The 55210-nt window shown below is 72.1% G+C and carries 55 protein-coding genes and 1 tRNA gene (1 of these 56 cut by a window edge); 30 read left to right on the forward strand and 26 right to left on the reverse strand.

The features are described 5' to 3' along the window. Nucleotides 1-74 precede the first annotated feature (74 nt). From ACWDVG_RS22265 to ACWDVG_RS22320, 12 genes are all read right to left on the reverse strand, one after another. Complete coding sequence (locus tag ACWDVG_RS22265; RefSeq protein WP_451701095.1) at nucleotides 75-1340, reverse strand: tyrosine-type recombinase/integrase; 1266 nt, start codon at nucleotides 1338-1340, stop codon at nucleotides 75-77. A gap of 10 nt (nucleotides 1341-1350) precedes the next feature. Then, complete coding sequence (locus tag ACWDVG_RS22270; RefSeq protein WP_451701096.1) at nucleotides 1351-1560, reverse strand: helix-turn-helix domain-containing protein; 210 nt, start codon at nucleotides 1558-1560, stop codon at nucleotides 1351-1353. A gap of 469 nt (nucleotides 1561-2029) precedes the next feature. Continuing rightward, on the reverse strand, nucleotides 2030-3505 hold the full coding sequence (locus ACWDVG_RS22275; RefSeq protein ID WP_451701097.1) for an ATP-binding protein: 1476 nt from the start codon (nucleotides 3503-3505) through the stop codon (nucleotides 2030-2032). 2 nt (nucleotides 3506-3507) lie between these two features. Then, nucleotides 3508-4320, reverse strand: a complete 813-nt coding sequence (locus ACWDVG_RS22280) for a DNA primase (protein WP_451701178.1) — start codon at nucleotides 4318-4320, stop codon at nucleotides 3508-3510. Between the two features lie 20 nt (nucleotides 4321-4340). Beyond that, nucleotides 4341-5072, reverse strand: coding sequence for a DNA methylase (locus tag ACWDVG_RS22285; protein ID WP_451701098.1), 732 nt, complete (start codon nucleotides 5070-5072; stop codon nucleotides 4341-4343). Nucleotides 5073-5156: 84 nt separating this feature from the next. Further along, the gene (locus ACWDVG_RS22290) at nucleotides 5157-5654 is read right to left on the reverse strand and encodes a hypothetical protein (protein WP_451701099.1); all 498 of its coding nucleotides are present in this window, start codon (nucleotides 5652-5654) and stop codon (nucleotides 5157-5159) included. A gap of 198 nt (nucleotides 5655-5852) precedes the next feature. After that, on the reverse strand, nucleotides 5853-7940 hold the full coding sequence (locus ACWDVG_RS22295; protein ID WP_451701100.1) for a hypothetical protein: 2088 nt from the start codon (nucleotides 7938-7940) through the stop codon (nucleotides 5853-5855). 2 nt (nucleotides 7941-7942) lie between these two features. Further along, entirely contained in the window at nucleotides 7943-9622 is a 1680-nt protein-coding gene (locus ACWDVG_RS22300) for a hypothetical protein (protein ID WP_451701101.1), read from the reverse strand. A 106-nt stretch (nucleotides 9623-9728) separates the two neighbouring features. Then, a complete protein-coding gene (locus ACWDVG_RS22305) occupies nucleotides 9729-10064 on the reverse strand; it encodes an RRQRL motif-containing zinc-binding protein (protein ID WP_451701102.1) in 336 nt (111 codons plus the stop codon). Continuing rightward, nucleotides 10061-11080 (reverse strand): DUF2637 domain-containing protein, encoded by a 1020-nt coding sequence (locus ACWDVG_RS22310; RefSeq protein ID WP_451701103.1) that lies wholly within the window; start codon nucleotides 11078-11080, stop codon nucleotides 10061-10063. The genes ACWDVG_RS22305 and ACWDVG_RS22310 overlap by 4 nt, the downstream gene beginning before the upstream one ends. After that, the gene (locus ACWDVG_RS22315) at nucleotides 11077-11538 is read right to left on the reverse strand and encodes a hypothetical protein (RefSeq protein WP_451701104.1); all 462 of its coding nucleotides are present in this window, start codon (nucleotides 11536-11538) and stop codon (nucleotides 11077-11079) included. The genes ACWDVG_RS22310 and ACWDVG_RS22315 overlap by 4 nt, the downstream gene beginning before the upstream one ends. Continuing rightward, a complete protein-coding gene (locus tag ACWDVG_RS22320) occupies nucleotides 11535-11795 on the reverse strand; it encodes a DUF6284 family protein (protein WP_451701105.1) in 261 nt (86 codons plus the stop codon). The genes ACWDVG_RS22315 and ACWDVG_RS22320 overlap by 4 nt, the downstream gene beginning before the upstream one ends. A 637-nt stretch (nucleotides 11796-12432) precedes the next feature. On the opposite strand from ACWDVG_RS22320, the gene ACWDVG_RS22325 reads away from it, so the two are divergent. The 3 genes from ACWDVG_RS22325 (at nucleotide 12433) to ACWDVG_RS22335 (ending at nucleotide 15268) form a co-directional block, all read left to right on the forward strand. Then, the gene (locus ACWDVG_RS22325) at nucleotides 12433-13275 is read left to right on the forward strand and encodes a sigma-70 region 4 domain-containing protein (protein WP_451701106.1); all 843 of its coding nucleotides are present in this window, start codon (nucleotides 12433-12435) and stop codon (nucleotides 13273-13275) included. 2 nt (nucleotides 13276-13277) lie between these two features. Further along, the gene (locus tag ACWDVG_RS22330) at nucleotides 13278-14081 is read left to right on the forward strand and encodes a hypothetical protein (RefSeq protein ID WP_451701107.1); all 804 of its coding nucleotides are present in this window, start codon (nucleotides 13278-13280) and stop codon (nucleotides 14079-14081) included. 290 nt (nucleotides 14082-14371) lie between these two features. Then, nucleotides 14372-15268, forward strand: a complete 897-nt coding sequence (locus ACWDVG_RS22335) for a phosphorothioated DNA-binding restriction endonuclease (protein WP_451701108.1) — start codon at nucleotides 14372-14374, stop codon at nucleotides 15266-15268. 194 nt (nucleotides 15269-15462) lie between these two features. On the opposite strand, the gene ACWDVG_RS22340 is transcribed toward ACWDVG_RS22335, so the two are convergent. After that, the gene (locus ACWDVG_RS22340) at nucleotides 15463-16038 is read right to left on the reverse strand and encodes a hypothetical protein (protein ID WP_451701109.1); all 576 of its coding nucleotides are present in this window, start codon (nucleotides 16036-16038) and stop codon (nucleotides 15463-15465) included. Nucleotides 16039-16250: 212 nt separating this feature from the next. On the opposite strand from ACWDVG_RS22340, the gene ACWDVG_RS22345 reads away from it, so the two are divergent. From ACWDVG_RS22345 to ACWDVG_RS22355, 3 genes are read left to right on the forward strand one after another with little or no spacing between them, the layout of a single operon-like run. Beyond that, nucleotides 16251-16658 carry a hypothetical protein gene (locus ACWDVG_RS22345; protein ID WP_451701111.1) on the forward strand — a complete coding sequence of 136 codons (408 nt, stop codon included), beginning with the start codon at nucleotides 16251-16253 and terminating at the stop codon, nucleotides 16656-16658. A 57-nt stretch (nucleotides 16659-16715) separates the two neighbouring features. Then, entirely contained in the window at nucleotides 16716-17390 is a 675-nt protein-coding gene (locus ACWDVG_RS22350) for an ABC transporter ATP-binding protein (RefSeq protein ID WP_451701112.1), read from the forward strand. 17 nt (nucleotides 17391-17407) lie between these two features. Beyond that, nucleotides 17408-19645 (forward strand): FtsX-like permease family protein, encoded by a 2238-nt coding sequence (locus tag ACWDVG_RS22355; protein ID WP_451701179.1) that lies wholly within the window; start codon nucleotides 17408-17410, stop codon nucleotides 19643-19645. Here ACWDVG_RS22355 and ACWDVG_RS22360 read toward each other — a convergent pair whose 3' ends face one another. Continuing rightward, the gene (locus ACWDVG_RS22360) at nucleotides 19646-20848 is read right to left on the reverse strand and encodes an MFS transporter (RefSeq protein WP_451701113.1); all 1203 of its coding nucleotides are present in this window, start codon (nucleotides 20846-20848) and stop codon (nucleotides 19646-19648) included. 84 nt (nucleotides 20849-20932) lie between these two features. Here ACWDVG_RS22360 and ACWDVG_RS22365 point away from each other — a divergent pair, with 84 nt between their 5' ends. Together ACWDVG_RS22365 and ACWDVG_RS22370 are read left to right on the forward strand one after the other, a co-directional pair. After that, nucleotides 20933-21916, forward strand: a complete 984-nt coding sequence (locus ACWDVG_RS22365) for a DUF5937 family protein (protein WP_451701114.1) — start codon at nucleotides 20933-20935, stop codon at nucleotides 21914-21916. A 75-nt stretch (nucleotides 21917-21991) separates the two neighbouring features. Continuing rightward, the gene (locus tag ACWDVG_RS22370) at nucleotides 21992-23047 is read left to right on the forward strand and encodes an aldo/keto reductase (RefSeq protein ID WP_451701115.1); all 1056 of its coding nucleotides are present in this window, start codon (nucleotides 21992-21994) and stop codon (nucleotides 23045-23047) included. Between the two features lie 77 nt (nucleotides 23048-23124). Here the strand turns inward: ACWDVG_RS22370 and ACWDVG_RS22375 are convergent, their stop codons facing one another. Then, the gene (locus ACWDVG_RS22375; protein WP_451701117.1) at nucleotides 23125-23754 is read right to left on the reverse strand and encodes a MarC family protein; all 630 of its coding nucleotides are present in this window, start codon (nucleotides 23752-23754) and stop codon (nucleotides 23125-23127) included. Between the two features lie 132 nt (nucleotides 23755-23886). Between ACWDVG_RS22375 and ACWDVG_RS22380 the strand changes: the two genes are divergently transcribed. Next, nucleotides 23887-24303 carry a YciI family protein gene (locus ACWDVG_RS22380; RefSeq protein WP_451701118.1) on the forward strand — a complete coding sequence of 139 codons (417 nt, stop codon included), beginning with the start codon at nucleotides 23887-23889 and terminating at the stop codon, nucleotides 24301-24303. Between the two features lie 57 nt (nucleotides 24304-24360). Here the strand turns inward: ACWDVG_RS22380 and ACWDVG_RS22385 are convergent, their stop codons facing one another. Next, the gene (locus ACWDVG_RS22385; protein WP_451701119.1) at nucleotides 24361-25905 is read right to left on the reverse strand and encodes an MFS transporter; all 1545 of its coding nucleotides are present in this window, start codon (nucleotides 25903-25905) and stop codon (nucleotides 24361-24363) included. Nucleotides 25906-25970: 65 nt separating this feature from the next. On the opposite strand from ACWDVG_RS22385, the gene ACWDVG_RS22390 reads away from it, so the two are divergent. Beyond that, nucleotides 25971-26624: a TetR/AcrR family transcriptional regulator gene (locus ACWDVG_RS22390; protein ID WP_451701120.1), complete on the forward strand. Its 654-nt coding sequence runs from the start codon at nucleotides 25971-25973 to the stop codon at nucleotides 26622-26624. 117 nt (nucleotides 26625-26741) lie between these two features. Further along, the gene (locus ACWDVG_RS22395) at nucleotides 26742-27029 is read left to right on the forward strand and encodes a metal-sensitive transcriptional regulator (protein WP_451701122.1); all 288 of its coding nucleotides are present in this window, start codon (nucleotides 26742-26744) and stop codon (nucleotides 27027-27029) included. Nucleotides 27030-27177: 148 nt separating this feature from the next. Here ACWDVG_RS22395 and wrbA read toward each other — a convergent pair whose 3' ends face one another. Further along, nucleotides 27178-27786, reverse strand: coding sequence for an NAD(P)H:quinone oxidoreductase (gene wrbA, locus ACWDVG_RS22400; protein ID WP_451701123.1), 609 nt, complete (start codon nucleotides 27784-27786; stop codon nucleotides 27178-27180). Nucleotides 27787-27927: 141 nt separating this feature from the next. Here wrbA and ACWDVG_RS22405 point away from each other — a divergent pair, with 141 nt between their 5' ends. Continuing rightward, nucleotides 27928-28596, forward strand: coding sequence for a TetR/AcrR family transcriptional regulator (locus ACWDVG_RS22405; protein WP_451701125.1), 669 nt, complete (start codon nucleotides 27928-27930; stop codon nucleotides 28594-28596). Nucleotides 28597-28630: 34 nt separating this feature from the next. On the opposite strand, the gene ACWDVG_RS22410 is transcribed toward ACWDVG_RS22405, so the two are convergent. Then, nucleotides 28631-29443 carry a TetR/AcrR family transcriptional regulator gene (locus tag ACWDVG_RS22410; protein ID WP_451701127.1) on the reverse strand — a complete coding sequence of 271 codons (813 nt, stop codon included), beginning with the start codon at nucleotides 29441-29443 and terminating at the stop codon, nucleotides 28631-28633. 110 nt (nucleotides 29444-29553) lie between these two features. Here ACWDVG_RS22410 and ACWDVG_RS22415 point away from each other — a divergent pair, with 110 nt between their 5' ends. The 5 genes from ACWDVG_RS22415 to ACWDVG_RS22435 all read left to right on the forward strand — a co-directional run bounded on the left by ACWDVG_RS22415 (nucleotide 29554) and on the right by ACWDVG_RS22435 (nucleotide 35858). Continuing rightward, nucleotides 29554-31821: an ATP-binding cassette domain-containing protein gene (locus tag ACWDVG_RS22415; protein ID WP_451701128.1), complete on the forward strand. Its 2268-nt coding sequence runs from the start codon at nucleotides 29554-29556 to the stop codon at nucleotides 31819-31821. 137 nt (nucleotides 31822-31958) lie between these two features. After that, nucleotides 31959-32522, forward strand: coding sequence for an RBBP9/YdeN family alpha/beta hydrolase (locus ACWDVG_RS22420; RefSeq protein ID WP_451701129.1), 564 nt, complete (start codon nucleotides 31959-31961; stop codon nucleotides 32520-32522). Between the two features lie 10 nt (nucleotides 32523-32532). Then, nucleotides 32533-33468 carry a prolyl aminopeptidase gene (gene pip, locus ACWDVG_RS22425; RefSeq protein ID WP_451701130.1) on the forward strand — a complete coding sequence of 312 codons (936 nt, stop codon included), beginning with the start codon at nucleotides 32533-32535 and terminating at the stop codon, nucleotides 33466-33468. A gap of 91 nt (nucleotides 33469-33559) precedes the next feature. Continuing rightward, nucleotides 33560-34189: an HhH-GPD-type base excision DNA repair protein gene (locus tag ACWDVG_RS22430; protein ID WP_451701131.1), complete on the forward strand. Its 630-nt coding sequence runs from the start codon at nucleotides 33560-33562 to the stop codon at nucleotides 34187-34189. Nucleotides 34190-34304: 115 nt separating this feature from the next. Next, nucleotides 34305-35858: a M28 family metallopeptidase gene (locus tag ACWDVG_RS22435; RefSeq protein ID WP_451701132.1), complete on the forward strand. Its 1554-nt coding sequence runs from the start codon at nucleotides 34305-34307 to the stop codon at nucleotides 35856-35858. A 55-nt stretch (nucleotides 35859-35913) separates the two neighbouring features. Here the strand turns inward: ACWDVG_RS22435 and ACWDVG_RS22440 are convergent, their stop codons facing one another. Further along, the gene (locus ACWDVG_RS22440) at nucleotides 35914-37482 is read right to left on the reverse strand and encodes a helicase HerA-like domain-containing protein (protein ID WP_451701133.1); all 1569 of its coding nucleotides are present in this window, start codon (nucleotides 37480-37482) and stop codon (nucleotides 35914-35916) included. A gap of 97 nt (nucleotides 37483-37579) precedes the next feature. Here ACWDVG_RS22440 and ACWDVG_RS22445 point away from each other — a divergent pair, with 97 nt between their 5' ends. Then, nucleotides 37580-37876 (forward strand): type II toxin-antitoxin system VapB family antitoxin, encoded by a 297-nt coding sequence (locus tag ACWDVG_RS22445; RefSeq protein WP_003999914.1) that lies wholly within the window; start codon nucleotides 37580-37582, stop codon nucleotides 37874-37876. A gap of 112 nt (nucleotides 37877-37988) precedes the next feature. Beyond that, nucleotides 37989-38621, forward strand: a complete 633-nt coding sequence (locus ACWDVG_RS22450) for a LytR C-terminal domain-containing protein (protein WP_451701134.1) — start codon at nucleotides 37989-37991, stop codon at nucleotides 38619-38621. A gap of 37 nt (nucleotides 38622-38658) precedes the next feature. On the opposite strand, the gene upp is transcribed toward ACWDVG_RS22450, so the two are convergent. Next, the gene (gene upp / locus ACWDVG_RS22455; RefSeq protein ID WP_451701135.1) at nucleotides 38659-39294 is read right to left on the reverse strand and encodes a uracil phosphoribosyltransferase; all 636 of its coding nucleotides are present in this window, start codon (nucleotides 39292-39294) and stop codon (nucleotides 38659-38661) included. 102 nt (nucleotides 39295-39396) lie between these two features. Here upp and ACWDVG_RS22460 point away from each other — a divergent pair, with 102 nt between their 5' ends. The 9 genes from ACWDVG_RS22460 (at nucleotide 39397) to ACWDVG_RS22500 (ending at nucleotide 45101) form a co-directional block, all read left to right on the forward strand. Next, the gene (locus tag ACWDVG_RS22460) at nucleotides 39397-39618 is read left to right on the forward strand and encodes a hypothetical protein (RefSeq protein ID WP_451701136.1); all 222 of its coding nucleotides are present in this window, start codon (nucleotides 39397-39399) and stop codon (nucleotides 39616-39618) included. Between the two features lie 214 nt (nucleotides 39619-39832). Beyond that, nucleotides 39833-40366: a tRNA adenosine deaminase-associated protein gene (locus ACWDVG_RS22465; protein ID WP_451701137.1), complete on the forward strand. Its 534-nt coding sequence runs from the start codon at nucleotides 39833-39835 to the stop codon at nucleotides 40364-40366. A gap of 116 nt (nucleotides 40367-40482) precedes the next feature. Then, nucleotides 40483-40911, forward strand: coding sequence for a tRNA adenosine(34) deaminase TadA (gene tadA, locus ACWDVG_RS22470; RefSeq protein WP_451701180.1), 429 nt, complete (start codon nucleotides 40483-40485; stop codon nucleotides 40909-40911). A gap of 123 nt (nucleotides 40912-41034) precedes the next feature. Next, nucleotides 41035-41122: transfer RNA gene (locus ACWDVG_RS22475), tRNA-Ser, on the forward strand. Between the two features lie 370 nt (nucleotides 41123-41492). Continuing rightward, entirely contained in the window at nucleotides 41493-41657 is a 165-nt protein-coding gene (locus ACWDVG_RS22480) for a hypothetical protein (RefSeq protein ID WP_451701138.1), read from the forward strand. Between the two features lie 9 nt (nucleotides 41658-41666). Beyond that, a complete protein-coding gene (locus ACWDVG_RS22485; RefSeq protein WP_451701139.1) occupies nucleotides 41667-41960 on the forward strand; it encodes a Dabb family protein in 294 nt (97 codons plus the stop codon). A 247-nt stretch (nucleotides 41961-42207) separates the two neighbouring features. Then, the gene (locus ACWDVG_RS22490) at nucleotides 42208-43053 is read left to right on the forward strand and encodes an RNA polymerase sigma factor SigF (protein WP_451701140.1); all 846 of its coding nucleotides are present in this window, start codon (nucleotides 42208-42210) and stop codon (nucleotides 43051-43053) included. A 235-nt stretch (nucleotides 43054-43288) separates the two neighbouring features. Then, nucleotides 43289-44269 carry an RNA polymerase sigma factor SigF gene (locus tag ACWDVG_RS22495; protein ID WP_451701141.1) on the forward strand — a complete coding sequence of 327 codons (981 nt, stop codon included), beginning with the start codon at nucleotides 43289-43291 and terminating at the stop codon, nucleotides 44267-44269. A 532-nt stretch (nucleotides 44270-44801) separates the two neighbouring features. Further along, nucleotides 44802-45101, forward strand: coding sequence for a hypothetical protein (locus tag ACWDVG_RS22500; RefSeq protein WP_451701143.1), 300 nt, complete (start codon nucleotides 44802-44804; stop codon nucleotides 45099-45101). Between the two features lie 96 nt (nucleotides 45102-45197). Here the strand turns inward: ACWDVG_RS22500 and ACWDVG_RS22505 are convergent, their stop codons facing one another. Then, complete coding sequence (locus ACWDVG_RS22505; protein WP_451701145.1) at nucleotides 45198-45434, reverse strand: hypothetical protein; 237 nt, start codon at nucleotides 45432-45434, stop codon at nucleotides 45198-45200. 158 nt (nucleotides 45435-45592) lie between these two features. Between ACWDVG_RS22505 and ACWDVG_RS22510 the strand changes: the two genes are divergently transcribed. Then, nucleotides 45593-46036 carry a MarR family winged helix-turn-helix transcriptional regulator gene (locus tag ACWDVG_RS22510; protein ID WP_451701146.1) on the forward strand — a complete coding sequence of 148 codons (444 nt, stop codon included), beginning with the start codon at nucleotides 45593-45595 and terminating at the stop codon, nucleotides 46034-46036. Between the two features lie 15 nt (nucleotides 46037-46051). After that, complete coding sequence (locus ACWDVG_RS22515; RefSeq protein WP_451701147.1) at nucleotides 46052-47644, forward strand: MDR family MFS transporter; 1593 nt, start codon at nucleotides 46052-46054, stop codon at nucleotides 47642-47644. Nucleotides 47645-47744: 100 nt separating this feature from the next. On the opposite strand, the gene ACWDVG_RS22520 is transcribed toward ACWDVG_RS22515, so the two are convergent. The 5 genes from ACWDVG_RS22520 to ACWDVG_RS22540 form a co-directional block, all read right to left on the reverse strand. Further along, nucleotides 47745-48530, reverse strand: a complete 786-nt coding sequence (locus ACWDVG_RS22520) for a TetR/AcrR family transcriptional regulator (RefSeq protein ID WP_451701148.1) — start codon at nucleotides 48528-48530, stop codon at nucleotides 47745-47747. Nucleotides 48531-48564: 34 nt separating this feature from the next. Next, nucleotides 48565-50112, reverse strand: coding sequence for an MFS transporter (locus ACWDVG_RS22525; RefSeq protein ID WP_451701149.1), 1548 nt, complete (start codon nucleotides 50110-50112; stop codon nucleotides 48565-48567). Between the two features lie 77 nt (nucleotides 50113-50189). Next, on the reverse strand, nucleotides 50190-52439 hold the full coding sequence (locus ACWDVG_RS22530) for an ArnT family glycosyltransferase (RefSeq protein ID WP_451701150.1): 2250 nt from the start codon (nucleotides 52437-52439) through the stop codon (nucleotides 50190-50192). Continuing rightward, nucleotides 52436-53716, reverse strand: a complete 1281-nt coding sequence (locus ACWDVG_RS22535; RefSeq protein ID WP_451701151.1) for a glycosyltransferase — start codon at nucleotides 53714-53716, stop codon at nucleotides 52436-52438. The genes ACWDVG_RS22530 and ACWDVG_RS22535 overlap by 4 nt, the downstream gene beginning before the upstream one ends. A gap of 104 nt (nucleotides 53717-53820) precedes the next feature. Continuing rightward, on the reverse strand, nucleotides 53821-55210 hold the 3' portion of the coding sequence (locus ACWDVG_RS22540; protein ID WP_451701181.1) for an ATP-binding protein. It continues 128 nt past the right edge of the window; only the last 1390 of its 1518 coding nucleotides appear in the window; the start codon falls outside the window, past its right edge — the gene reads right to left on this strand; its stop codon occupies nucleotides 53821-53823.

The following is a 55210-nucleotide window of genomic DNA, read 5'->3' on the forward strand; positions in this document are numbered from 1 at the left end:
CCACCCCGGGCAAGAGCCCGAGGGCCCCCCCCGTGCGGGGGGGGCCCATTCGACGTTCCTCAGACCCCGTTGTCCTAATCTTTGTCCACAGCGGGTGTTTCTGCGGGTCCCCAGATAGCTTCGGCGATCTTCCGGGCCACGTCCTTCAGCATGGCGTCCGGCACGTGGAGGTATCGCGCTCGCATCCGGGAAGATGTGCCCGGCTCCCAGCCCATGATCTGGTCGATGACACGGTCCGGAACCCCCAGCAGCATGAGCACGGTGGCCGCCGTGTGCCGCGCGTCATGGAGACGTGCGTCCCGCACGCCCGCATCGCTGAGCAGCTTCTTCCAGTCGTGGTAGTCCGTATTCGGGCTGAGCGGGCCACCGAGCGGCTTGGTGAAGACGTAGTCGGAGGGTGTCCACAGGTTCCCTGCCTTCGCCCGTTCGAGGGCCTGGGCTTCTCTGTGGGCCCGGAGCATCACGACCAGCGGGCCGGGCAGCGGGACGGCTCGGCGGCCGGCCCGCGACTTGGTGTTCTTGGTCTCCCGCCGCACCTGCTTGCGCTTGGGGCAGTACCCGGCCTTCCGGCCGCAGGGCGACGCTTCGGCGCATCCGTGCGCGTACTTCGGCCGTAGGCGGTTCCGGCGCAGCTTCAGGTACTCGTTGTCCAGGTCCACGTCGGACCATCGCAGACCTAGGGTCTCCCCCTGCCGCAGTCCGAGAGCGAGCGCGAGCATCCAGCGCGCGCTGTTGCGGCGCTTGTTCACCGCGGTCAGCAGGCTCTGCACCTCTTCGACCGAGTAGGGCTCGATCTCGTCCTCGTCGCCCTCCACCCGGGGCGGCTTGGCCAGCGCGGCGGCGTTCTTGGCCGCGTAGCCGCGTCGGACAGCTTCACCGAGTGCGGTACGAGCGGTGCGGTGGGCCTGGTGAGCCGTGGCGGGCTTACTGCCGTTCTTCTGCATCCGGCGGTACAGGCTTTCCAGGTGTTCAGGCTCCAAGCGGTCCAGCCGGTGCTTCCCGATCCCGGGAACGAGGTGAACGCGCACTGCTACCTCGTAGCCGTCGTACGTGTTCTCGCTGACGACGTCCTTGGCGATGTTCTCAACCCAGTGGCACAGCCACTTCTCGACGGTCCACAGCTTCCCGGGCTGCTGGGCGGTTCCCTGGTCGCGCTGCTTCTCCAGCCGCTTGACCTCGTCTTTCAGAGCGGCCTCGGTCGGCCGCGTGATGTGCCTGCGGTAGGGCTCCCCGTTGTCCTTGTAGCCCATGGGCACTCGGGCGTGCCAGCGGCCGTCCTTACCGAAGTAGATGGCCGTTTCGCCGTTCGCCCGGCGGGTGCGCTTCTTCTCTTCTCCCACGTCGATCCTCTTAGGCGGCCGGCCGGTGGGCACGGCGGAGTTTGGCGGCGAATTCGGTGACGGCCTCGGCGGGGACTCGGCGGAGGCGCCCGACCGGTACGGTCTCCAGCTCTCCGGTGCGGATGAGGCGGTAGCAGAGGGTGCGGCCGATCTGGAGGCGGCGAGCAGCCTCCTCAACCTTGAGCAAGACGAGCGTCGGGTCTTCAGGCGAATGGTTCATCCGGTGCAGTCCTCCGGGCAGGAGTGGGCTCTGTGGCTTCGAGCGGGCTGCGTGTGTCCGAGGTGGTGATTTCTGCGTCACTGCGTCACCTGCGTCACTTTGGGGTTCTGGCCTGCGGTTTCTCGGTGACGCAGGGGGTGACGTGCTGCGTCATCGGTGACGCAGCCGTCCGTCATGCGTGACGCAGGTGACGCAAGGTGACGCAGAGATTCGGGCTCTGCGTCACCACTCTTAGCGCAGGTCAGGCCTGGTTTTCGGGGCCGTGGTGACGCAGGTGACGCAGCACTTTCCACTTAGGAAAAGAGAGGGGCTGTGTCTGTTGTTGTGCGGGCCTTCAGGCGTGAAGACGGAGCCGCAGAGCGGCACGTTCTTTGAGCGGCGGCAAGCCGCCGAAGAGCAAGAGGAGCACCCGGGCGCGCTGGCCCGGGGTGCTCCTCTTGCCTGTGCGGCCGGAGCCGCGGGGCGCGGGTCAGAACGCCGGCTGCTGCACGTCGGCCGGGGGCGCGGGGCGGGCGATCTCGATGTAGCGGGCGCTGTTCTTACGGCCCCAGTCGACGTAGACGCCGCGGGCGGTGAGGACGGGCTGGAGGCGCTTGAGGCGGTCGGAGAGGACCTTGCCGGTGGTGGGCCAGCCCTTGGGCAGGGGCCGGAACTCCCCCTCGCCGATGTAGAGCTGGGTCAGGGCGTGCAGCCACTCGGCCGAGGTCATGCGGACCTCGGTGCCGGGGGCGATGCCAGCGGCGTGCTTGAGGACGGTCTGGGCGAGCAGGTCGCCCTCGATGACGTCGTCGTTGAGGTCGTCCAGGCTCGCCCGGTAGGCGTCGAGCGCGCCGAGGCCGGTGGCGGCATCGAGCTGGGCGCACAGGTGGGCGAAGTCGGCCATGCGCAGGTCGGTGGGGATGTCAGCCTGGGTGGCACGGAGCTGGACGGCAAGGTCGAGCAGGGAGCCGAGGATGACCGGCAGAGCCTCCTCGAACTCCGCCCACAGCTCCTCCTCGGTCCGCCGGGTCCTGGGTCGTTCCAGGCGCAGGGGCAGGAGGCGTTCGGCGAGGTCGGGGCGGATGACGCCGACGTCGATGCCGGTCAGCAGCAGCGGCCGGCGGTAGCGGGAGCGCACGACGTCGCCGTCGGTGAACAGGGCCCGCTTGACGGTCTCGGCCCCGGTGACGATGCAGCACATCAGGTCCGACAGGTCGGGGCCGAGGTGGGAGAGGTTGTCCAGGGCGGTCACCCACCCGGCCGCGACCGCCGCGATCAGGCTCTCCTCGTCCTTCGGGGAGCGCCGCAGGTCGGCGCTCATGCCCTCGATGATCCGGATGAGCATCCGGCCGCCCGTGGACTTGCCCGCGCCCTGGGGGCCGGTGAGGAACGGGGCGGGGACGGGGACGGAGGGGCCGAGGCAGCCGACGAGCCAGGCGACGACCAGGGCCTCGGTGCGGGCGTCGGCGAAGTTGCACAGCCGCAGCAGCAGGTCCAGCCCCTTGCCGTTGGTGTCCTTGGTGGGCAGCGGGAGTTCCCCGGTGAGCTGGGTGCGACGCCAGCACACCTCCCGCGGCTCGGGGACGGTGATGTCCCAGCCGGTGGGGTGGATGCGGACCGACATGCCGTCGTCGCGGCCGAGGTCCAGCCAGGTTGCCCCGCCGGAGCCGGGGGCGACGCGGATGTGGACGGGCTGGACCTCTTCGGTCATGGCCAGTGCCTCGATCAAGTCGAGTGCCTCCTTGAGCGCGGTTCCGTTGAAGACGCCGTAGCCGTCTCTGTAGAGGCCGACCATGAGTTCCTGGCGGTGGCTGCCGGTGGTGCCCTGGGAACGGATCGGCCGGGCGATGGGCTGGGCGTTGCGCTGGGCGTAGACGGTGCCGTCAGCGGTGCGGAAGTACCGGAAGTGGTCCTGCGCGTAGTCGGTGATGATCTGACGGGCCGGGTTCTTCTCGTCCTCGGACACGGCTACATCCCCAGAACTGTCGTGGCGTTGGACCAGGCGTCCGTGCAGTGCCGCGGGGACTCGCCCTTGGCCTGCGCGGCGAGGAACAGGCGGCCGATGTGCGCCTCGGTGAGGCAGCCGCACCGACCGTGCGCGGACAGCACCGCCAGGAACGTCCGGTACACCGTCGCGTGCACCCCGCTCGTCGCGGCGGTGATCCGCTGCTCCGCCATGGCGATGCCGCGTTCCAGGTAGACCGGGGAGCGGTGCGGGCACTGCCCGCCGCCGGCCGGGGCGGGCACCGTGACGGCGCGGGGCGCGGGCCGGGTGGCGGGCTTCTCCGCGACCAGGTCGTGCACGGCGGCGGGGACAGCGGTCATGGTGCCGGTGCCGGGGCCGAGCCAGCGGGCGTAGGACATCAGGGACTTGATGTCGACACCCTCACGGACCTTGTTCACCGACCGGACGGTGCCGGAGTAGACCCAGTGCTCCCCGCGCGTCGTGGCCACGGTCGTCGTAGCCGGGAGAGTGGCGCGGGCCCAGGCGATGGCGTCGTGGTTGTCGAGGTCGACGACAGTGACGTTGGCGCCGCCGGGGTGGTAGCCGATGGCGCGTGCGCGGCGCCAGGCCAGGCCCCACTGCCGAGAGGCGAGGACACTGGGGTTGGTGGTGGCGGCGGCCCAGCCGTGGCACGGCCACGGGCACACGCACGGCCCCGGCACCTTCATGTTCGGCCGGCCGCCGCACGCCAGGTCGGCGCAGTCGCGGCAGTTCCCGAGAGGCCGCTTGTCCGCGCCGAGGGGCAGGACGGGCAGGTGGCCATCGGCGAGGGCCATGGCGTTGATGGCGAGGCTGTTCACACCGCCACCCCCGCCCGCGCCTGGGTGAGGAACCGGGTGCCGATCCAGTGGGCGTAGGCCGGGGGGATGGCCTCGGTCAGTTCCTCGCGGACGTCGGTCCACGTGATGCCCATGGCGGACTGAAGCTCGGCGACGGTGGGCTTGCCGCCGCCGTTGCCGTACGCGGCCACGTAAGGGCCGTCGAAGAATTCCCCGTGCCGCCACCCCCGGACCCGGCCCCGGTGCTTGGGGTGCGCGGGCCGGGTGACGCTCCAGCGGCCCAGCTCGAAGTTGCGGTGGCGCAGGACGCCGAGTCCGAACATCTCCCCGCACAGGGTGAGGTCTTTGCGGATCTCCGCCTTGCCGTTGGGCTGCTCGATGACGTACGGCAGGCCGGAGGCCTCCAGCAGCACGCGGGTGGGGGCGACGAGGTCGACGTGGGTGCCGCCCCAGCCCATGGCCCGGTTGGTGCCCACGGTCAGCGCGCACTTGTCCTGGCAGGGCGGGGAGGAGTGGACGAACGCGAACCGCTCGATCTCCCCGGTGGCGATCAGGTCCGTCAGGAACTCCAGGGCGTCGGCCTGGACGAAGGTGAAGGGGTAGTTGGGGCGGGGGGCGATGTCGACGCCGACGACGTCGAACCCGGCCCGGTGGTAGCCGGTGCCCGCGCCGCCGGCGCAGGAGTACAGGTCCAGCAGCAACGGCCGTGTGCGGCCGTGTGCTCGCGGGATGGGGATGTGATGGGTCATGCTGGAGGTCTCCAGTTCTGTGAAAGGTGCTGGTGGATGAGGGCGGCCCCAGGCTTTGGCGAGACGGGGGCCGCCTTCGGCATGTCAGCGGTGGTTGATGGTTCCGTTGGCGCGGCTGAACAGGCCGGTCGCGGTGATGTTCTGTGTGATGTGCGTCGTCGCTCCCGCTCCGCGGCTGCCGGTCCCTGCTCGACGGGCTCCTCGGATCAGGAGGGGGACAGCGGTTACGGCGGCTACGAGCAGGGCGGCGGCGGACCACAGGGCGTGGCTCATGGCGATGAGTCCCGGGGCTGCGTAGGAGAGTCCGATTCCTGCGGCGGCGATCCCGCCGCCGACGGTGGGGGCGAGCAGGGCGGTGGTCTTGGCCCACGCGGGGATCGGCTGCGCGGCCGGGGCCGGGGAGGGCGTCGGCTGCGTGTGGTGGGTGTAGGCAAGGGTGCGGACCCCGCTCGGGAGGGTGACCCAGTCGACCCCCGGCGGGATCTCGGCCGGGAGGATCACCGGCCGCCGCACCGCCGCAGGGCGGTCGTGCGGAGTGCTGTAGGGGGTGGGGGTGATCTCGTACGGGGTATCGGCGTACACAACGCGGTCCCTTCAACGATGGCGGCCGGCCCCCTGGGGTGGGGTGCCGACCGGTGCTCTGCTTGTCGTGTCGCTTGTCGTGTGGCTTGTCGCTTGTCTTGTCTTGTCGCTTGTCACCTTGCAGGTCACAAGCCGTTTTGGGCCCTCAGCAAGCCGCCCAGGGCCCTTCCCGTCGGGGTGGGACGACAGGCGACAAGCTCACGCTTCGGGGGCGTGGGTGTGGTGGACGTAGCGGGCCCTGGTGCCGGTACCGACGCGGACGGCGGTGCCGTCGTCGGTCCAGGTCTTGAGCCAGCCGACCACGGTCTGCCGACTGGTGCCGTGCTCGGCGGCGAGGGCGCGGGCGATTGCGGATGCTCCGGTGCCTTCCGGGCCGGCGGCGAGGAGCAGGGCGAGCGCGGCGGTGCGGGCGGCGTTGTTCTCGTCGCGGAGCGCGGACAGGTTCAGCCCGCCCGTGGCGGGCGGCTGGTCGGCCACCGGCTCCGGGCTCGCGGGTTCGGGGGCGGTGGCGAACTGGGCGTCGATCTGCTCGCGGAACTCCCGGGCCAGCCGGTCCGCTTCCGACTCGGCCGCGGGCGGCTGCTTGGTGCGGAGGGCGGACAGGTTCAGCCCGCTGCCCGTGGTGCCGGCCGCCGCGGGCGGGGTGGCGGGGGCGGGCTGGTGGTCGTGGATCCAGGCGGTGCGGGCCGAGTCCCAGCGTCGGGCGTAGTCGGGCCCGGCGGCCTTGGCGGAGACGGCGTCCAGGGTGGGGTGGCGGTCGGAGGTGGCGGCGACGATGTCGCGGATCTGGTTGGGCAGGATCCGCCAGGACTTGAACAGGGCGGCCGGGGATTCGGGGGTGCCCATGAATCCGGAGCCCTTGTAGGGGGCCTGGTCGACGCGCAGGCCGCGGGAGCCGGGGAACTGCTTGCCCAGGTCCATGCCCTCGGTCTCCCCGCCGGTCAGGGCGACGCGGACCTTGGCCTCACGGCGGATCATGAGGTTGCCCAGTACGGAGCCGGTGGCGCCGAGGGCGGTCAGGACGGTGCGCAGGCCCATGGCGCGGGCGATCCGGATCACTTCCAGGATCTTGTCGGCCAGGGCCCGCATCCGCCGGTCGCTGCTGGCCAGGATCTCCGCGCCCTCGTCGATGACGAGCATGATCTGCGGAATCTGCGCGGAGACCGGAAGCAGGTCGGTGTTGGCCTTGGACATGAGGTCCTGGTAGGCCATCTTGCGGTGCTTGGCGATCCGCACGGCCGCGTCGAGCATGAGCATGGCTTCGTCGTGGTCCGCTGCGAGCCAGTCCACGCCCGGCCGCATGCCCTCGCCGTCCCCGGTGAGAGCGGGCCGGACCCAGGGCAGGCCGGCCGATCCGGCGTTGAGGTCGATGACCCAGGTCAGGACGTCCGTGGTGCGAGCGAATCCGGCGAGGATCGTGTGGACCATGTTCGTCTTGCCCGACCCGGTCGGCCCGACGACCAGCGCGCACTGTTCGCGCAGGTAGGCGCGGACCTCATCGGCGTTCGTGCGCAGCCCCCACGGAATGCCGGTGTGCAGGGACAGCGGGCCGTAGTCGGTGGGGTATTCGACCTTCTCGGCCAGCACGTTGACGGTGGTGACGTCGATCAGGACGCGGCCCTGGTCGATGCCCTGCGACGCGGAGGCGGTGCAGCCGTGGGGCAGGCGGGCGTCGGCCGACAGCCGGGCCGCCTCCTTCGCGATGCGGTCGTAGGTGGTTCCGCCGGGCGGGAGTTCGGCGTCGATGGTGAACCCGGTACCGGTCGGCCACATCTCCACCGCCAGGACCCGGACCGTGATGCCGCACACTCGCTGAATGCGGTCGACCCACTCGGCGGCGATCGCCCGCCGTCCGGCGGACAGTTCCCGGGCGACCTGCCGCTCAGCCGCCGCAAGCGATTCGAGTTCGCGGGCCTCTTCGTGGAGGAGGGTGGCGCGAGCGGCGGCGCCGAGACCGATACCAAGGGTGGCCAGGGAGCCGAGCGCGGCCCACGTGAGCGGCCCGGTGGCCATGGCCCACGTGGTCCATCCGGCCCCGACCAGCCACGAGGCGGCGCGCATGGTGATGGTGCGGGCGGCCAGCCGGTCTCGGAGGCTGGTGACGGTGTGGCCGATGGCTCCGGCGGCTCCGGCGGCGAGGGCCCATCCGGGGGGCATGGAGGTTGCGGCGCCGGTGGTGGCGAGGGCGAGGGCTCCGGTGGTGGCGGACAGGGCGCCGGTCACGGGTCCGTGACCGGCCGCCCAGTCCCACACCGGCCCCGTGCTGTGGGCGGTGGTGGGTGCCATGGTCAGACGTTCCATCCCTTCTCGGCCTCGGGCCCGTTGCGGGGGTCCTCGTGGCGGGCGATGTCCTGCTCGTGGGCCTGCCGGAACAGCGGCCCCATGTCCTCGGCGACCGCGACCGCGCTCATCAGGGCGCCGAAGATGTCGTTGAAGCCGTCCGCGACCTCCTTCTCCAGCGGGAACTCCGAGTCGGCGCGCTCGGCCAGCGTCTTCATCACGTTCGCCACGCTCGTCAGCGCGTGGGGAAGGCCCTCGACCATGGCGAGGATCTCCATGGCGTTCTCGGGCTCGTAGCTGTTGGCGGCCGTTTCCATCTCCGCCGCGTACTCCTCGAACCGGAATCCCGACACGATCTCTCCCTCGCTGTTCTCAGTGGTGGGTGTGGTGGGGACGAGTCCGGCCGGACGCTCGGCCGTGTCCCCGACCTGCCCCTGCTCGTCCTGCTCGGCCGCCTTGTCGGCGGCTGCCTCTTCGGTCTCGCGCTGCTCGCGGATCGCCGCGTCCCGCTCGTCCCGCTCCTCGGCCGCCGCCTTGAGCAGGCGGGCGTAGAGGCGGCGGCCCGGGTTCTGGAGCCACGCCCAGCCGAGCCTCCGTCCGAGCGGGGTGGTGACCATGCCGACGATCCCGAGCGCGCCGGCCAGGAGCGCGGCGAGCAGGCGGCGGCCCTGGAACCGGGCCGCCGACTTCCACAGCGCCTTGCGCGCCTTGGCCCTGGCGGGGGCCTTGCGGACCTCCGCCCGCTGCCCGGCCACCTTGTCGGCCGCGGCGGTGTCCCGGGCCTTGCGCAGCCGCTCCGTGGCAGCGCTGCGGGCCTTTCCCGCAGCCCCGGTGCCCCGGGCGACCGCGCGGCCCACCGGGCCCTTCCTGGCGGCAGCGGTAGCACGCGCGGTGTCCTTCGCCGCCCGGCGGGCATCCGCGATCTGACGGCGGGCCGCGGTCGTCTCCGCCCGCCGCCCCGCCTTCGACGGTGAAACCGTCCGGGCCTGCTCCCGCAACGCCCGCACCTGCCCCATACGCCCCCGCGACTTGGCCGCCACGGAGGGAGCCGAACTAGCTGCCGGTGTCGCCGACTTCGAGCCACGACTCTTGGCCGCGGGCGACGTCGAACCGGTCGTGGGCTTGATGCCGCCGCTGAGGCTGCCGTTCTTGCGGCCCGTCCGCCCACCGGCCGCCGGGCCGGAGGCGGCGCGCAGCGTGCTCGCAGCCGCACCCGATCGCGACGGACCCCGGCCGGACGTGGCCGGACCGGCGCCCGCCTTGCGGGAGGCGGAACCGGTGGCGCCGCGCTTGGGCTGGGCCGGGACTCGGTTCGCCCCAGCCCGCAGCCCTCCTGCCGACTTTCCCGCCGTCGCGGGGCTGCTGCCCGGCTTCGACTTCCCCGCCTGCTTCGCCTGCTTGGTGGTTTTCTTGCCGCTCCGGGCGGCGGTCGCGCCGAGGACGACGGCCCCGGTCGCGGCAACGGCCGCGGCGACGGGCCCGCCGACCAGAGCGGCCCCGGCCAGCAGCGTAACCGTGGCGTTCGCCCCGGTCAGAGCCAGCGGGACGACCGGCCAGCCACCCGGCGTGTGCTCCACACCCTTGTCAGGACGGGGCTGCGTCTCCCCGGCCGGCGCGGGTGCCGGGCCGGGGGCGGGGTCGGGGTCGGGGGTGGTGACGGGGACGGGTTCGGTGCTGAGGTCCGTCACGACGTCACCCCCAGACCCGTCAGGGCGTTCGGCTCCAGGGAGAAGACGTAGTGGTGCGTGCCCTGCGGTGTGGTGGTGGCGGACATGCTTGTCTCCTTCACGCCGCTCACGCGGCTGTCGTGTCGGGGTACGCGCAGGGGGTGCACATGCCGAGCGAGGCGGGGATGCGGTAACCGGCGTCCCGCCCGCACGCGGGGCAGACCTGCCGGGCGGCGTTCGCCCGTTCCAGGGCCGCGCGCTTGGCGGGGGTCATCGGCCGGACCGGCTTGGCGAGGTCGATCCGGTAGAGGTAGGCGATGAGCGGGCTGCGACGGCGGCGGGGACGTTCGAGCTGGGCCACGACCGGCTGACCGGCCGGCCGCAGCCCAATCGCCCTAAGCTGCCGGAACGTCGCCAGACCCTCCGGCGCCAGCCGCCACCGGTAGACCGGGAGCGCGCTCACTGCGTGGCCCCCTCAAGAACAGGAGCCGTGTCGCGGAGTTTCTGGTAGTGGCCGGTGACCCAGCCGGTGGACCAGCCGCACAGCTCGGCCGCCTGCCGCACGGACAGCCCGGCGGCGAACGCCGCGGCTACCGTCTGGCGGGCCACATGCTCCTTCTGCTTCTCCTCGGCAGGCCCGGCGGCGAGGAGCGCGGCGCGTTCACGCTCGGCCCGTGCCTCACGCTCACGCTGTTCACGCAGGGCCGCCGCCTCACGCTCGCGACGCTCCCGCTCCCGCTGCTGCGCGGCCTCGCGTTCACGTGCCTGCCGCTGGCGTTCACGCTCCTGTTCAGCCGCGCGCTGCTGTTCACGCTCCCGTTCACGGCGTTCACGCTCGGCCTGCCGCTCACGCTCGGCGGCGGCCTCCCGCTCGCGCTCCTCGCGCCGGGCCCGCTCCTCGCGTTCAGCCTGTTCACGGGCCAGGGCCGCTTCGTGCTCACGCTGTTCACGGACCATCCGGGCTTCGAACTCCCGCTGCTCGCGTACGCGCTTCTCGGCGGCTTCGGCCCGCTCAATCGCGGCCCGCTCCCGCTCCTGGCGCTCGGCCCGCTCGCGGGCGTTCAACGCCTCCAGCGCGTTCGTGATGGCCCGCCGGTAGGCCAGGCCGGTCTCTGCCGTGACGATGAGCAGGAGCGGCGCCACCGCGTGGACGGCGACGCCGACCAGGTCTTTCTTCAGGGCGGAGTCCGCGACGTTCAGGGCCAGGGTCATGCAGCCGGTCATCCACCGCAGCGCGATGGGCCACCGGCCGCCGTGCCCGCCGAGCCGGGCAAGCACCGAATCGAGCCGGACCACGATGACGACCGCGGCATCGACCACGAGGGGCAGGATCGGCGCGGTCCAGTCCCACTCGTCCGCCGTGTGCGCCGCCATGAGCGGGGTCACGGTGAGGACCGAGTAGAGCATCGCGCCGGACACGATCAACCATGTGCCGACCGACAGTGCCCGCTCCGCTGAACGGATCTGAACACTGTTCATGACCACGCTCCGCCCCGCGGAATGTGCATGATCGACCAGCCCGTCAGGGGGCCGTCCGCGGTGCCCGCAGGCCGCCAGCCGGCCGGGTCGGCGCCGAGCGCCGCCGCGTAGACCTTGGCGGCCTGAACGTCCGCGTGAACGCTGTGCGGGGCCCCGTGACGCAGCAGCAGCCCCATCGGCCCGGCCGCCGCCCGGCGGGACTCCTCCAGCTCTGCGGACAGTGCCTCGGCCTCAGCCGTCGACTCCTTCAGCGCCGCCTCAACCTCGGCGATGTGCTCACGCAGGATGGCCGCGTCGCTCTCGGCCGACTCCACCAGACCGCTGAGGTGGTGGACCCGGGCGACGTGCCTTCTGTGCTGCTCGGCGGCCCGGGTGTCCGCCTCGGCCGCGGCCTCACGCGCCCGCTCGGCGTCCTCCGTGAGTCGGCGCATGCGCTCGGTGGTGATGATGCGGATCATGCGGCACCGCCCAGCACCGCGGCGCGGTTGGTCAGGTCCCGGCGCTCGACCAGCACCCGGTTGCGGGCCCGCCGGACACGCCGGGCGTCCAGCTCACTGGCCGGCCGGTCCAGGGTCTTGATGTACAGGTCGAGCCGCTCGACGTCCGCCTGGATCAGCGGCATCTCCTGCTCGATCGCCTCCAGCTCGGCGTCCGTCGGCTCCAGGTCGACCGGGAGCGCCGTAACGAGGCTCTGAAGTGCAGCGATGGACTTCATTGGGTGTGTTCCTCTCAGACAGGAACGGCCCGAACGAGGCCCCGGTGTTCCCGCACCGGGGCCTCTCGCCGTTGGAACCATCCGGCTCCCCTCAGCCCCGCCCGTACGGCACCCCGCAAAGAGGGCCGGACGGACGGAGGAGGCAACCGGCCGCAGCCAAGCGGCCGCGGTCGTCAGATGACGCGGTGGGCATCACCACCCCCGCCGGTCCAGCGAGGGCGGCGCCTAAGGTCTTAAGCGCTTCACGTCGGCCTCCAACGGGCGGACATGGTGCGTGACGTAGTAATCGCGATCTCTGCCCTTGTCTCACCGCACGTCAAAGACTCCTCAGCCACCCCAAGGGGACGACCGGGAGCAAGGTGCTTGCTGCTCGTGCGGCAGGGCCCGCGGCTTGTCGCAGATGCCTGTCGTTCTCTGTATCCACTCTTGAGTTTTCAACCGTGTCTCGCGCTTCCTTCGATCCCGCTTTCGGGCCTCCGGGCGCCATACGTGCAGGTCAAACCATCAAGACACCCACCATTCGGCCTTGCCTAGGGGGGGTTGCCGTCTTGCTTGATAGGTACCGTAGGCAAAGTCACGACTGCGCGCAACCCCCACTCGCGGTAGAGTCTGAAAGCCCCCCTAAGCGAGGAGTCGTATGCACGAGATGGAGAAGGTCGCCGGGGTAGCGGACCCCGTCGACCGCGCCAAAGCCGCCATCGACCTCATGGCCCGCTACCAGAGCCACGTGAACGAGCTGTCCCGTGTGCGCCGAGAGGCCATCGAGGAGGCTCAAGCCATGGGCATGACGCAAGCTGAGATTGCGAAGCGTCTGGGGGTCAGCCGCGGGCGGGTTGGGCAGCTAGCCTCGGCCGGCCCGCCGCCGGAGCGTGCCTTCTTCGGGACGGACCTGATCACGGTCTCTCTCGGTGGCAAGTACGAAGCGGGAAAGACTCCCGACGAATTTCCTAGTGAGGTCATCACCCGAGAGGACCTGGGCAACTTTGAGCACCTGCGGAAGCTGCTCGCCGGGATGAAGCTGGATGCCCAGTACGAGGTAATCCCGCCGTCCGGGATGGTGAACCTCAACCGAGACAACCATGTTGTGATCTGCGGTCCCCGCCTCTCCCCTCTGATCGCGCAGGTGCTTGAAGGGGACGACAACCTGCGCTTCGCGAAGGACACTGCCTGGCATCTGCGGGACCAGGTCACCGGGGATGTGTACAGGTCGCCTCAGGACGAGGACGGGTCGGCTGGCGACATCGGGTACCTCGGACGTCTTCCCCGCCTCGACGGCAAGGGGACGTTCCTGTACGTCGCTGGCGTCCACTCCATCGGCGCGAACGGCGTCGTCCACTTCCTGGAGAACAACCTCGCCGAGCTTTACCGAGAGCTTCGCACCCGTCGCTTCTCCACCCTGATCTCTTGCCGTTATGACCCGAAGACGCTCGAAGTGCTGGAGAGTCGTCGCGTCACTCCGCTGTACCGACACGAAGGCTGATCATGCGCGTCGCCATCGACACAGAACCCGGCGGAGCTACCCCCAACGAAGACTGGGTGGCGGCCACGTCTTCCTTCGCAATCGTGCTGGATGGGGTCAGCACAGCAGGCCTCGACACGGGATGTCGCCACGGCGTCCCGTGGTACGTTGCTCAGCTCGGCGGTCACCTAGTTGCTGCACTGGCCAACCCGAACGAATCCCTCACGGACGGGCTTGCGACGGCTCTGGAGCAGGTGGCGGCGCTGCATGCGGAATGCGACTTGGGCAACCCTGGGACACCGTCCGCAACAGTCGCCATCCTCCGGCAGCGAGATGGAGTCCTCGATCACCTCGTGCTGGCGGACTCTCCGATCGTCCTTGAAAATCACCAGGGCGTCAGTGTGATCACTGATCTCCGCGTAGACGACGTACTTCCTGAGCTGCGCGCGGAGGTCGAGCAGTACGAGACGCACACCGAAGAACATAGAGACGCCCTACGGCGCTTCGTAACTGCACAGCGGCAAACCCGGAACACGCCCGACGGCTACTGGGTTGCGGCGGGCAGTCCAGCAGCCGCCGCCCACGCGATCGCGGGCAGTACCCCGGCTGAGGACGTGTCCGCGGCTGTCGTGTTGTCCGACGGTGCTTCGCGTCTTGTTACGGAGTACCGCATGGCGACTTGGCCCGAGGTCTTCACGACACTTAGGACAGGCGGGCCTCGCGCGCTGATTGACACTGTGCGCAAGGTCGAAGCGACGGACCCCACGGGCCGCCGATGGCCGCGTTACAAGTCGGGCGACGACGCCTCCGTCGCGTTCTGTGAGTGAGAAAGCACCCGAGGGGCCATCTCTTCCCTTGTCCTGGTCTTTGTCCAGTACGCCGAAAGCCACCACGGTCCGCCGGGGTACACGTCTCCGCCTGAGCCGCGAGCCGGACCCCCACGAACGCTCCTGAACGACGAGGCGGACAGTTGGAAAGCGTGTTGGGGGCAACCCCTCACGAGTTCGAATCTCGTATCCTCCGCCAGTGCCTCACCGGGCACGATGTCGAAGGGCCCCACCGTTCGCGGTGGGGCCCTTCGACGTATGGAAAGGCCGCGGGACTACGATCGCCCGTCATGGATTGGCTGGAGCGGACCGCGACGCTGAGGCAGTGGACCAGGGGCGGCGCCCGCGCTCCTCACAAGCCGCTGTTGTTCCTGTACGCCCTCAGCCGGTTTCAGCAGGACGCCGACAGCGAGCTGCGCTACAGCGCGGTGGAGGACGATCTCAAGCGGCTGCTGACCGAGTACGGCCCGTCCAACCCCACGACGCCCGCCTACCCCTTCCACCACCTGGTCAACGACGGCGTGTGGGAGGTCCGGACCGACCGCGGGGCGGGGAGTCCCGGAAGCGGGGTGAGGGAGCTGCGGGCGGCCGGGGCCGCGGGCCGGCTGGTGCCGGAGCTGCGGGCCGCACTGCGGCGTGAGCCGTCGCTGCTCGAGCGCATGGCGCGCGTCCTGCTCGACCTCCATTTCCCGCCCTCCCTCCACGGCGACCTGTGCGAGGCGATCGGCCTGGAGCTGCAGCCCGCGGAGACCGGAGGGCTCTCGACCGTACGGAGGCAGCGGGACAGGCGGATGCGGGAACGGGTGCTGACGGCGTACGAGTACCGGTGCGCCTTCTGCGGTTACGACGGGCGGATCGGGGCGGTCCCGGTCGGGCTGGAGGCCGCGCACGTGCACTGGTGGGCGTTCGGCGGCCCCGACGAGGTCGAGAACGGGCTGTGCCTGTGCTCGCTGCACCACAAACTGTTCGACAAGGGTGTCCTCGGTGTCGGCGACGGCCACCGCGTCCTCGTCTCGCAGCGGTTCGTCGGGCACAGCCCCGCGGCCCGCGAGCACGTCGTCGCGCTCGCGGGCCGACCGCTCATCGGCCCCCAGTTCGGCGCCCGCCCCGTCGCGACCGTTCACCGGTCCTGGCACACCAGCCAGGTCTTCCGGGGCGAACCGCGTCCCGCCGCCGCCTCAGGCTGATCCACGCGAGAGAGGCCCGGACCAGGAGCCGCAGAGCGGGGCCGTACCGACGAATCCGCCGAGGTTCCCGTCGTCCGTGGCGAGAAGGGCGTCGGACGAGCCCGGTACGCACTCCAGCGCCTCGGTCCTGTGCCCGGGGTACGCGCCGAGCACGGTCGGCGAGTGCGGGCGCGCCCGGCCCGGCCCTTCCGCCGTCAGACGGGGCAGGGCCGGTACTCAAGGCTGAGTTCCCGGTCGACGGCGTAGCTCGTCCGCATCGATGCGTCGATGACCTTGTCCCAGGAGCCGTACTTGACGTACAGCTGATCGGCCGTCGGGCCGAGCGGGTTGCCGTACTTGGCGATGTTCCGCTCCTCGAGGACGCGGACCTCCTCCGGGGTCATGCCGGCCCGGGTGATCTCCTTGGCCTGGTTCCGCATGTCGACCAACTCCCTGGCGATCTCCTCGTCGGAAGCCCCCGCCTCCCGCATGTTCGCCTCGGTGCGGTGCATGTCCTCCAGGAGCCCGTGGTAGCGCATCCGGGTCCGCTGCGCCTCGACCTTCTCGTCCATCGGCAGGACGCGGATGCGGCAGACGACGGGGTCGGCGCTGGGACAGGGGTCGTCGGCGGAGACGGGCGGGTTCAGCGGGGCGGTGATGACGGAGCCGCAGGCCTCGGCGGCGGAGGAGACGGACCCGACACCGGTCCCGAGGAGCGCGACGGCGGCGACGGCGGGGAGGAGGACGCGGCGCGAGCGGGTGGTGAAGGGGGAGAGAGGGGGGATGCGCATGCCCGCATCCTTGGGCCCGCCCGAAGCTCTTTTCCGCAGGCACACCGACGATCACCCCTACGGGGGCCGAGCTTCTTCGCCGGCAGCGCGGAGCGCCGCATTCACCGGATCGGGGGGTGATGGGGCGGAGGGACGTTACTGCGACTGCCGGTCTGTAGTGATGCCGATACTTTCTGTGATGACCAGTCGGCTCGACCAAACAGGGGTGTGTCATGCGGAAGTTGGCTACGGCGGTGCTGGCCGCGGGGCTGTTCTTCGGGGGGATGGGGGTGGCTGTCGCCGATTCCTGGCGCGACGTGGAGATGAAGACGGCAGGGGCCAAGTTCAAGGGCAGCTACCAGTGGCAGCCCAAGGGCCAGCCCCCGAGTGGTCTGCACCTCAAGGGCTCGCTCATCGACGCCGAGGCGACCGACGGCCACAACAACTACCTCAAGGTGAACATCGCCGGATACCCGGAGCGCCGCATCAAGGGGGTTCAGAAGAAGTCCGTCCAGGTCAACAAGGTCCTCTACGACCAAGCGCTGTTGATCACGCGTGAAGTGCAGGTGACGTTGTGCCGCGATCGCGGCGCTTTCCGTCCCGACAACTGCGCGCATACGCACTTCTTCAAGCGCAAGTAGTCCATTGATAGCGGGAGCCGCCACTCGGCGGCTCCCCCGTAACAAGGGCGCACTCCGATGGGCATCATTCTCCGCGCCGAGAGCGTGGATCTCTTCTACGACACGCAGCACGCCGTCCGGAGCGTGGACTTCACCCTTGAACAGGGCGAAGTTGCCGCCATTATGGGCAGCAGTGGGTCCGGAAAGTCGTCTCTTCTGTACTGTCTCGCCGGAGTTCTTCCACCTAGCAGCGGGAGCATCGCATTCGACGGCGTAGAATTTTCGTCGCTCCCTGATGGAGACTTGAGCGCGCTGCGCCGTCAGCGACTCGGATTCGTCTTCCAATACGGGGAGCTGCTGCCGGAGCTGACAGTCGAGGAAAATGCGGCTCTTCCCATGCGTCTGGCCGGCATCAGCAAGGAGCATGCGCACGCCGCTGCCGCCCAGGTACTTGGCCGGCTTGGAATGGGCGACCTGCTGCGCCGCAGAACCTCCAAGCTGTCGGGCGGTCAAAGCCAGCGCGTTGCAGTTGCACGCGCGCTGGTTCATCGTCCTGACATTGTCTTCGCGGATGAGCCAACAGGAGCGCTCGACAGTTCTAACGCCGATGCGGTTCTCAAGGAGTTCCTGAGCCTCGCTCGCCGGCAGAAAACGGCTGTGGTCATCGTGACGCACGACGCCAAGGTCGCCGCCATGGCAGACACGCAGTACGCGATGGCTGATGGCGTCCTGACGCAAAAGGTGACGGTGTGAACCCGTTCCTTCTGGGGATGCGACTGCTTTGGGGGAGCGAGCGACGCGGGCGGGTTCGCTTTCTCTTGATGACGTTGGGATCGGCCTTAGGCGTGGCTTGCCTTGCCGCAGTACTGACCATCCCCGGGATCCTCACAGCTCACGATGCCCGAACGGCCGCTCGTGAGCCGATGCCTGGCGACCCATCCAGCAGCGTCCTCTTTGCAGAGCGTATCGACCCGTACGGAAATGCACCTATCCGTCGTGTTTTCGTCGCGCGCGTCGGCACGGAACCGGGTCCGGTCCCTCCGGGGCTTACCAGGCTTCCCGAGGCGGGTGAAACCTTCATCTCGCCGAGGCTTGCCGAGATCTTGGCAACACGACCAGGCACGGCGGGTTTAGTTCCAGGAAGTGTGGCCGGTTTCATCGGAGCCGAAGGACTGGGAGGACAAGGCGACCTCTACGCCTACATCGGCACCCGGGCCACAAGTTTGGTCGATGCCGTTCCACTTGGAACGTTCGGAGTTGAGCATTCCCATCAGAAGATCATCGAGCCCTCCACGCTCGATATCCTTCGCTTCACTCTCGGGTGCATCGTTCTCCTTCCTCTCGTCATCTTCCTCTCCGTGTGCGCACGACTCTCGGGCGAATCCCGTGCCCGTCGGCTCGCCGCCCTCCGGCTCGTCGGGCTCAGTGCGCGAGACACGCTGCGGGTCAACGCCGGCGAAAGTGTCGCGGCCGCGTTCGTCGGGGCTGTGGTCGGGCTCCTCGGGTATCTCGGGGTCAATGAGATCGGGGCGCGGGTCGGGCTGCCGGGGTTGCAGTGGTTTCCGGCGGATGGGCGGCCCGAGTGGTCGACGTACGTCGTCTGTCTCATCGGGTGTCCGGCGCTCGCGTGGATCGTGGGGCAGTTCAGTGCCCGGCGCGCCGCGATGTCGCCGATCAGTGTGCGGCGGACCGGGGAGCGGCGGCCGCCGAGGATGTTCGGGACCTTGCTGTTGGTGCCCGGCCTCGGGGTGATCAGCGGCTACTGCGTCTTGAGTCTCACGGGGCGGGACCCGACGGGAGGATCGGCCAATTCACTGTTGGTTCCCGGTGCCGTGCTGCTCACCGGTGCTGGGCTCGTCTTCGGGCTGGCGCCGATCACCGCGTGGCTCGCGAAGCGGCTCGCGGGGGCGGCGAAGTCGTTGCCCATGGCGTTGGCGATGCGGCGGACCGAGGTGGATCCCGGCTCGTCCCTGCGGGTCGTCTCCGGGCTCGTCCTGCTGGTCTTCGGGGCCTCCCTCATGCAGGGGGTTCTCGTCGAACTGGACCAGGTCAGCCGACGCACGGCTCCGGTTCAGGAGTACGCCATCGGGCTTCACGACCTCGACGCCGACCAGCGACAGGCGCTCGAGCAGGTGCCAGGAGTCAAGGAGCGGGTGGTTTCCTACGACTCCTGGGACCCGCTGGACGGAAGCTACGTGGAGCACGCCACGATCGTGGTCGCCACCTGCAGGCAACTTGCTTCGCTCACCGAGCGCGCGACCGGGTGCGTGGACGGCAGGGTCATGCAGCTGAGGGACCAACGCACCCTCTACCAGGAAGACCCCAAGCCGGGCCAGCGCTTCCCGTTCGAACTCGAGGACGGCACGAAGACCACGATGACGGTCCCCCACGAGCGGATCGACGTCCTCCCTCACCCCGTCTCGGTCTTCCACTCAGGTGCCCTCCTCGTACCCCCCTCCCTCCTCCCCCCGGGCCTCGTCGATTCCAGCGGCACCCTCACCCTCTTCAGTGCCTCCGACGCCGGGACCGTGCGTGCCGTGCTCGACGGGATCGGGGCCGTGGCTCCGACCGCCGAGGTGGAGCCCGTGGGGATCGTGGTGGACGCGCTTGCGCAGCTCACCGTGGTGCGGAGTCTGCTGGGGGTTGGCATGGTGTTGGGGCTCGTCATCGGGGTGGCCGCGTTCGTGGTGTCCGTGGCCGATCGGGCCATGGAGCGGCGGGGGCAGGTGGCCGCGCTCGTGTTGTTGGGGGCGCGGGCGGGGACGTTGAGGGTGGTGCAGGTGGTGCAGGTGGTGGTGCCGTTGGTGGTGGGGTTGGGCGGTGCCGTCGTCGCCGGGTGGCTCGCCGAGTCCAGTTATCTGATCACCGGCGGTGGGGCGGTGCACTGGGACTGGGAGGCGTTGCCGTTGCTCGTCGCGTCCGCCCTCGGGGTGGTGCTGGTCGCCGGGGTGGCGTCCGTGCCCATGGTGCGGCGGCACGTCGATCCCGAGAGCATCCGGCGGGACTGACTAGGCCGCCAGGGTGTGGGCCGTGCGGCGCTGGATGCGGGTGGTGAGGGTCAGCGTCGCCGCCGACGCGAGGAGGCCCGCGGTGAGGGCCGTCCACCACAGCGTGGACGGGCCGAGCTGGGTGTAGGCCGTGACGCCGAGGCTCAGGGCCGCGAAGCGGGCCACGCCCCAGGTCCAGCTGAAGGCTCCCTGGTAGCGGCCGCGGGCGTGGGCGGGGGCGAGGTTGGCGACGATCGTGGCGGCGATGCCGGCGACGACGACCTCGCCGAGGGACCAGACGACGACCGACAGCGTGTAGCCGACGACGCCGTCGGCGAGGCCGGTGAGGGCGACTCCGATCGCGATCAGCGCACTGCCCGCGCTCTGGACGGGCAGCTGCGGCAGCCGGGCCAGCCGGGCGGTCGCGAAGGGCTGGAGCGCGACGACCAGGATCGCGTTGACCGCCGCCATCGCCCCGTACACCGCCGGGGAGAGGCCGCTGTCGCGGATGGCCAGCGGCAGGGCGACCTCGGTGAGGGAGTAGACGAAGAGCTGGACGCCGAAGAGCGGCAGCAGGAGCAGGGTGAGGCGGTCCCTCAGGACGACGCCGTAGCCGATGCCCTGCTTCTCGGGGGCGGCCGCGCGGGGCGGTTCCGGGACGCGGGCGGCGACGACCAGCGCGTACAGGAGCATCGAGCCGGCGTCGACGGCGAACAGCAGCCAGTAGCCGTGGGCGGCGAGGTAGCCGCCGAGGATGCCCGCGACGGCGGTGCCGATGTTGACGCCCCAGCCGAACAGGGCGTACGCGCGCCGGCGGCGGGTGGTGTCGACGGCGTCGGCCATCAGCGCGTACGCGGCCGGGGAGACCGTGCTCCCGGCCGTACTGATCAGGAGCGCGGCGGCGGCCATCGTCCAGACGCCCGGCGCGGCGAAGAGGGCGCCCTGGGCGGCGGCCGCGCCGATGAGGCCGATGAGCATGGTGGGGCGGCGGCCGAGGCGGTCGGCGAGGATGCCGCCGAGTGCCGGGCCGAGGAGGTTGCCCGCGCCGAGCGCGCCGAGGACGTACGTCGTCTCGGCGCCCGTCACCCCGCGCGAGGCGAGGTAGAAGACCAGGAAGGGCGTGACGAGGTAGCCGAGACGGTTGACGATCGTTCCGGCGAAGATCGTCCAGACCAGGGGCGGGAGGTCGTGGAAGGGCTTGAGGGGGGAGGAGTGAGGAGGCATGGGGGGAGCGTGCAGGGGGGTGCGCACGTCGCTCCAATGATTAAGCTCAGCACGAATCCAATGACCACCCCTGGGGGACGAACCGTGCAATCCGGACTCAGCTTCTCCGCCGCGGACCTCGCCCAGACCCGTTTCGCCGTCTCCCCCATGTGGGAGGTCGTCACCAGCTTCCGCGTCCTCGCCCGCGGCTCCGACACCGGTCTGCACCACCGCCGTTGGGCCGACCAGGTGCGGCCCCGGCTCAGCCGGGCCGGGCTCGACCGCGGCTGGCTCGCCGCGCTGGTCCCCTCCGGCGGCTACCTCGCCGACTTCCTCAACCCCACCCCCTCCGGGCCCTTCCCCGCCCTCGGCGCCGAACTCGACGCGATCCGCCGCACCCCGCCCGCCCAGGTCCGCGACGACCTCGCGACGCTCCTCGCCGAGCGCGCGGAGAACCCGCGCCTCCGGCTGCTGCACGAGGCCCCCGAGCAGGCGCTGCGCAAGGTCACCGACGAGATCGAGACGTACTGGGAGCTGGCCCTCGCCCCGTACTGGGCGAGGATCCAGAAGGTGCTGGAGGCCGACGTCTTCCACCGGGCCCGGCAGGTCGCCGAGCACGGTTCGGCGCGGGTGCTCGGCGAGCTGCACGAGACCGTACGGTGGGACGACGGCACCCTGCGGCTCGTACGGCGGCACTGCGCGCTCACCCGCGACCAGGCGGGCTCGGGGCTCCTGCTCGTGCCGTCCGTCTTCGCCTGGCCCAGGGTCCTGACCCGTTCCGTACCGCCGGACCCGCCCCAACTCGCCTACCCGGCACGGGGGATCGGCGCCCTGTGGGAGCCGCGACCGATCGGTGGCGCGACGGAGGCGGTCGCCGCCGTCCTCGGACGCTCCCGCACCCTGCTCCTCGCCGAACTCGACACGCCCGCCTCCACCACCCAACTCGCCGCGCACTGCGGGCTCTCGGCGGCCGGGGTCTCGCAGCACCTCATCGCCCTGCGCAACGCCGGGCTCGTGACCGCCCACCGCAGCGGGCGGTCCGTCCTCTACGCGAGGACCGCCGTCGCCGATCAACTCCTGCATCCGTGACGGCGCTTCGGGGGGCGGGAGTGGGGCCCCCGCGGGCCTTGCCTTCGAGTGCACTCCACTCCCTAGAGTGCGCGCATGCGCTATCGAGTACTCGGCGGGACCGGGATCGACGTCAGCACCTACTGCCTCGGCACCATGATGTTCGGAGCCGTCGGCAATCCGGACCACCGGGAGTCCGTACGGATCATCCACGCCGCCCTCGACAGCGGCATCAACGTCGTCGACACGGCCGACATGTACTCGGCCGGAGAGTCCGAAGAGATCGTCGGCAAGGCGCTGCGCGATCCGCGGCGCCGGGCCGAGACCGTCCTCGCCACCAAGGTGTACTTCCCGATGGGCGAGGGGCCCAACAGGGGCGGTCTGTCGCGCCGTTGGATCACGCGTGCCGTCGAGGACAGCCTGCGGCGGCTCGGCACCGACTGGATCGACCTCTACCAGGTGCACCGGCCCGATCACCGTACCGACATCGAGGAGACCCTCGACGTCCTCGGCGACCTCGTCGGCCAGGGCAAGATCCGGGCGTTCGGCTGTTCCACCTTCCCCGCCGAGGAGATCGTCGAGGCGCACGCCGTCGCCGAGCGGCGCGGGCTGCGCCGCTTCCGCTCCGAGCAGCCGCCGTACTCGCTGCTCGCGCGCGGCGTGGAGACCTCCGTGCTGCCCGTGGCCCAGCGGTACGGGATGGGCGTGCTGACCTGGAGCCCGCTCGCGTCCGGGTTCCTCACCGGCCGGTACCGCAAGGGACAGCCGATCGACCTGACCAGCGGGCGGCCCGCGCTCACCCCGCACCGCTTCGACCCGAGCCTGCCGCGGAACGCCGCCAAGCTGGACGCCGTCGAGGAGTTCGTCGCGCTCGCCGACGAGATCGGCTGCTCGCTTCCCGAGCTCGCGATCGCCTTCGTCGCCGCACACCCGGCCGTGACCTCCGTGATCCTGGGGCCGCGCACCATGGAGCAGCTGGAGGGGCTCCTCAAGGGGGCGCCCGTGCTCCTGACCGACGAGATCCTGGACCGCATCGACGCGATCGTGCCGCCGGGGACCGATCTGTATCCGCCGGACGGTGCCTGGCGGTCGCCCGTCCTCACGGACGCGTCGCTGCGGCGGCGACCCCTGGCTGAGCGCGCCGCGTCCTGAGCCGGGCCCGCCGTGAGCCTCGTGGCGGGCCGGGGCGGGGGCCCGCCGCGAGCCCGGCACGATCGGCGAGACACCCCCTAGTGGCGGGTGGCCACCGCCGGGACGCCCAGGTCGGAGAGGCCGTCGAGGATCAGGTCCACGCCGACGGCGGCGAGCAGCAGGCCGAGGAGTCGGCCGAGGAGTTCGATCGTGGCGTGGTGGGTGCGGCGCAGGACGCCGGCGAGCAGCACGACGCAGACCAGGTCGAGGGCGATGACCGCCACGTACGCGCCGACGACCGTCGAGCGCCAGCTGAAGGAGTAGCGGGCGGCCGCCTCGATGAGCACGGCGGTCATGGCGAGCGGGCTCACGACGTACGGCATGAGCAGTTCGCGCACGCCGCTGACCACGTCCGGGGTGTCCTGGTGGGGGCCGTCGGAGCCGAGGTGGAGGCCGAGGACGAGGCCGACGGCGTAGATGAAGAAGATGACGCCGCCCGCGAGCTGGAGCGCGGGCGTGCTGATGTGGAACACGTCGAGCAGCCAGGGCGCCGTGATGCCGGTGACGAGGCCGACGAGCACCGCCGCGCCCGAGGAGATCAGGGCGATGGTGCGGAGCCGGGCGACGGGGTGGGCCTGGGCGAGTCCGGCGAACGCGAGCAGCACCTTCGGGGGTCCGACGACGGAGAAGAAGGTGATGAAGGCGGCGGAGAAGGTGAATGCGTGCACGGCGTCATCATCGTGCGGGCGAGTGATTTATCCCGGTTTTGGGACAGCGCTCCGCGCGGTGTCGAGAACCCGGTGGCCGCTCCGACTCTTCTGCGTGAGACAGCCGCAGGCACACGCGACGAGGAGGACGTCATGAAGTACCTGGTGATGGTGCTCGGCTCCGAGGCCGACTACGAGGCGATGGTGGGGCGCGGCTCCGCCGGCAGTCCGTCGTGGAACAAGGAGCAGCTCCAGGTCATGTACGACCACATGAACACGATCAACAAGGAGCTGACGGAGTCCGGCGAGCTCCTCGACGCCCAGGGCCTCGCCGCGCCGTCCACGACCCGCTTCGTGACGGTGGACGGCTCCGGCCGCCCGGTCGTCACGGACGGCCCGTACGCGGAGACGAAGGAGGTCCTCGCCGGGTTCTGGCTGCTCGACTGCGCGGGCCTGGACCGGGTCACGGAGATCGCCGCCCAGGTCGCCCGCTGCCCGCAGCCGGAGGGCGCCCCCGAGTACCCGGTGGTGATCCGCCCGGTCGACGAGACGGGCCCGACGCAGGACTGAGCGCGTACGGGGCGTGGGCCCCGCTCCCGGAGGGGTGCGGGCCCGCGCCGTCGTCGTTCAGTGGAGGCCGTGGGGGCCCGAGGGGCTGGTGGGGCGGCCCGGGGGGATCAGGAACGGGGAGGCCACGGCGGCGGCCACCGCCGTCAGGGTGCAGAAGGTGAACGCCGCCGTGAAGCCGCCCTCCGTCACGGTGGGGGCGGCCGTCGTCGTGGCGGCCGTCGTCGTGGCGGCCGTCGTCGTGGTGAGCGCCAGGGTCGAGACGAGGGCCACGCCGATCGAACCGCCCAGTTCGTGGAAGGTGTTGACGATGCCGGAGGCGAGACCGGCCTCGTGCGGGGCGATCAGGCCGAGGGCCGTCGTCGTGGCCGTGACGAAGACGGCGCCGAGGCCGAGCGCGGCCGTGGCGAGGGCGGGGAGCAGGGTCGTCCAGGGGTTCGCGTCCGGGGTGAGGAAGGTCAGCGGCAGGCAGCCGAGGGCCGCGATCGCCAGCCCGCCGGCGGCGCATGCGCGGGGGCCGGCCGTGGCGACGAGGCGGGAGCCCAGGTGGGCGCCGATCGCGGTGGTGAGGGCGACGGGGAGGAAGACGAGGCCCGTGCGGAGGGCGTCCAGGCCGTGGACGTGCTGGAGCCTGATCGAGCCGAGGAAGAAGAAGGAGATCAGGAGCGCGGTGGCGACCAGCATGAGGACCGCGCCCGCGACGACCGGGCGTCGGGTGAGCATCCGGAGGTCCATGAGCGGGGCGCGGCTCGCCCGCTCGACGGCGGCGAACGCGCCGTAGAGGACGAGCGCCCCGAAGAGGGGGAGGAGCGTGGCGGCGGAGGTCCAGCCGCTGTCGCCCGCCTGGACGAGGCCGTAGACGAGCGCGCCGGTGGCGGCGGTGACGAGCAGCGCCCCGGGGACGTCGGCGCGGGAAGCGGGGTCGCCGGGGGCGTGGTGGCCGCCGGGGGCGTGGTGGCCGCCGGGGACATCGGGACCGGGGGCGTGGGGGGTGCCGGGGGTCGGGGCCGCCGCCCGCGCGGGGAGGAGCTTCGGGAGGGCGGCCAGGAGGGCGAGGCCGACGGGGGCGTTCACGAGGAAGATCCAGGGCCAGCCGGGGCCGTCGGTGAGCGCGCCGCCGAGCAGGACGCCCACGGCCGAGCCGGTGCCGCCGATCGCGGCCCAGGCCCCGAGGGCGCGGGCCCGTTCGCGGCCGTGGAAGCCGGTCGTGACCAGGGAGAGCGCGGCCGGGGAGAGCAGGGCGGCGCCAATGCCCTGGGCGATGCGGCCGCCGAGGAGGACGGCGGCGTTCGGGGCGAGGCCGCAGGCGAGCGAGGCGGCGGTGAAGAGGGCGAGGCCGGTGAGGAGGACCCGGCGGGCGCCGAGGGTGTCGGCGAGGCGTCCGCCGAGGAGCATCAGGCCGCCGAAGCAGAGGGTGTACGCGGTGACGACCCAGGTCAGGGCCGTACGCCCGAGGTCCAGGTCGGCGGCGATGGCGGGCAGGGCGACGTTCACGACGGTGACGTCGAGCACCAGCATGAACTGGGCGGCGCAGAGCAGCGCCAGGGCCGTCCAGCGGCGGCGGTCGGGCGGGGCGGGGGTCGGGACATGCACGGAAGCCGTCATGAACTGAACTGTACGGCACAGTACAGTTGAACTCAAGGGTACAGTTGGGTTGGTAGGGTTCCCCCATGAGCGCCCAGCCCCCGAAGCCCGCACCCACCGGCGCCCGCGCCGCCGCCAAGCGCCAGGCCATCGTGCGGGCCGCCCGCGCCCTCTTCCTCCGGGAGGGCTTCGGCGTCGGCATGGACGCCATCGCCGCCGAGGCGGGCGTCTCCAAGGTCACCGTCTACAACCACTTCGGCAGCAAGGAAGCGCTCTTCACCGCCGTCGTCGCGGGCGCCCTCGACGACCCCCTCCAGCAGGAGGGGACCGGGGACCCGGACCTCTCGCGGCTCGCCGCCGCCGAGGACCCGCGGGAGCTGCGGTCGGCCCTGCTCGACGCCGCCCACGCCTGGGTACGGGCCGTCCGGGCCGACGAGGAGGCCCGCGCCCTGCGCACCCTCGTCGCCACCGAGCTGCACCGCTTCCCGGAGCTGGGCCGCGCCTGGGGCGCCCACGGCCCGGCCGGCCACCACCCCGCCGTGGCGGACGCCCTGCGCGCACTCGCGGACCGGGGGCTGCTCGCCGTGCCGGACCTGGAAGTGGCCGTCCTCCAGCTCTACTCGCTGCTCGTCTTTCCGCAGATGGTCTTCGAGCAGTACGGCACCGAGCTGGGCGACGGGCTGAGCGAGCGGCTCCTCGTGGACGGGGTGGAGATGTTCCTGCGGCGCTACGCCGCCTGACGCGGGTGACGCGCCTGGCGCGGTGACGCGGGTGTCATCCTTGGACGTCGACGGAGTCCCGCCCCGGGAGTAAAATTACCCCCTGGGGTATCCGGGGGCATCCATGGAGGAGTGGTAGTGGAACTGGATCTCGCGGGCGCGGAGCTCAAGGCCGTCCTGAACCGGCTGCGCCGGGCGCAGGGCCAGATCTCCGGCGTGATCCGGATGATCGAGGAGGGCCGGGACTGCGAGGAGGTCGTCACCCAGCTGGCCGCCGCCTCCCGCGCCCTGGACCGGGCCGGGTTCGCGATCATCGCGACCGGGCTCCAGCAGTGCCTCACCGACGTCGAGGACGGCCGCCGGAACGGCGAGGACCGCGACCAGATGCGCGCCCGCCTGGAGAAGCTCTTCCTCTCCCTCGCCTGAGCCGGTCACACCCCTGCCCCGAGCCCCCTGGCCGCGGCCGTCGAACCGCTCCCCAGGCCGCGCCGTACGAGAGAAGCGCCCCCGGAACCGATATCGGGGGCGCTTCTCCCGTACGGGCCCAGGCCGGGCCCGGCCGGAGCCGGGGCCGTCAGTCGTCCGCGAGGCCCTTCAGGCGCTTCGTGATGCGGGTCAGGCGCTCGCCCTGGTAGCGGGCGGCCCGGAGGACGTTCTCGTCGGGGGCGCCGTTCGCGCCCGGGTGCGCGGTGCCGTAGGGGTTGCCGCCGGCCGCGTACACCGAGGCGTCGGTGAAGCCCGGGGAGACGATGACCGAGCCCCAGTGGTGGAAGGTGTTGTAGAGCGCGAGCAGCGTCGACTCGTTGCCGCCGTGGAGGTTGTGGGCGCTGGTGAAGGCGGTCGCGGGCTTGTCCGCGGTGACGCCCCGCTGCCACAGGCCGCCGGTGGTGTCGATGAACTGCTTCAGCTGCGCGGCCACGTTGCCGTAGCGGGTCGGGGAGCCGAAGGCGTAGGCGTCGGCCCACTCGATGTCGTCGAGCGCGGCGACCTCGACGTCCCCGGTGGCCTCGACGTGGGCCCGCCAGGCCGGGTTGGCGTCGATGGCCGCGTCGGGGGCGAGCTCGGCGACCCGGCGGAGGCGGACCTCGGCGCCGGCCTTCTCGGCGCCCTCGGCGACGGCCTGGGCGAGCTGGTGGACGGAACCCGTGGCCGAGTAGTAGATGACGGCGACCTTGACGGACATGGCGAACACTCCTCAACCGGATGGCTTTCCGCTTTCACCGTCGAGCCTAATCGGATAGGAATCCGTTTCGCAAGCGGAACCGGTATGCTCGGATCGGGACACGCGATCGGGGGGAGCGCGACGAAGGGCAGGAGCACGGCGATGAGCACGAGAAAACCGCAGGCCAGAGAGGCTTCGGCCCCCTTGCTCAGCCTGCTGCCCGGAACCGGCGCGGGCGCCGGGACGGGTGCGGGACCCGCCCCCGAGCGCGCCGACGCCGCCCGCAACCGCCGCAGGATCCTCGACGCGGCGGCCCGGATCGTCGCCGAGCGGGGCCCCGACGCGGTCACCATGAACCAGGTCGCCCACGCCAGCGGCATCGGCGTCGGCACCGTCTACCGCCGCTTCGGGGACGTGAACCAGCTCCTGTGGGCGCTCCTCGACGAGCGCGAGCGGGTGTTCCAGGAGGCGTTCATGAGCGGCCCGCCGCCGCTCGGCCCCGGCGCCCCGGCCGCCGAGCGGCTCGACGCCTTCCTGGACGCGCTCGTCGACCGGATCGGCGAGCAGCGCGAGATCCTGCTGGCGGCGCACTCGGCCGCGCCCCGCGCACGGTACGCGGGCGGGGCGTACCAGCTGATGCACACGCACGTGGCGATGCTGATCGGACAGCTGAAGCCCGGGGCCGACGCCCCGCTCCTCGCCCACCTGCTGCTCGCGCCGTTCTCCCCCGACCTCATGAACCAGCTGACCGTGGAGGAGGCCCGCCCGACGGACCGCCTCAAGGCCGGGATACGGGAGCTGCTGGCCCTGCGAGCGGACGACACCGCCTGAGGGCCCGGGCCCTCAGGCCCCGTGGCCCCTGCCCTCAGGCCCCGTCGCCCCGGGCCCCGCCCCCGCCCGCGCCCCCCAGCGCCGCGAGTCCGTCGAGCACCCGCGCCAGTCCGAAGGCGTACGCGTGCTCCGCGTCGTACATCCCGCCGTACGCGACCGCCGCCGCCTCCCCCACCCGGGCCGCCAGCGGGAACCGCTCCCCGTCGAACATCCGGGACAGCAGCGGCTCGTGGGCCTCCCACCACTCCCCGTCCGACATCGCGCTCTCCCGCGCCACCGCCCGCGCGTCCAGCTCCGCCCGGGCGCTGACCTGCACGAAGCCGAGCAGGTGCGTCAGCGCCGAGTCGCGGTCGACGTCGGCGAGGCCGAGGCCCTCGAAGGCGCCGAGCTCGTACTCGTACTTGGTCATCACGCCCGGCCCCAGCGGGGCGCGCACGATGCGCAGCTCCACCAGCCACGGGTGGCGCAGGTGCAGGGCCCGGTTGGCGTCGGCGACCGAGGTGACGCGGGAGCGCCAGGGCTCGTCCGGGGCGAAGGGCGGCCGGTCCATGCGCAGGAAGGCGGTGTCGAGCATCAGGTCGAGCAGCTCGGCCTTGCCGGGGACGTACGTGTAGAGGGTCATCGGGGTGACGCCGAGGTGGTGGGCGACCGCGCGCATGGTCAGCGCGGCGAGTCCGCCCTCGTCGGCGAGGGACAGGGCCGCGTCGACGACCGCGTCGACGGTGAGGCCCTGCCGGGGGCCGCGACGGCCGGCGGCCGGTGCGGTGCCGTCCCGCCAGAGCAGTTCGAGCGTGCGCGCCGGGTCGCCCGCGCCGCTGCTGTCCTTGCCCTTCGCCCGTTCCGCCATGGGGTCCATTCTCGCAGGTCAGGGCCGGTCGTCCGACTCCGGCCCATAATTTTATACAGCGTATAGAGTATCCTGGCCCGCAGATGGGACCACTCACCGGAGGCGCCACGATGAACACGCCGATCGCAGCGGACGGCCACCACGTCATTCAGGTCCGCGGGGCCCGGCAGAACAACCTCAGGAACATCGACGTCGACCTCCCCAAGCGCCGCCTCACCGTCTTCACCGGAGTCTCCGGCTCCGGGAAGTCCTCGCTCGTCTTCGGCACCATCGCCGCCGAGTCGCAGCGCCTGATCAACGAGACGTACAGCGCCTTCCTCCAGTCCTTCATGCCCACCCTCTCCCGCCCCGACGTGGACGGGCTGCACAACCTCAGCGCCTCGATCGTCGTCGACCAGGAGCGGATGGGCGCCAACGCGCGCTCCACCGTGGGCACCGCCACCGACGCGTACACGATGCTGCGGATCGTCTTCAGCCGCCTCGGCACCCCCCGCATCGGCACCTCCGCGGCCTTCAGCTTCAACCTGCCCGAGGGCATGTGCCCCCGCTGCGAGGGCGCCGGGGAGGTCTCCGACATCGACGTCGACGAACTCGTCGACCGGTCGAAGTCGCTCGACGAGGGCGCGATCACCGTCCCCCACTTCGCCGTGGACTCCTGGTACTGGCGGATCATGGCCGAGTCCGGCTTCTACGACCCCGCCAAGAAGCTCGCCGACTTCACCGAGACGGAGTGGGAGGACTTCCTCCACCGGCCGGCCTGCAAGGTGAAGGCCGGCAGCAACACCTTCACCTACGAGGGGCTCGTCCCCAAGGTCCAGCGGCTCTTCCTCGCCAAGGACCGCGACGGCCTCCAGTCCCACATCCGCGCCTTCGTCGACCGGGCGGTCGTCTTCCGCACCTGCCCCGAGTGCGAGGGCGCCCGGCTGACCCGGGCCGCGCTCTCCTCCCGCATCGACGGCGTGAACATCGCCGAGTGCTCGGCGATGCAGATCAGCGACCTCGCCGCGTTCGTCCGCCGGATCGAGGACCCCTCCGTCGCCCCGCTCCTCGCGGGCCTGCGCGAACTCCTCGACTCCCTCGTCGAGATCGGCCTCGGCTATCTGAGCCTGGACCGGCCGGCCGGCACGCTCTCCGGCGGCGAGGCCCAGCGCGTGAAGATGGTCCGCCACCTCGGCTCCCCCCTCACCGACGTCACGTACGTCTTCGACGAGCCGACCACCGGACTGCACCCGCACGACGTCCAGCGCATGAACGACCTGCTGCTCCGCCTGCGCGACAAGGGCAACACCGTCCTCGTCGTCGAGCACAAGCCCGAGGTCATCGAGATCGCCGACCACGTCGTCGACCTCGGCCCGCGGGCCGGGACGGCGGGCGGCGCGCTGTGCTACAGCGGCGACGTGGCGGGCCTGCGCACGTCCGGCACGCTCACCGGCGAACACCTCGCCCACCGGGCGAAGCTCCGCCCCGAGGTGCGCACGCCCACCGGCCACCTCGCGATCACCGGCGCCGACCAGCACAACCTCCGCGACGTCGACGTGCGGATCCCGACCGGGGTGCTGACGGTCGTCACCGGCGTCGCCGGGTCCGGGAAGTCCTCCCTGATCCACGGCAACCTGCCGGGCCGCCCGGGGGTCGTCGTCGCCGACCAGTCGCCGATCCGCGGCTCGCGCCGCTCGAACCCGGCGACGTACACGGGCCTCCTCGGCCCGATCCGCACCGCCTTCGCCAAGGCCAACGGCGTCAAGGCGGCCCTGTTCAGCGCCAACTCCGAGGGCGCCTGCCCCAAGTGCGCCGGCCTCGGGCTCATCCACACGGACCTGGCCATCGCCGGCGGCGTCACCTCGGTCTGCGAGCAGTGCGAGGGCAAGCGGTTCACGCCCGAGGTCCTCACCCACACCCTGAACGGCCGGAACATCCACGAGGTCCTGTCGATGGCCGTCGAGGAGGCGTACGACTTCTTCACCGGCGGCCAGGCCCGCACGATCCTCGGCCGCATGAAGGACGTCGGCCTCGGCTACCTCCGGCTCGGCCAGCCGCTCAACACCCTCTCGGGCGGCGAGCGGCAGCGCCTCAAGCTCGCCATCCACATGGCGGAGAAGGGCGCCACCTACGTCCTCGACGAGCCGACGACCGGACTCCACCTCGCCGACGTGGACCAGCTCCTCGCCCTCCTCGACCGGCTGGTCGACGCGGGCAACACGGTCGTCGTGATCGAGCACCACCAGGCGGTCATGGCCCACGCCGACTGGCTGATCGACCTCGGCCCCGGCGCCGGCCACGACGGCGGCCTCGTCGTCTTCGAGGGCACGCCGGCCGAACTCGTCGAGAAAGGCGACACCCTGACGGCGCGTCACCTCCGGCGGTACGTGGGCGGCTGAGAGGCCCCGGGCGGAGGCCGCACGGAGCCCCGGGCGGGAGGCCCGGTCGAGGCCCGGTCGAGCGCACCGCCCCCTCCCGGCCCCCTTCGCCGGGAAGGGGTGGACGGAGGACGGGCGACGGCCGCAAGATCACTTACATGACCACGTATCTGATCCTGCACGGCTTCAAGAACCACCGCCCGCCCACCCACTGGCAGCACTGGCTCACGGAGCGACTGCGGGAACGCGGCCACGAGGTCCGCTACCCGCAGCTGCCCTCGCCCGACGCGCCCGTGCTCGCGGAGTGGCTCGACGCCCTGGAGGAGCACGGGAAGCGACCGGCCGAGGGCGAGTTCGTGGTCCTCGCGCACAGCCTGTCGACGCTGCTGTGGCTCCAGGCCGGGGACCGGCGCCCCGACGCCGACCGGACGATGCTGGTGGCACCGCCCTCGCCCGCCTGGACGGCCTCCGTCCCCGAGATCGCCGAGTTCGCCCGGGGGCTCGACCTCACGCAGTCCGGCCTGAAGGCCCGGCTCGTGTACGCGGACGAGGACCCGTTCTGCGAGGACGGCGCCGACACCCACTACGGCATCCCGCTCGGCCTGGACATGGACCTCGTCCCGGGCGGCGTGCACCTCAACCCGGACGCGGGCTACGGGCCCTGGGAGTCCGTCCTGGAATGGTGCGAAAACCCGGAGGCACGGGTGCGCACCAACCGGTAGCGTCACCCGGATGTTCCCGGCCACCGCACCGTACGACTCCGGCCTGCTCGACGTGGGCGACGACAACCTCGTCCACTGGGAGGCCTCCGGCAACCCGCACGGCAAGCCCGCGCTCGTCGTCCACGGCGGGCCGGGCTCCGGCTCCTCGCCCGGCTCCCGGCGCCTCTTCGACCCGGAGGCCTACCGGGTGGTCCTCTTCGACCAGCGCGGCTGCGGTCGCTCCGTCCCGCACGCGAGCGACCCGGCCGCCGACCTGTCGGTGAACACCACCGCGCACCTGGTCGCCGACATGGAGCGGCTGCGCGAGCACCTCGGCGTCGACCGCTGGCTGCTGTACGGCGGGTCCTGGGGCTCCACGCTGATCCTGGCGTACGCGGAGGCGCACCCGGAGCGGGTCAGCGAGATCGTGCTCGCCTCGGTCACGACCACCCGCCGCTCCGAGACCGCCTGGCTGTACGAAGGGGTCGCCCGCTTCTTCCCCGAGGCGCACGAACGGTTCCTGGCGGGCGTCGACGGGGCGGCCGATCCGGTGGCGGCGTACGCGGCCCGGATGAACCACCCGGACCGTGCGGTACGGGAGAGGGCGGCGGCCGACTGGTGCGCCTGGGAGGACGCCGTCCTGTCGATGGAGGGCATGGGGACCCCGTACACCGACCGCGTCGACGACGCCCGGCTCGGCTTCGTCAGGATCTGCTCGCACTACTTCGCGCACGGCGCCTTCCTGGAGGAGGGCGCCCTGATCCGGGACGCGCACCGGCTGGCCGGCATCCCCGGGGTGCTGGTCCACGGCCGCCTCGACATGGGCGGGCCGCTCACGACGGCCTGGGAGCTGGCCCGCGCCTGGCCGGACGCCGAGCTGCGGGTGGTGGAGGGGGCCGGGCACCTGGGCGGCGAGGAGACCCGGGCGCACATCGTGACCGCCCTGGCACGCTTCGCGAAGACCTGAGCGCGCCTCGCCGCGGAGCCCTGAGGGCGCCTCCGTCGCGAAGGGGTGAGCGCGCCGTGCGGGCCCCGCGGCCCGGCGCGATGATCGAGGTATGAGCCCCGAGATCCACCTCGCCCAGCAGCCGGAGGCCGACGCGCTCCTCGGCCGTTCCCCGCTCGCCGCGCTCGTCGGCATGCTCCTCGACCAGCAGGTGCCGATGGAGTGGGCCTTCGCCGGCCCGTACACCATCGCGACCCGGCTCGGCGCGGACGACCTCGACGCGCACGAGATCGCCGCCCGCGACCCGGAGGCCTTCGCCGCGCTGCTCTCCGAGAAGCCCGCCGTGCACCGCTACCCGGGCTCGATGGCCCACCGGATCCAGCAGCTGTGCCAGTACCTGGTGGACGAGTACGGGGGCGACGCCAAGGCCGTCTGGTCCGACGCGGTGACCGGGAAGGAGCTGCTGGCGCGGCTCCAGGCGCTGCCCGGCTTCGGGAAGCAGAAGGCGCAGATCTTCCTGGCGCTGCTCGGCAAGCGGTACGGGGTGCGGCCGGAGGGCTGGCGGGAGGCGGCCGGGGCGTACGGCGAGGCGGACGCGTACCGCTCGGCCGCCGACATCACCGGGCCCGAGTCGCTGGCGAAGGTCCGCGCGCACAAGCAGGAGATGAAGGCGGCGGCCAAGGAAGCGAAGGCGGCGAAAGCCGCCGGAGGCGGAAAGGAGGGCAAACCATCCGGGAATTGATAATTCCAGATGTCATTCCTGTTCAAGCTGACAGGAATCGTGAAGAAGCTGTTCACAGAACGCCTCCCGGATCGCTAACTTCCCCTCAACCTCGTTCCCATCGGGAAGGACTTCTGTGAACGCAACCCAGCGTCGCGCCGCGGCCATCCTCGCCGCCGCCGCCCTCGCCACCCCGTTGGTCCTCGCCTCGCCGGCCACCGCCGTCAAGGACCCCACGGCCGCGCCCGCCCGGGACGCCGCCCAGCTGGCGAAGAAGCTGGTCCGTGAGACCTCCGCGCAGGGTGCCTACAAGCACCTGCAGAAGTTCCAGGCGATAGCCGACTCGGCCGGCGGTCACCGCGCGGCCGGTTCGCTCGGGCACGACGCCTCGGCCGCGTACGTGTACCAGCAGCTGAAGAAGGCCGGGTACGACGTCTCGTACCAGAAGTTCGAGTTCGTCTACACCGAGACGCTCGCCGAGAAGGCGTCCGTGGTGGCGCCCGCGCCCCGCGCGCTCGACATCAAGGCGATGACGTACACCAAGTCCACCCCGGTCGGCGGCGTCGAGGCCGACCTGGCCGCCGTGCCCGTCGACGCCGACGGCACGACCGGCTGCGAGCCCGGCGACTTCGCCGCCGGCGCGTTCACGGGCAAGCTCGCCCTCGTCAAGCGCGGCGGCTGCACCTTCGCGGTCAAGCAGGAGAACGCCGCCGCGGCCGGCGCCATCGGCGCGGTGATCTACAACAACACCGCGGGCGCCCTCTCCGGCACCCTCGGCGACCCCGCGGCGGGCAAGATCCCGACCGGTGGCCTCAGCCAGGCCGAGGGCGAGCAGCTCGCCGCCGACCTCGCCAAGGGCCCGGTCCGGCTCTCCTTCGAGATCCGCCAGCTCCAGGAGAAGCGCACCACCAACAACGTCCTCGCGGAGACCAGGGGCGGCAACGCCGCCAACACGGTGATGCTCGGCTCCCACCTGGACTCCGTCACGGCGGGCCCGGGCATCAACGACAACGGCTCCGGCTCCGCGGGCCTCCTCCAGACCGCCCTGGAGCTCGCCGAGTCGAAGGCGAAGGTCCGCAACAAGGTCCGCTTCGCCTGGTGGTCCGCGGAGGAGAACGGCCTCCTCGGCTCCGAGCACTACGTCGACAACCTCACCGCGCTCGACAAGAACGAGATCAAGCTCTACCTCAACTTCGACATGATCGCCTCGCCGAACTACGGCCTGTTCGTCTACGACGGCGACAACTCCGACAACGTCGGCGCGGGCGCGGGCCCCGAGGGCTCCGCCCAGCTGGAGCGCGACATCAACGAGTTCATGGACAGGCGCGGGCTGCCGCACGAGGGCACCGACTTCACCGGGCGCTCCGACTACGGCCCGTTCATCGCGGTCGGCATCCCCTCCGGCGGCACCTTCACCGGCGCCGAGGGCATCAAGACCGCCGCCCAGGCCACCAAGTTCGGCGGCGAGGCCGGGGTCGCGTACGACGTGAACTACCACGCCGCGGGCGACGACCTGAGCAACATCAACATGACGGCCTTCGACGCCAACATCGACGTCATCGCCAACGCCGTGGGCACCTACGCCCACGACATCTCGTCGCTGCGCAAGCCGGTCGTCTCCGTCCCGACCGAGGGCGACGCGGGCAGCGGCGGCGGCCTGCACGACGACCACCACGAGGTCACCGAGTAGTCGTCCCCGCCCGGCCGCCCCGGGGTGGCCGGGCGAGTGGCCGCCCCGCCCGGCCTCATCTGCGGCGGCGGGCGGTCCCGAAGAGCGAGCGGGTGATCTCCCGGCCCAGCTGGGTGCCGACCGACCGCGCCAGGGACCTGAACATCCCGCTGCCCACGACCTGCTCGACGAGCGAGGGCTCCTCCTTCTGCCGGGGAGCCCCCGCCTCCGTCCGTACGGGCTCGGGGGCGGCGGCCGTGTCCGGCTCGGCCGCCGCCCGCCCGGCGCCCAGCCGCTCGTACGCGGACTCCCGGTCCACGGCCTGCGCGTACCTCCCGAACAGCGCCGATCCCGTCACCGCCGCGTCGAGCGCGGCCGCGTCGAGCGGTCCCATCAGCGACTCGGGCGCCCGCAGCCGGGTCGCCGCCACCGGTGTCGGGGCCCCGGTCTCGCTCAGGACGGTCACGACCGCCTCGCCCGTACCGAGGCCGGTCAGCAGCTCCTCCAGGTCGTACGGCGAGCGCGGAAAGGTCCGCACCGTCGCCTTCAGGGCCTTGGCGTCGTCCGGCGTGAAGGCGCGCAGCGCGTGCTGGACACGGTTGCCGAGCTGGCCGAGGACGTCCGACGGCACGTCCTTGGGGGTCTGCGTCACGAAGAAGATCCCCACGCCCTTCGAGCGGATCAGCCGGACCGTCTGCGTGACCGCCTCCAGGAAGGCCTTCGAGGCGTCCTTGAAGAGCAGATGGGCCTCGTCGAAGAAGAAGACCAGCTTCGGCTTCTCCGGATCGCCGACCTCGGGCAGGTCGTGGAAGAGGTCCGCCAACAGCCACATCAGGAACGTCGAGAAGAGCTGCGGCTGGTTCCCGACCGCCGGCAGCTCCAGGACCGAGACGATCCCGCGCCCGTCCGGCGCCGTCCGCAGCAGATCGGCCGTGTCGAACTCCGGCTCCCCGAAGAAGGCCCCCGCCCCCTGCTGTTCGAAGGCGGTCAGCGAGCGCAGGATCACCCCCGCCGTCGCCGTCGAGAGACCGCCGATCCCCTTCAGCTCCGGCCTGCCCTCGTCCGAGACCAGGAAGGCCACCACCGCCCGCAGGTCCTTGAGGTCGAGCAGTTCCAGGCCCTTCGCGTCCGCGTAGTGGAAGACGAGCCCGAGCGACTGCTCCTGCACGGCGTTGAGCCGCAGCACCTTCGCCAGCAGCACCGGGCCGAAGCTGGTCACGGTCGCGCGGACGGGAATGCCGGGGCCGATGCCGCCCAGCCCGTAGAACGCGCAGGGGAAGCCCGTCGCCCGCCACTCCTGGCCGACCTGGGCGGCCCGCTCCCGGACCCGCTCGCCGTCCTCGCCGGGCGCCGAGATCCCGGAGACGTCCCCCTTGACGTCGGCGAGGAAGACCGGCACGCCGTGCGCCGAGAGCTGCTCGGCGATCAGCTGGAGGGTCTTCGTCTTGCCGGTGCCGGTGGCCCCGGCGACCAGGCCGTGCCGGTTCAGCACGGCGAGGGGGACGCGGACCGGCGCGTCCGGGTGACAGACGCCGTCCCAGAGGAGGGCCCCCAGATCGAGTGCCGCGCCGTCGAAGGCGTATCCGGCGGCGATCTCGGCCGCGGGGCCCGCCGGGGCGGGCGACGGCTGCTCACTCACGCTCATGACGGCACCCCAATGTCCGCGATGTCACGATCTGCACCAGCATCGCATCGCCCTCGCGTGGCTGCGCCGGGAGCCGGTCGCCCGGTAGGCTTTCCGTGTGATCTTCAAGCGCATCGGAAACGGCCGGCCGTATCCCGACCACGGCCGGGAAAGCACCCGGCAGTGGGCGGACGTCGCCCCGCGCCCGGTCCGCCTCGATCAGCTGGTCACCACCAAGGGCCAGCTGGACCTGGAGACCCTGCTCGCCGAGGACTCGACGTTCTACGGCGACCTCTTCGCGCACGTCGTGAAGTGGCAGGGCGACCTCTACCTCGAGGACGGACTGCACCGCGCCGTCCGCGCCGCGCTCCAGCAGCGCCAGGTGCTGCACGCGCGCGTGCTGGAACTGGACTGAGCCGGCCCGCCAGGAACCGCACTGACCCTTTCGAGGGCAGTTCGCCCCCATCCGGACGCGATCACATGATCATCAAGTAGGCATCGCCGACCGGCGGCATTACGCTGCGCTCATGAGCATGCTCACTCCCCCCGGAATGGGCGGAAAGTACCGCATCACGGGGGATGTCTACCCGCGCATGCGCCGCCCCCACCGCCGGCGCAGGATCGTCCTCGCTTCCGCCGCCGCCGCGGTCGTGCTCGGCGCCGCCGGCTGGGGCACGCTCCAGCTCGTCGAGGTCTTCTCCGGCGACGGCGACACCCGGACCACGGCCGGCCGGCAGAACGACTGCAAGCCGGCCCCCCGGGCCACCACCGCGCCCGCCGCGGCCGTCCTCCCCAAGCCCGGCCAGATCACGGTCAACGTCTACAACGCGACCCCGCGCAGCGGCCTCGCGAAGACGACCGCCGACGAACTGAGAAAACGCGGCTTCAAGATCGGCAAGGTGGGCAACGCGCCGACCGCCTACGACAAGAAGGTCCCCGGCTCCGGTGTGCTGCTCGGCGCGCCCGCCGCCACCAAGGGCGCCTTCTCCGTCCTCGGCACGCAGCTCGCCGGCACCACGACGAAGGTCGACGCCCGCACCACGGCGGACGTCGACCTGATCATCGGTACGGCCTTCAAGACCCTGTCGCCGAAGGCGACGGCGGACGCGGCCCTCGTGGCCCTCAACAAGCCGAAGCCCGCGCCCGTGCCCTGTTCTTAGGGGCTCGGCTCGCCCCGCGGGTGCGGGGCGGCGGGTGCTACTCGGCGGTGCCGTACATGCGGTCGCCGGCGTCGCCGAGGCCCGGGACGATGTAGCCGTGCTCGTTGAGGCGCTCGTCGACCGAGGCCGTCACGACGGTCACCGGCGTGCCCGCCAGCTCGCGCTCCATGACCTCGACGCCCTCCGGGGCGGCGAGCAGCACGACCGCGGTCACGTCGTCCGCACCGCGCTTGATCAGCTCCTGGATCGCCGCCACCAGCGTGCCGCCGGTCGCCAGCATCGGGTCCAGGACGTACACCTGGCGGCCCGAAAGGTCCTCCGGCATCCGCGTGGCGTACGTCGACGCCTCCAGCGTCTCCTCGTTGCGGATCATGCCGAGGAAGCCGACCTCGGCGGTCGGGAGGAGCCGGACCATGCCGTCGAGCATGCCGAGCCCGGCCCGCAGGATCGGGACCACCAGCGGCCGCGGGTGCGACAGCTTCACGCCGGTCGTCGGCGTGACGGGGGTCTCGATGTCGACCCGCTCGGTCCGCACGTCCCTGGTGGCCTCGTAGGCGAGCAGGGTGACCAGCTCGTCGGCGAGCCTGCGGAAGGTCGGGGAGTCCGTGCGCTTGTCGCGCAGCGTGGTGAGCTTGTGGGCGACCAGCGGGTGATCGACGACGTGGAGACGCATGACTCAACAGTAGCCCGCCCCGCACTGGCATCGACCCACCCAGCTGGGGGAAGGTGAGGAGCGCGGGGGACACAGGGACCCAGTCGTGGGGTGGTGTGGCCTATGCCCGACCCGGAAGAGACAGCCGGCGGGAAACACGGCAGGACGCGCGGCCGCAGGTCGGCCGACGACCCGCCGGAGACCGACGCGGAGCGCCGCAGGCGCCGCGCGCAGTTCCTGCGCGAGCTGGGCGAGGCCAAGGCGCTGCGCGAACGCGTCCAGCCCCGGCGGGCGCGCGCGGCCCGGATGCGCCAGGCGATGCGGATGCGTACGTTCCGCTGGTGAGCCCGACGTGCGAGCGGTGCGGGCCGTGCGGGCCGTGCGCCCCCTCCGCGCGCCGGGGTCGCACGCCCGCCCGATGGCGGTGTCGTTCAGACTGATGCACGACTCAAGAGCCGAAGACCTCTCCTGTGGGCCTCGTTTCTGTCACGATGCCGATTGGGCGGGGCTCAGGAGCGCGCCGCCGGAACGTCACACCTCTGATCAGTGGGAGAGTCAGGTGTACTTCGCCGCACTGCTCGCGCGCACCGAAGACGGGTGGGAAGCGAGCGACACGGAGCTCGACAACGTGGAGACCCTGGCCGATCTGGCCGATCTGGCCCGGGAGGCCTCGGACGACGACACCGTCCTCGTCTTCATCGAGCAGGAGGACGCGTGGTTCGGCATCGTCCGCGTCGACGGTGAGGACGACCCCCGCGTCTACGTGTCGGACGCGGCCGCCGCCGCCCGTTCCTCGTACGGGGAGATGCTCACCGGGGAGGTCCTCGGCGAGGAGCTGGACCGTGACCTCGCGGACCTGGAGGCGCTGGACCTCGACGGCACGGAGGACGGGGAACCGCTCGACGGCGACGAGGACGCGGACGAGGTGGACGGAGCGGCCGCGGAGGCCGTGCCCGCCGCCCCCGTCGGCGACCGGCGCATCCTCCACGACCTCGGGATGTCCGAGGACGACCTGCTCGCGCTCGACAGCGACGCGCTCGGCCAGATCGCGGAGGCCATCGGCGCCGCGGACACCCTGGAGGCCGTGCGCTAGTGGCCCCCGTCGTACCCGGCGGGCCCGGTCCCGTACGGGAGCCAGGACCCGGTCCCGTACGGGAGTCCGAGCCGGATCCCGTGGGCGATCCCGTACGCGACCCCTGGCGGGCCGCCATGCGGCTCGCTCTCGCCGAGGCCGACGCGGCCGCGCTGGCCGGTGACGTACCGGTCGGCGCGGTCGTGCTCTCCCCCGACGGCGAGGTCCTGGCCCGCGGGCACAACGAGCGCGAGGCCACGGGCGATCCGACCGCGCACGCCGAGGTCCTGGCGCTGCGCCGGGCGGCGGCCGCCACCGGCGCGTGGCGGCTGACCGGCTGCACGCTGGTCGTGACCCTGGAGCCGTGCGTGATGTGCGCGGGCGCCCTGGTCCAGGCGCGCGTCGAGCGCGTGGTGTTCGGCGCGCACGACGAGAAGGCGGGGGCCGCCGGCTCCCTCTGGGACCTCGTCCGCGACCGGCGGCTCAACCACCGGCCCGAGGTGCTCCACGGCGTGCTCGGCGACGCGTGCGCGCAGCAGCTCACCGCCTTCTTCCGCGACCGCTGACGGCCCGCCCGGCCCCCGTTTAGGCCCCCGTTCGACGCGTGTCCGGCCCCCGCCCTACCCCCGTCCGACCTGCGGCGCGATACGGATTTCATCGCAGCGGCACTTTCGGCTAAGCTCTCTCTCGGTAGCGTGTCCGAGCGGCCGAAGGAGCTCGCCTCGAAAGCGAGTGTGGCGCAAGTCACCGAGGGTTCAAATCCCTCCGCTACCGCCAGCGACACCCCCCTGAGAAGCGGAAACGCCGATCAGGGGGGTGTTTTGCGTGGTCCGTCCGCCCACGGGCCCTGCCCGGACGGTGGGGTGGGCGGGGGGAGCGGCATCGGGGGGACGAGCCGCTCCCCCCGGCGAGAACCGGGCCCGCCGGTCCTGCGTCGCGTTCGGGGGGAAGCTCGCGGCGCGGACCCCGCAGTGCGGGCCGGTTCCTCAGCCCCTCGGATTCCTGCCAGATCCGCCGGGCTCGACATCCATACTGCTCTCCCGTCACCCTTCCGGGGGGCGGCGAAAGACCCCGGTCTCCGGGCCCTTGGTCCATAAGGGCTCGGTTAGAGTGACGCGGTCGCACCAGACAGGGGAGGTCCGGGCAGATGTCGCAGGCGAGGAGGGTCGCGCTGTGGGTGGCCGCGGTCTTCGTGCTCTACACGATCATCAACTCCCCCGAGCGAGCCGCTGACCTGGTGCAGGTAGGGTTCGAGGGCATTTCAAGCGCCGCCCGGGGTGTCGGCGAGTTCATGACCGAACTCATCAACTAGGAGCCCTCCGTGATCCGCCATCTGGTCCTCTTCAAGCTCAACGAGGGCGTCGAGCGCGACGAGCCGCGCGTCGTCGCCGGCGTCGAGGCGTTCCGCGCGCTCGGCGAGCAGATCCCCGAGCTGGAGTTCTGGGAGTGCGACTGGAACATCAGCGACCGGCCGATCGCGTACGACTTCGCCATCAACTCCGCCGTCGCGGACGCGGACGCGCTGCGGCGCTATCTGGAGCACCCGGCACACCAGGCGGGTGTCGCCCAGTGGCGGGAGTTCTCGACCTGGGTGATCGCGGACTACCCCTTCTAGTACCGCCTGCCGAGACGCAGGCCTCCGAGGCCCCCCGCCGTCGTGGCGGGGGGCCTCGACGCCGTTCCGGGCCCTCTCCGCGTCCGCGATCCGCCCTCCTTTCCCCTCCGCGATGCCCTCAACACGTGGTTATGCGGTGCTTGCACACAGTGGACATGTCTTGTGATGCTATGACCGCTTTTGACGGATGAGTTGACCGTAGTTGAACCAGTCGACCAGCTACACCAGCCAAAGGGGTGGCGTGAACGTGCCGGCCAGTACAGCGCCTCAGGTCCCGCCCCAGCACGAGGCAGGCGACGCGGACACCCCGCGCCCCCGCCCCCAGAGCACCCGCGGCGCCGACACCCGCGCCCTCACGCAGGTGCTCTTCGGGCAGCTCAAGAACCTCGAACCGGGGACCCCCGAGCACGACCGCGTGCGCGGCGCCCTCATCGAGGCCAACCTGCCGCTCGTGCGGTACGCGGCGGCCCGCTTCCGCTCCCGCAACGAGCCGATGGAGGACGTCGTCCAGGTCGGCACCATCGGTCTCATCAACGCGATCGACCGCTTCGACCCCGACCGGGGCGTGCAGTTCCCCACCTTCGCGATGCCGACCGTCGTCGGCGAGATCAAGCGGTACTTCCGCGACAACGTCCGGACCGTGCACGTGCCCCGCCGGCTGCACGAGCTCTGGGTCCAGGTGAACGGCGCCACCGAGGACCTGACGACCGCTCACGGCCGCTCCCCCACGACCGCCGAGATCGCGGAGCGGCTGAAGATCGGCGAGGACGAGGTCCTCGCCTGCATCGAGGCCGGCCGCTCCTACCACGCCACCTCCCTGGAGGCGGCGCAGGAGGGCGACGGGCTGCCCGGACTGCTCGACCGGCTCGGCTACGAGGACCCGGCGCTGGCCGGGGTCGAGCACCGCGACCTCGTACGGCACCTGCTCGTGCAGCTGCCCGAGCGCGAGCAGCGCATCCTGATGCTGCGCTACTACAGCAATCTGACGCAGTCCCAGATCAGCCAGGAGCTCGGGGTCTCCCAGATGCACGTGTCAAGGCTCCTCGCCCGCAGCTTCGCCCGCCTGAGATCCGCAAACAGAATCGAGGCGTAACCGGATCGGGTAGACCGGTTCGGAGCAGTTCTCCGGCGCCCCAAATGCCCTACACCCCTTGCTTCCTGCGGATATGCGCCTCCGCCGTGTCGACAAGTCACTACAGCGTGTTGCCGACATGTGACATTCTGCAGGAACCGAGTTTGCCGCAGCCCCACCGCCGGTATTCAGGTGGAGGCTGCGTTCCTCAGATGGTCGCGGCCACCGCGACCGTCCGCGACCTCAAGGGGGTGGCATGTCCGCAGAACAGGGCAGCTCGAAGGTGCTCACGCGCACGCCCGAGTCCGTTTCCGCGACCGTGTCCGCGACCGTGCCCGCACCCGTCACCGCGAGCGCCGGCGCGCCCGTCACCGCGCCGCTCCCGGCGCAGACGACGGTGCGGGACGCGGCCGACTCCGGCGCGAACCCCGCCCCGCCGCTGGCCGCCGTCACGTCGGAGGCCCTCGACACCCGCACCCTCTCCCGCTCCCTGTTCCTCCGGCTGCGCGCGCTCGACGCCGAGGGCGCCGCCGCCGACAGCCCGGAGCGGACCTACGTCCGCGACACCCTCATCGAGCTGAACCTCCCCCTCGTGCGGTACGCGGCGGCCCGCTTCCGCTCCCGCAACGAGCCGATGGAGGACATCGTCCAGGTCGGCACCATCGGCCTGATCAAGGCGATCGACCGCTTCGACTGCGAACGGGGCGTGGAGTTCCCGACGTTCGCCATGCCGACGGTCGTGGGCGAGATCAAGCGCTTCTTCCGCGACACCTCCTGGTCGGTGCGCGTGCCGCGCCGCCTCCAGGAGCTGCGGCTCGCCCTCACCAAGGCCAGCGACGAGCTCGCGCAGAAGCTCGACCGCTCCCCCACCGTGCCCGAACTCGCCGCTGTGCTCGGGGTGTCGGAGGAGGACGTGGTCGACGGCCTCGCCGTCGGCAACGCCTACACCGCCTCCTCGCTCGACTCGCCCTCCCCGGAGGACGACGGCGGCGAGGGCTCGCTGGCCGACCGCCTCGGCTACGAGGACGCGGCCCTGGAAGGCGTCGAGTACCGCGAGTCGCTCAAGCCGCTGCTCGCCAAACTCCCGCCCCGGGAGCGGCAGATCATCATGCTCCGCTTCTTCGCCAACATGACCCAGTCGCAGATCGGCGAGGAGGTGGGCATCTCGCAGATGCACGTCTCGCGCCTGCTGACCCGCACGCTCGCCCAGCTGCGGGACGGGCTCATCTCCGACTGACTTCCTAAAACCGTGCCGTAGTTGACGGCACGTCGGTCACACTGGGCCGATGAGGCGAACGATGCCCGGACTCGTGGCGGTGGCGCTCTGCCTCGGCGGAGCGCTGACCGCCTGCACCGGTGACCGCGACGGATACGCGGCCGGACCCGCGGACGGGGGCGCCGACTCGGGCCCCCGGGGTGCGGTCACCCTGGCTCCGCCGGACGGCACCGCCCCGCCCGGTCTGGTCTCCAGCACCTCGTCGCCGTCCCCCGCCGCGCCGTCCCCTTCGGGAGGCGGTGTCCCGGACCTTTCTCCCGCCCCGCGTACGGGTACGGCCCCGGGGCCCACGAGCGCGCCCGGCGCCCCGCCGGGTTCGCCGTCCGCCGGTACGTCGCCGGGCGCGGCCCCCGCTCCCGGTACGGCCCCGGGGAGGGGCGCCACGCCCCCGCCCCGTACACCCTCGGGCGGGCCCGCGATCCCCACGCCGGGGCGGCCGGCACCGGCTCCGTCCAGCACGGCGCCACCATCCAGCCCGGCGCCGGCGCCCGCCGTGCTGACCGTCTCCGCGCCCACCCTCGCCGACGGCGACCGGCGCTGGTGCGAGCGGGTCACCGTCACCTTCCGCAACACCGGCGGCTCGCCCGCCCTCTCCGGCACGGTCACCTTCGCCACGCACGTGATCGGCGCCCTCGGGCTCGACTGGGGCACGGTCACCACCTCGCAGCCCCTCCCCGCGCCGATCGCCGCCGGGGCGGCGACGACCCGGACCTACACCGTGTGCGTGGAGTCCTGGCGGGTGCCGCTCGGCACGCGCGTCGACACCCGTGAGGTCACCGCCCGCCTGGACTGAGCTCCTCGGCCCGGCCCCGGACCGTCCGCGGAGAGAAGAGGAGGCCGGGTCCGCGACACGCGGACCCGGCCCACCGGGGAGATCGGGACGGAGGAGTCAGCCGAGCGCCAGCCAGGCGACCGCGGCCAGGACCGCGATCGCCGCGACGACGCCGACGATCAGTCCGACGCGCGGGCCGCCCGCCGGGGCCGCGGCCTGCGGCTGCTGTCGCTGCGGGGCCCCCTCGTCGACGAAGGCGCGGAACATCTGGGTGCTGCCGGCGGGGTCGTAGGAGCCCTCGGGGCCCTGCTGGGGCTGGCCCTGGCCGTACGGTGCTTGGGGGTTGTGTGCCATGGGCCAGGACCCTAGCGAAATCGGGGTTGCGGGCCCAAGCCCCGGGAAGCTCCGCCCCCCTTTGCCGATTCTTTAGCGCCGTTTGACCGATTTAGTTTGCCTGAAGCAACCATCCATCTCTATGGTTGCCCTAAGCAACAAGATGTCTGGGGTGCCCGATGGAGACACGGAACCGCTACGAGAACCTGGCCCGCCAGGTCAGTGCCATCGGGGCCGTGAAGCGCGGCCTCGCCCGCGTCCTCCCCGTCGACTGCCAGGGCGGCTCGGCCGCCGTGCTCGCCCTGCTCCACCACCACGGCGACATGCGCACGAGCCGGCTGGCCGAGTTCATGGCCGTGGACATGTCGGTCTGCAGCCGCCACGTCGCCCACACCGTGGACCGCGGCTGGGTCGAACGGCTTCCCGACCCGGCCGACCGGCGCTCCCGCATCCTCCACCTCACGGACGGAGGCCGCACGATGCTCGCCGAACTCGACCGGCGGGTCTCCGAGACGTTCGCCCGCAACCTCGCGGAGTGGTCCGACGAAGACGTCGCGCTGCTCACCGACATGCTCGCCCGCCTGCGTGACTCCTTCGGGGACTGCCGGGCCCACCACGCTTGATAACAAAGGAAGTTCATGGCCACGACCACACCTGCCGCCGGTGTGCGGGACGCCTCGACCGGGAACGGTGACGGCTCCGCCCCTCCGATGACGCACCGGCAGATCATGGAGGCGCTGTCCGGGCTGCTGCTCGGCATGTTCGTCGCCATCCTGTCCTCGACGATCGTCTCGAACGCCCTCCCCCAGATCATCACGGACCTGGGCGGCGGCCAGTCCGCGTACACCTGGGTCGTCACCGCGGCGCTGCTCGCGATGACCGCGACCACCCCGCTCTGGGGCAAGCTGGCCGACCTCTTCTCCAAGAAGCTGCTCGTCCAGATAGCCCTGATCGTCTACGTCGCGGGCTCGGTCGTCGCCGGTCTCTCGCAGTCCACCGGCATGCTCATCGCCTGCCGCGTCGTCCAGGGCATCGGCGTCGGCGGTCTGACCGCCCTCTCCCAGATCATCCTGGCCGCCATGATCGCCCCGCGCGAGCGCGGCCGGTACAGCGGCTACCTCGGCGCGGTCTTCGCCGTCGCCACCGTCGGCGGCCCGCTGCTCGGCGGCGTCATCACCGACACCGACTGGCTCGGCTGGCGCTGGTGCTTCTACGTCGGCGTCCCCTTCGCCGTCATCGCGCTCCTGGTCCTGCAGAAGACCCTCAAGCTTCCCGTCGTGAAGCGCGAGGTCAAGGTGGACTGGGCGGGCGCGTTCTTCATCAGCGCCGCCGTCTCCCTGCTCCTCGTGTGGGTCACCTTCGCGGGCGACAAGTACGACTGGATGTCCTGGCAGACCGCCGCCATGGTGGGCGGCTCGGTCCTCCTGGGCGCGGTCTTCGTCCTCGTCGAGTCGAGGGCGAGCGAGCCGATCATCCCGCTCCGCCTCTTCCGCAACCGCACCATCACGCTCGCCTCGCTCGCCTCGCTCTTCGTGGGCGTCGCGATGTTCGCCGGCACGGTCTTCTTCAGCCAGTACTTCCAGCTGGCCCGGAACGAGTCGCCGACCATGTCCGGCGTCCTCACCATCCCGATGATCGCCGGCCTCTTCGTCTCCTCCACCGTCTCGGGCCTGGTCATCACCAGGACCGGCCGCTGGAAGGCGTGGCTGGTCAGCGGCGGCGCCCTCGCCACCGGTGGCCTCGGGCTGCTCGGCACCATGCGCTACGACACCCCGTACTGGCACCTCGCGCTGTTCATGGCGGTGCTCGGCCTCGGGCTCGGCATGATGATGCAGAACCTCGTGCTCTGCACCCAGAACCAGGTCGCTCCGTCCGACCTCGGCGTCGCCTCCTCCGTCGTCACCTTCTTCCGCTCCCTGGGCGGTGCGATCGGCGTCTCGGCGCTCGGCGCGGTCATGGCCCACCGGGTCACGGCGTACGTCCAGGACGGCCTCGCCGAGCTCGGCCCGGAGGCCGCGGGGGCGATGGGCCAGGGCGGCGGCAGCGGCGCGATCCCGGACATGGACGCGCTGCCGGCCCCGATCCGTACGGTCATGGAGAGCGCGTACGGACACGGCGTCGCCGACGTCTTCCTCTACTCGGCGCCGTTCGCGCTGCTCGCCTTCCTGGTGACCCTGTTCATCAAGGAGGTCGCCCTGAAGAGCAGCGCGGCTCCGGGCAAGGACACGTAGGGGCAACGGACTCCCGGCCGCGCTTCGAGCGGAGGCACGGCCGGGTACGAGAACGGAGCGGCGGGCAGGGGACGGCCCGCCGCTCCGTCATGTCCCGCGCCTACGCGGCGCTGCCCGGCTCGTTCCCGGCGCGCTCGACCATGACCTCGATGCCGGCCACGAGCACGTCCAGGGCGTAGTCGAAGTCCCGGTCCCAGATGGCGCTGACGCTGCCGTGCGAGGCGCGCTCCTCAAGGATCTCCGCCATCGGTTCGAGCACCTCGACGAACTGCGGATCGTGGCGGAAGGCCCTGACCGACTCGTCGTAGAAGTCGTCCTGCGACATCCCGGCCTCGGCCGCCCGCCGCCCGAACTGGGCCTCGATCGTCCCGTAGCCGTACACGAACTGGAACACCGCCGACATCGCGCTCGGCTGACGGGACATCGGCAGTCCGGTGGCCCCGATCGCCTCCTGGATCTTCCGGCCGACCGCGAGCGCGCGCGGCCCGATGTTCAGGTACGTGCCCGCGCACTGCGACATCCACGGGTGCCGCACCAGCATCCGGCGGTACTCCGTGGCGAGCGCCCGTACGCGCTCCCGCCAGTCGCCCGCCGCGTCGACGACCGCCAGGTCGATCTCCCCGTAGCCGCTGTCCACGGCGTACTCGATGATGTCGTCCTTGGTGTCGACGTACCAGTAGAGGGACATCGCCGTGACGCCCAGCTCGCTCGCGAGCTTGCGCATCGACAGCTTGGCCAGTCCCTCCTCGTCGAGCATCCGGATCGCGGTGGCGACGATCCTGGTCCGGTCGAGCCCGGCCGGGCCGCCGCCGCTGCGGGCGGCCCGCTCCTCCAGCCACACACTGGAACGCGCCGGGTTCCTGGCCCGATCGGCTGCCTTGACCATCGCGTTCCTCCGTGGGTGGGTCGTCCCGGCCATGCTATGCAGCGGTCGCGTTCCCGGGGGTCGCAGGAGCCTCCGCCGCGGCGCGCTTCTCGGACCGCTCGGCGCGCGCGAGGAGCGCCGCTGCGAGGAGGCCGCCAGCGAAGACGGCGACCGCGCCGACCAGCTGGCTGGTCTGGAGGCCGGAGGCGAAGGCGCCGGAGATCTCCGCCCGCTCGGACTCGCTGCCGGCCGCCGCGAGGGCCGCGGGCAGCGAGGTGGCGGTGACGGCGACGAGCGCGGCGAAGCGGGCGTTGAGGACGGCGCCGAGTACGGCGACGCCGAGGCCGTTGCCGAACTCCGCGAGGGTGCCGTTGACCCCGGCGCCCACGCCCGCCTTCTCCGGCGGGATCGCGCTCATGATCGCGTTGGCCATGGCGGGGTTGGAGACGGCGAGGCCGGTGCCCATGAGGACCAGGCCGAGGAGCATGCCCCCGTACGAGCCGTCCGTACCGCCGCCGATCAGGGCGATCGAGCCGAGTCCCGCGGCGACCAGGGTCATGCCGACGGCCACGGTGAGCGGGGTGCCGAGCTTCGTCACGATCCGCGGGCCGATGCCGCTGAGGTTGAGGACGACCACGGTCAGCGCGAGCGGCGCCATCCGCAGGCCGGCCTCCAGCGGCTCGTACCCGAGCACGAACTGGAGGTGCTGGGTGAGCAGGAACATGGAGCCGCCCATGCCGAACATGACGAGGATCGCGCCGGCCACGGCCCCGACGAACTTCTGGTTGCGGAAGAAGTGCATGTCGAGCATCGGGTACGGGACGTGCAGCTCCCACCGCGCGAAGGCCCCGAGGACGACGACGCCGATCGCGGCGGGGACCAGCACCTCGGCGGAGGTCCAGCCGTGCTCGGGCCCGGTGATGATCGCGTACACGGCGGCGGTCATGCCGATGGTGGAGAGCACCGCGCCGACCAGGTCGGGACGGTCGCCCTGCGGGTTCTTCGACTCGGGCACGAGCTTGAGCACGGCGACCAGGCCCACGACGGCGACCGGGATGTTGATGAGGAAGATCGTCCCCCACGAGAAGTGCTCGATGATCACACCGCCGATGAGCGGCCCGGCGGCGAAGCCGAGCGAGCTGACGGTGGCCCAGAGCGCGATGGCCTTGACCCGCTCGGAGTCGTCGAAGATCTGCATGACGACGGCGAGGGTGGTCGTCATGAGCAGGGCGCCGCCGACGCCCATGCCCGCGCGGGCCGCGATCAGCTGCGCGGTGGAGTCGGCGAGTCCGGCGGCGAGCGAGCCGAGGCCGAAGAGCGCGAGTCCGGCGGCGAGGAGCTTCTTGCGGCCGTAGCGGTCGGCGGCGTTGCCCGCGGTCAGCAGCAGGCCCGACTGGACGAGCGAGTAGGCGTTGATCATCCACTGGATGTCGCTGGTGGACGCGTGGAGTTCGGTGGTCAGCGAGGGGATGGCGACGCCGAGCACGGTGTTGTCGAGCAGCACGGTGAGCTGGGCGAGGCAGATGACGCCGAGGATCAGCCAGCGCTGCGGATGGCCGCCGCCGGTGGCGGCGGGTTCGGTCGCGGCGGTCGTCGCCGTCATGGGCAGGACTCCTTGTACGGTGTACGGGACCGGGTCTCGTACACCGTACAAGGGTTTCTCTTACGCTGTACAGGAGATTACTTCGGGGAGGTCAGGTCGTAGAAGGTCGCGCCGCCGACGGTGACCTCCCGGAAGCCGGCCTCGACCCACGCGGCGATCTCCGCGCTCGTGCCCGATCCACCGGGGCCGTCGCCCTCGGCGCCGCCCGTCCGCACGCGGTCGGAGGAGACGAAGTAGTGGATCTTCCCCTCGGCCACGTACCGCTTGAACTGGTCGAGCGTCGGAGAGGGGTCGCTGCCGTTGAAGCCACCGATCGCCATCACGGGCTTCTCGGTGGCGAGCTGGTAGCCGGCCGCGTTCTGCGCGCCGATCACCGCCGCGACCCAGGTGTAGTCGTCGGCGTCCTTGAGCAGGGCCTCCTTGGCCTCCGCCCCGACGCTCGCGCCGTTGAGCAGGCCGCCCATGCCGCCGCCACCGCCGCCCGCGCCGCCGACCGTGCCGCCGACCGTGCCGCCGCCCGCGCCGCCGCCCGCGCCGTCCTGCCGTACGGTGCCGGGGAGTTGGCCGGACCCGCCCGGGCCCGTCGGGGACTGGGCGCCCGGCGGCAGCTGACCGCCCGTCGGGGGCCGGCCGCCACCGGGGCCGGGGCCGTCGATGAACATCCGGCCGTCCCCGGGGCCACCGCGCATCGCGCCGCCCGACGGGCCCGCCGTCACGATCGACCCCTGGTGCCCGGTGCCGAGCGTCTCCACGGTGTACGCGAAGGGCCCCGCGAGCCCCGCCGCGAGCGCCAGCCCCGCCGCCGCGCGCCCGTGGCGCCGGTCGACCCGGCCCGAGAAGAGCAGCCCGACGGCGGCGAGCGCGCCCGCGCCGAGCACCGCCCAGCGCAGCCACGGCTGCCAGTCCGGCGTCCGGCCGAGCAGCGTCCACGCCCACCAGGCCGTCACGCCGACCGCGCCCGCGAGGGTCGCCGAGGCGGCGAACCGCGTCCGCTCCTCCCACAGGACGGCCGCGCCCATGCCGACCAGGGCCGCCAGATACGGCGCGAGGGCCACCGTGTAGTACTCGTGGAAGATGCCGGCCATGAAGCTGAACACGGCGAGCGTGACGAGGAGCGAACCGCCCCACACCAGGAACGCGGCGCGCGCGGTGTCCGTCCGCGGCGCCCGCCGGGTGACGACGAGCCCCGCGACGAGCAGGACCAGCGCCGCCGGCAGCAGCCAGGAGATCTGGCCGCCCACCGCGTCGTTGAACATGCGGCCGATGCCGGTCTCACCCCAGCCACCACCGCCCCCGCCTCCGGGGCCGCCCATGGGCAGCTCCGCCCCGGGGGGCAGCTCCGCGGCCGCCGGACCACCCGGACCGCCCGGACCGCGGTTGCCGCCGCCGCCCACGCTGCCGACCTCGTTGCCGTTGAGACGGCCCAAGCCGTTGTAGCCGAAGGTCAGCTCCAGGAAGCTGTTCGTCTGCGAGCCCCCGACGTACGGCCGCGAGCCCGTCGGCCACAGCTCGACCAGGGCCACCCACCAGCCCGCCGACACGACCGTCGCGAGCCCGCCGAGCGCGAGGCGCCCCAGCCGCCGGCCGAACCCGCCCGGCGCGCACACCACGTACACCAGCGCGAGCGGCGGCAGGATCAGGAACGCCTGGAGGGTCTTCGCGAGGAACGCGAACCCGAGGGCGACGCCCGCCCCCACCAGCCACCTCGCACTGCGCTCCTCCCCTTCCAGGGCGCGCAGCACGCAGTACACCGCGACCGTCATGAGCAGCGCGAGCAGCGCGTCCGGGTTGTTGAAGCGGAACATCAGCGCGGCGACCGGCGTGAGCGCCAGGACGAGCCCCGCGATCAGACCGGCACTCGCGCCGAAGCGCCGCCGCACCGCCGCGTACAGGACGCCGACCGTGGCGACGCCCATCAGCACCTCGGGCACCAGGATCTGCCAGGAGCCCAGGCCGAAGAGCCGCACGGAGAGCGCCATCGGCCAGAGCGCGGCCGGTGGCTTGTCGACGGTGATGGCGTTGGCCGCGTCGAGCGAGCCGAAGAAGAAGGCCTTCCAGCTCTCGCCGCCGGCCTGCACGGCCGCCGAGTAGAAGGAGTTGGCGTAACCGGAGGCGCTCAGGTTCCAGAGGTAGGCCGCGGTGGTGGCGAGCAGCAGACCGAGGAAGGCGGGCCGCACCCGGGCGGCGTCCTCGGGCCGGCCGCGCCACAGCCGGGCGAACCGCCCGCCGGACGCGGCGCCGGGCTCGGCTGCGGTCCCGGCTGTGGGCTCGGCCGCGGGCCCGGCGCCCGGGCCGGCGCCGGGGGCCGGGGGGTGCGAGGTGGTCATCGTTCGTTCCTTGCGGTGGACCGCTCGGGGAAGACCCAGAGGCGGAAGAGGAGGAAGCGCAGCACGGTCGCGGCGAGGTTGGCGACGACGAGGACCGCGAGTTCCGTGGAGTGCGCCGGGTCGCCGGTCGCCGCCCCGAGCGCGGCGAGCGAGCCGCTGGTCAGGGCGAGGCCGATGGCGAGGACGACGAGCCCCTGCGCCTGGTGGCGCACGGCCCGGTCCCGGCCCCGTACCCCGAAGGTGAGCCGCCGGTTGGCCGCCGTGTTGGCGATCGCGGAGACCAGGAGGGCGGCGGCGTTGGCGAGTTGCGGGCCGGCCCCGAGCCGGAAGAGCGAGTAGAGCGCGAGGTAGAAGAGGGTCGAGAGGGCCCCGACCGCGCAGAAGCCGACCAGCTGCCGGGCGAGTCCGCCCGGCACCCCGGTGAGTTCGCGGTCGCGTGGGTCGTCGCCGAAGGGCCTCGCCAGCCGGTCGAGCGGCAGCGAACCGGTCGCGAGCGCGCGCCCGACCCGCCAGACGCCCTTGAGGTCGTCGGTGGCGGTCCGCACGATGTGGACCGTCGAGTCGGGGTCGTCGATCCAGTCGACGGGCACCTCGTGGATGCGGAGCCCGGCCCGCTCGGCGAGCACCAGCATCTCGGTGTCGAAGAACCAGCCGGTGTCCTCCACCATCGGCAGGAGCCGCTCGGCGACCTCCCGCCGGATCGCCTTGAAGCCGCACTGGGCGTCGGAGAAGCGGGCGGCGAGCGAGCCGCGCAGGATGAGGTTGTAGGCGCGGGAGACGAACTCCCGCTTCGGCCCGCGCACCACGCGCGAGGAGCGGGCGAGCCGGGAGCCGATCGCCAGGTCGGAGTGGCCGGATATGAGCGGCGCGACCAGGGGGAGCAGCGCGTTCAGGTCCGTGGACAGGTCCACGTCCATGTAGGCGAGGACCGGCGCGTCCGAGGCGGACCAGACGGTCCGCAGCGCCCGGCCGCGACCCTTCTGTTCGAGCCGCACGGAGCGCACCTCCGGCACGTCGGCGGCGAGGCGCGCGGCGACGGCCGGGGTGGAGTCGGTGGAGGCGTTGTCGGCGACGGTGATCCGGAAGCCGTACGGGAAGGTCCGCAGCAGGTGCTCGTGGAGCCGGCGGACGCACGGCTCCAGGTCCTTCTCCTCGTTGTAGACGGGGATCACGACGTCGAGGACGGGCCGTCCGGCGATGTTCACCGGCAGGTGTTCCCTGGCGGGAAGGGCGCCCGAGGTCCCCGACGCGGGGCCCGCGATCGTTGGGGTTCGCATGCCTCCGACCCTCGCGGGGCCCGCTGTCACGGCTGTGTGATGAGCCTGTGCCCCGACTGTGAGTGGGTGAGTCGGTCCGGGGGCGGTCGGGCGGGCCCGGACGGTCAGACCGGTACGGAAGGTCCCGGCCGCCCTCGCCCTGGTGCTCCGGTCGTGTCGGCCGCCGTCTCGGCGGGGAGCCGGACCGTGAACAGGGTCCGTCCGGGGGCGCTGTCGACCGTCACCTCTCCGCCGTGGGCGAGGACGACGGCCCGCACGATGGCGAGACCGAGCCCCGTGGACCCGGCGTGCCGGGAGCGGGAGGCGTCGCCGCGGGCGAAGCGCTCGAAGACGGCGGGCAGCAGCTCGGGCGGGATGCCGGGCCCGTCGTCCTCGATCTCGACGAGCACCGCCGCGCCCTCCGTGCGGACCCGGGCGGTGACCTTCGTGCCGGGCGGGGTGTGGGTGCGGGCGTTCGCGAGGAGGTTGAGCAGCACCTGCTGGAGCCGGGCGCCGTCGCCGCGTACGGCCGTGCCGCCGTCCGCGTCGGGGAGTTCGAGCCGCCAGTGGTGGTCGGGGCCGGCCGCGCGGGCGTCGCTGACGGCGTCCACGACGAGCGGTACGAGGTCGGTGCCCTCCCGCGCGAGCGGGCGGCCCGCGTCCAGCCGGGCCAGCAGCAGCAGGTCCTCGACGAGGCCCGTCATCCGCTCGGCCTCGGACTCGATGCGGCCGAGCGCGTGCCTGGTGTCGGGCCCGCACTCCTCGTGGCCGCGCCGGGTGAGCTCCGCGTACCCCCGGATCGAGGCGAGCGGGGTCCGCAGCTCGTGGCTCGCGTCCGCGACGAACTGCCGGACACGGGTCTCGCTGCGCTGCCGGGCGTCGAGGGCCGAGTGGACGTGGTCGAGCATCCGGTTGAGGGCGGCGCCGACCTGTCCGACCTCGGTGCGCGGGTCGGCCTCGGCCTCCGGAACCCGCTGGTCGAGAGCCACCTCGCCGCTGTGCAGGGGCAGTCGGGCGACCTGGCGGGCGGTGACGGCGACCCGTCGCAGGGGGCGCAGCGCGACCCGCACGAGCACGGTCCCGGCGAGCGAGGCGGCGACGAGCCCGGCGCCGGTGACGCTCAGCTCGACGAGGACGAGGGTGGAGAGGGAGTCGTCGACCTCGGTGAGCGGGATGCCGGTGAGGAAGGAGCCGTGCGCGCCGACGGCGTACGCGACCCGGTAGGAGCCGAGGCCGCCGGGCAGCTCGACCGTGTGCGGGGCGCCGTCCCTGGGGACGGTGGCGAGCGCCGCCTTCTGCGGCTCGTCGAGCGCCCTGGCCCGGATCCTCGGGCCGTACGCGTCGCCGCCGTCGGCCTCCGCCGAGTACGCGGCGGAGGCGACGCCGTCGTCGGTGAGGACGGCGCCGAGGGTGCCGACCGGGGTGGCGGGGCCGACGAGGAAGGAGAGCGGCTCCTGCGCGCGCACCGGATCGGGCACGGGCAGGACGACCGGCGGCCCGGCGGCCCGGTTCGCG

This window comes from Streptomyces sp. NPDC003327, assembly GCF_053589515.1.

Coding starts and splice junctions, on each gene's coding strand:
- ACWDVG_RS22340 (WP_451701109.1), bottom strand. CDS start 16,038: ATGCGCATCCCCCCTCTCTCCCCCTTCACCACCCGCTCGCGCCGCGTC.
- ACWDVG_RS22505 (WP_451701145.1), bottom strand. CDS start 45,434: ATGGCACACAACCCCCAAGCACCGTACGGCCAGGGCCAGCCCCAGCAG.
- ACWDVG_RS22495 (WP_451701141.1), top strand. CDS start 43,289: ATGTCCGCAGAACAGGGCAGCTCGAAGGTGCTCACGCGCACGCCCGAG.
- upp (WP_451701135.1), bottom strand. CDS start 39,294: ATGCGTCTCCACGTCGTCGATCACCCGCTGGTCGCCCACAAGCTCACC.
- ACWDVG_RS22335 (WP_451701108.1), top strand. CDS start 14,372: ATGGATTGGCTGGAGCGGACCGCGACGCTGAGGCAGTGGACCAGGGGC.
- ACWDVG_RS22295 (WP_451701100.1), bottom strand. CDS start 7,940: ATGGCACCCACCACCGCCCACAGCACGGGGCCGGTGTGGGACTGGGCG.
- ACWDVG_RS22520 (WP_451701148.1), bottom strand. CDS start 48,530: ATGGTCAAGGCAGCCGATCGGGCCAGGAACCCGGCGCGTTCCAGTGTG.
- ACWDVG_RS22410 (WP_451701127.1), bottom strand. CDS start 29,443: ATGGCGGAACGGGCGAAGGGCAAGGACAGCAGCGGCGCGGGCGACCCG.
- ACWDVG_RS22310 (WP_451701103.1), bottom strand. CDS start 11,080: ATGAACAGTGTTCAGATCCGTTCAGCGGAGCGGGCACTGTCGGTCGGC.
- ACWDVG_RS22390 (WP_451701120.1), top strand. CDS start 25,971: ATGAGCGCCCAGCCCCCGAAGCCCGCACCCACCGGCGCCCGCGCCGCC.
- ACWDVG_RS22450 (WP_451701134.1), top strand. CDS start 37,989: ATGAGCATGCTCACTCCCCCCGGAATGGGCGGAAAGTACCGCATCACG.
- ACWDVG_RS22330 (WP_451701107.1), top strand. CDS start 13,278: ATGCGCGTCGCCATCGACACAGAACCCGGCGGAGCTACCCCCAACGAA.
- ACWDVG_RS22420 (WP_451701129.1), top strand. CDS start 31,959: ATGACCACGTATCTGATCCTGCACGGCTTCAAGAACCACCGCCCGCCC.
- ACWDVG_RS22350 (WP_451701112.1), top strand. CDS start 16,716: ATGGGCATCATTCTCCGCGCCGAGAGCGTGGATCTCTTCTACGACACG.
- ACWDVG_RS22380 (WP_451701118.1), top strand. CDS start 23,887: ATGAAGTACCTGGTGATGGTGCTCGGCTCCGAGGCCGACTACGAGGCG.
- ACWDVG_RS22385 (WP_451701119.1), bottom strand. CDS start 25,905: ATGACGGCTTCCGTGCATGTCCCGACCCCCGCCCCGCCCGACCGCCGC.
- ACWDVG_RS22510 (WP_451701146.1), top strand. CDS start 45,593: ATGGAGACACGGAACCGCTACGAGAACCTGGCCCGCCAGGTCAGTGCC.
- ACWDVG_RS22430 (WP_451701131.1), top strand. CDS start 33,560: ATGAGCCCCGAGATCCACCTCGCCCAGCAGCCGGAGGCCGACGCGCTC.
- ACWDVG_RS22515 (WP_451701147.1), top strand. CDS start 46,052: ATGGCCACGACCACACCTGCCGCCGGTGTGCGGGACGCCTCGACCGGG.
- ACWDVG_RS22285 (WP_451701098.1), bottom strand. CDS start 5,072: ATGACCCATCACATCCCCATCCCGCGAGCACACGGCCGCACACGGCCG.
- ACWDVG_RS22440 (WP_451701133.1), bottom strand. CDS start 37,482: ATGAGCGTGAGTGAGCAGCCGTCGCCCGCCCCGGCGGGCCCCGCGGCC.
- ACWDVG_RS22525 (WP_451701149.1), bottom strand. CDS start 50,112: ATGACGGCGACGACCGCCGCGACCGAACCCGCCGCCACCGGCGGCGGC.
- ACWDVG_RS22320 (WP_451701105.1), bottom strand. CDS start 11,795: ATGAAGTCCATCGCTGCACTTCAGAGCCTCGTTACGGCGCTCCCGGTC.
- wrbA (WP_451701123.1), bottom strand. CDS start 27,786: ATGTCCGTCAAGGTCGCCGTCATCTACTACTCGGCCACGGGTTCCGTC.
- ACWDVG_RS22530 (WP_451701150.1), bottom strand. CDS start 52,439: ATGACCACCTCGCACCCCCCGGCCCCCGGCGCCGGCCCGGGCGCCGGG.
- ACWDVG_RS22405 (WP_451701125.1), top strand. CDS start 27,928: ATGAGCACGAGAAAACCGCAGGCCAGAGAGGCTTCGGCCCCCTTGCTC.
- ACWDVG_RS22360 (WP_451701113.1), bottom strand. CDS start 20,848: ATGCCTCCTCACTCCTCCCCCCTCAAGCCCTTCCACGACCTCCCGCCC.
- ACWDVG_RS22270 (WP_451701096.1), bottom strand. CDS start 1,560: ATGAACCATTCGCCTGAAGACCCGACGCTCGTCTTGCTCAAGGTTGAG.
- ACWDVG_RS22370 (WP_451701115.1), top strand. CDS start 21,992: ATGCGCTATCGAGTACTCGGCGGGACCGGGATCGACGTCAGCACCTAC.
- ACWDVG_RS22460 (WP_451701136.1), top strand. CDS start 39,397: ATGCCCGACCCGGAAGAGACAGCCGGCGGGAAACACGGCAGGACGCGC.
- ACWDVG_RS22325 (WP_451701106.1), top strand. CDS start 12,433: ATGCACGAGATGGAGAAGGTCGCCGGGGTAGCGGACCCCGTCGACCGC.
- ACWDVG_RS22415 (WP_451701128.1), top strand. CDS start 29,554: ATGAACACGCCGATCGCAGCGGACGGCCACCACGTCATTCAGGTCCGC.
- ACWDVG_RS22345 (WP_451701111.1), top strand. CDS start 16,251: ATGCGGAAGTTGGCTACGGCGGTGCTGGCCGCGGGGCTGTTCTTCGGG.
- ACWDVG_RS22355 (WP_451701179.1), top strand. CDS start 17,408: ATGCGACTGCTTTGGGGGAGCGAGCGACGCGGGCGGGTTCGCTTTCTC.
- ACWDVG_RS22280 (WP_451701178.1), bottom strand. CDS start 4,320: ATGGCCCTCGCCGATGGCCACCTGCCCGTCCTGCCCCTCGGCGCGGAC.
- ACWDVG_RS22315 (WP_451701104.1), bottom strand. CDS start 11,538: ATGATCCGCATCATCACCACCGAGCGCATGCGCCGACTCACGGAGGAC.
- ACWDVG_RS22480 (WP_451701138.1), top strand. CDS start 41,493: ATGTCGCAGGCGAGGAGGGTCGCGCTGTGGGTGGCCGCGGTCTTCGTG.
- ACWDVG_RS22535 (WP_451701151.1), bottom strand. CDS start 53,716: ATGCGAACCCCAACGATCGCGGGCCCCGCGTCGGGGACCTCGGGCGCC.
- pip (WP_451701130.1), top strand. CDS start 32,533: ATGTTCCCGGCCACCGCACCGTACGACTCCGGCCTGCTCGACGTGGGC.
- tadA (WP_451701180.1), top strand. CDS start 40,483: ATGCGGCTCGCTCTCGCCGAGGCCGACGCGGCCGCGCTGGCCGGTGAC.